This window comes from Marivirga sp., assembly GCF_035704835.1.
Taxonomy (GTDB): Bacteria; Bacteroidota; Bacteroidia; order Cytophagales; family Cyclobacteriaceae; genus Marivirga.
Window position 1 is genome coordinate 1 of record NZ_DASSWQ010000066.1, and the last position, 57277, is coordinate 57277.

Below are 57277 nucleotides of genomic sequence, written 5' to 3' on the forward strand. Positions count from 1 at the left end.
CTTTTTTAATGGGTTTCATGCATCAATATTTGCAAGGTTTCTGTCAGGAAAATACGAAAACTTGCAAAAAAATCAAAGCTTTTTATTAATTAAATAATTGATAATCAATGTATTAATTAGTTTTTAAGGGTCGACTAAATAGTTTTTAAGGGTCGACTACTTAAAAAAATGAATAATAATTCAATATTAAGCTTTACTCTTCTCTTTTTTGGGATCGTATTTCTTTGGGGCATATAAAAATCCAAAAGCCTCTGCACCTTCTTTGGTGTGTACTTCGTGGTGGACGTAATGTGCTCTCATCATTCTTTTCAGGTATGAATTTTCAGCTTTGAATTTTAACTTTACTCTTCTATGCACTAAAATATCGTGGAAAAGCACGTAGAATACGCCATAGCATGCCACTCCTATTCCAACAAACAATAACCATCTTACTTCCGGAAATTCAATTCCTGCCATAATTAGTCCAGCAGACGGCACACTAAAAACCACTGCGAACAAATCATTTCTTTCCAATTTATGATTATGCACTTTATGATGGGATTTATGCCATGTCCATAGAAATCCGTGCATGATGTATTTGTGCGTAAACCAAGCCACTCCTTCCATGAAAAAGAAGGTTCCTACAACTAAAAAAGCATAAAATAATATAGTCAATACTTCTGACATCTTTAAAACTTCATTAAACTAAAATTAATATTTCATTAACTCATCTCGAACTTGTTCCATCAACCACATAGGTGTGGAAGTAGCACCGCAAATCCCAACTGAATCGTTTGCCTTAAACCAGCTCTTCTCTAATTCAGTAGTGTTTGAGATGAAATATGTATTTGGATTTTTATCCTTGCATACATTATATAGAACCTTACCGTTAGATGATTTTGTTCCCGAAACGAAAATAACTTTGTCAAATTCTCCTGCGAATGACCTTAATTCTTTATCTCTATTGGAAACTTGTCTACAAATAGTATCATTGGCATTTACGCTTATACCTGCTTCAGTCAAGGTTTCTTTTATTTTATAGAAATTGTCAGTGCTTTTGGTGGTCTGACTGTATAAGGTCATTTCTCTTGGCAAACTGTCAATATCCAATTCACTAATATCCTGAAAAACCACTGCTTCCTGATTGGTCTGTCCTAATAAACCTTCTACTTCTGCGTGGCCATGCTTACCGTATATATAGATTAGCTCTTTTTTGTCAAAAGAATTCTTAATTCTATTCTGCAATTTCAACACCACTGGACAAGAAGCATCCACTAAAGTAAGATTGTTTTCAATGGCTAATTTGTAAGTTGAAGGGGGTTCTCCGTGGGCACGGATTAAAACTTTTTCCTCTTTCAATTCTTTTAAAGCTTCTCGGTCGATAATTCTCAATCCTTTAGCTTCAAGCCTTTTTACTTCCTCATCATTATGCACTATATCTCCCAAGCAATATAGATATCCTTGTTCATCAAGCATATCCTCTGCCATTTCGATGGCATAAACCACACCAAAACAGAATCCGGAACTATTGTCGATTTTAACGTTGAGGTTCATCATGGGTGTCTTTTATAGGGTATTAAACTGGTGTTTCACATAACTACCCAACAATAGAAATAGTTTTTTTGAATCAGGAACTCTTACTCTCTCTTCTAAAATTTTATTAGGAGGAAATCGCTTTATCTTATCAAATAATTTTAAATAATAAGTATAGGCTAAATAAACTCCCCACCTTGCGCCTCTCGGCAACTGTACTATTCCTTGGTATGCATGGTCAAAATCTTTTTGAATATCAGCTTCAATCTTTTCTTTATGAGATACTGAAAAATCATTAAAATCTACTCCTGGGAAATAAACTCTTCCTCTTTCGTGATAATCAGATTTAATGTCACGCAAAAAATTTACTTTTTGAAATGCTGACCCTAAGCTTTTTCCCGAAGGCAACAACCTCTGATATTCATTTTCATCACCTTCACAAAAAATCTTTAAACACATTAAACCAACTACTTCAGCAGAGCCATAAATGTATTCTTCATAAGAAGATTGTTCGTAGTCAATATCCAATAAATCCATCTCCATGCTGTGTAGAAATGCCTCTATTAATGAATGATCTATCTGAAATTCATTGACTACCATTTGGAAGCAATGCAAAACAGGGTTTAAGCTGATTTGATTTTCGATTGCCTCGTAAGTTTGTGCTTTAAAATCTTTTAAAAGCGCAGCTTTGTCCTTTTCATGAAACGTATCGACAATCTCATCCGCATAGCGAACAAAACCATAAACAGCATAAATAGGATAATGAAATTTCTTATCAAGACTTTTGATGCCCAAACTGAAGGAAGTGCTGTACCTATTGGTTATCAGCTTACTGCATTCAAATGTGGTTTGATTAAATAACTCTTTAGCATCCATGCTTTTAATTCTTATTCAAATCTTTCATTACTTCTTTACCCACTACCTGACCTGAAATCAAGGAAGGAGGAACGCCTGGTCCGGGCACAGTTAACTGTCCTGCATAATAAAAGTTTTTCAGTTTTTTGTTTTTCAAAGCAGGCTTTAAAATAGCTGTTTGCTTTAAAGTATTTGCCAAGCCGTAAGCATTCCCTTTAAAAGAATGATAATCTTTAATGAAATCATTATGCGCATAGCTTCGCTTATAAATTACATATTTCTTGATATCTTCTCCTAGTATCTTCTCCATTCTGTCCATAATCAAGTTATAATATTTCTCTCTTATTTCCTCATTATCTTCCAAACCTGGAGCAACTGGCATTAGGATAAAAATATTTTCCTTTCCTGATGGAGCTACGGTATCATCTGTTTTGGAGGGTGCACTGACATAAAATAATGGCTCGTTTGGCCATTTCGGATTTTCATAAATTTCTTGTGCGTGAGGTCCAAAATCATGATCGAAAAATAAATTATGATGCACCAATCCTTCAATCCTTTTATCTATTCCTAAATAGAAAATTAGAGAAGATGGTGCCATCGTTCGACTTTCCCAATATTCGGTATCATAATTTCTTAAATTCTCAGGAAGAATATTTTGGTCTGTATGTTCATAGTCAGCAGAAGAAACCACTACATCAGCTTCGTAAGCATTATTTTTGGTTATAACTCTTTTGGCTAGATTTCCCTTACAATCGACTGAAAGAACCTCTTGATCAGTCATAAATCTCACACCTTTCTCTTCTGCCAATTTCACCATGCCTTCTACAATTTTATGCATCCCGCCTTTAGGATACCATGTTCCTAAGCTGATATCTGCATAATTCATCAAACTGTAAAGTGCAGGTGTATTTTCTGGAAGAGCCCCAAGGAATAAAATGGGAAATTCCATTAAACGAATGATACGTTCATGCTTGAAAAACTTTCTCACATGAGTGTAAATGGATGAGAAAATATCCATTCTCACCATATCGAAAAGCAATTTTATGCTCATAAATTCGGTAAGAGATCGACCAGGTTTATAAACTAAATCGTTTATGCCCTTTTCATATTTGTAAGCTGCTTGTTCTAAGAATTTATCAAGCTGAGCTCCACTTCCAGCCTCTAGTTCCTCTAGCATATTTTTAAACTCCTGCATACTGGCAGGCACTTTCAAAATATCATCTTTACCGAAAACTACATGGTAAGAAGGGTCCAACCTTTGGAGCTGATAATAATCTGATACTTTCTTACCGAAAGTCTCAAAATATTTTTCAAAAACATCTGGCATCCAGTACCAGCTTGGACCCATATCAAAAGTAAAGCCCTCAGCTTTGAACTGACGGGCTCTTCCTCCTAAATCTTTATTTTTTTCTAAAACTGTAACATCACAGCCTTCATTGGCGAGGTAGGTTGCAGTAGATAAACCTGCAAAACCAGAACCAATTACTACTACTTTCTTATTTGCCATTAATGAATTTAATTAGACCAAATTCAACACTAATTTAAACAAAAATCGCCACTTAATTTAGATGATTACATAATTACTATCATTCTAATTTAAATGAAAAAGCAAATTAGTATTAAGCGTATATTTTAAGAGCATCTTTCAACTCTTTTCTGGCAATGTGTATTCTATTTTTTACAGTTCCAATTGGAATTTCTAATTTCTCAGCGATTTCATGGTATTTGAAACCTCTGAAATGCATCATAAATGGTTCTTTATAAACATCATCTAACTTAGAAATCTGACCTACAATATCCGCCATCGCAAAAGAACCATATGCTGAATTCTGAGCAATATTTTCAGTTGAATTAATGAAATGTAAATTTTCAGTGGTATCAATGAAAGTCTTTCTTCTAACCATTCTTTGATAATTAGTAATGAAAGTGTTTTTCATTATGGTAAACAACCATGCTTTCAAGTTAGTACCCTCAGAAAATTTTTCACGGTTTGAAAATGCTTTTAACACAGTTTCCTGAATTAAATCATTTGCCTGCTCCATGTCCTTTGTCAGCCTTAGCGCAAAGGGCTTCATAGATTTCGTCATGTTATTAATCGCGTAACCAAATTCTAATGCTGTCATGATTGTCAGTTTTTAATGTTGTTTAACAAAACTACACTTTAATTAAACAATAACCAAATATTTTGTTTAATTATTTTTATTATTTAGTTAAACATAATCAACTAACCTACCACAAGAAAAGCACCCAAAACACTATAAAACCTCATTAAAGTGATTTAAACACACATTTTTACATGTATATACATCTAATAAAAAAGTTTAAGAAATGTTGAACAAAATCAAACTTTACTTCACTGTAATTATTTCTTTTATATAACCCTAATCAAAACTGTGGTTTGGAAAGAAATCGTAAAGGCTAAAACTTACATTTGAGCGCATAAAAAAAGCCATCCATTTGGATAGCTTTCTAATTCATCACTTCAATATTATTTATTCGTACTTCATATTTTTATGACCTTCTGGCCTTTTTGGAGAAAGTTCCATATCTTTTTCATTGATGAAATCAAGTAAATCTTCCATCTTCATAATGAATTCCACGTTTTTCTTCCTTTTAATATCTTGTCCGATTACTTGAAAGCCCCCTACAAACATTGTTGCACTGCTAAATAATTCAGCAACTTCATCTATATATTCTTGAACTTCAGATTTTTTCGGTGCAGCAGTACAAATGGTTAAAACGTAATCAGGTTCATGTATTCCTTTAACAGCGTATAAATCTGATATAGGTAAATTTTGCCCCAAATAAATCACTTTAAACTTTCTAGCTCTCAATAAGAATGAAGCAAACATCAAAGAAAGTTCATGTAATTCACCTTCTGGTAAATATAATAACCATTTGCCTTTTGATTCTCTCTCAGTAACGTATTGTCCGTCAATGGCTACAGTCATTTTCTGACGAATCAAATTGGAAATGAAATGCTCTTGGGCGGGTAGTATACTTCCCGTCTGCCATAACATTCCAATTTTAGCTAAGAATGGATAAATAATATTCAACATGGTTTTTTCAAATCCATACTTAAGAATATTATTATTGAGTATACTTTCGAACCTATCTTCATCCATATCAATCATACTCAAGGTTAATGAATTGATCTGGTCTGGAAATCTAAGATTAGTTTCTGCAATTTTTAAAACTTCCTTACCCAACTCATCTTCGCTCATCTTGGCGATTTTGGAAATTTTATATCCATTTTCCTTAAGAGTAGAAATGTTTAATACCAATTTCAAATCTTCATCACTATAATAGCGAATATTGGTATCGGTCCTCTTAGGTTCGATAAAATTATAACGTTGCTCCCAAATCCTTAGTGTATGTGCTTTAATACCAGATAGGTGCTCTAAATCTTTAATTGAATAACTGCTCACAATGCTTCTCTCCTTTCTACTTACCTGTTTAAATTAAAGTTTAATAATTTGCGTTAAATATTTATTGATTGATAAGTAAAAAAAATAACAACAAGACGACAAAAATGTTTTTTAGAAACGAAACAAAGTGTCAAATTTGTAAAAAAAAAATTGAAAAACACCATGATTATTTATAATGTTACTGTGAATGTTGAAAAAGAGGTAGAAGAATCCTGGGTGAACTGGATGAAAGAAATCCATATTCCAGAAATTTTGGCTACTGGTTTTTTCCACGATCATAAAATGTTGCGATTACTTAATGAAACTGAGGGGGAAGGAGAAACATATGCTGTTCAGTATTTTACTGATGAATTGGACAAGCTGGAAAAATATATGTCAGAAGAAGCCCCTAGATTAAGAGATGAACACTACCAAAAGTTTCAAGACAAATGTGTCTCCTTTCGGACTTTCCTGGAGACTGTTTAAAAATAAAAGGAAATGCTCACCATAAATAAAGTGAGCATTTCCTTTATATTTTTTGTTTTCTCAAACGCTTAATCAACAGCCCCACCAATCGATAGCATAGAAAGACCCATGGTGCACCATGCATCAGTAAGTCAAAGTAATCTCCAGCCTGCATACCTTCTGCCCCACCTAAAATCCAACGGACTTTACCGAAAAAATGAGGCTCAGGAAAATAAGGAGCTAAACCTAAAGTAAAGACTGCTAAAACTGGAAGCAATAATTTATTTTGCTTCATCTCAAGTATTAAGATTATTGATATGAGAAATTATGGTATTAGGGTCCACTACTCCTGCTTGCCTCCACTTGATTTGCCCATTTTGAAATAAAATTAAAGTGGGAATACTTTGTACCTGATATTTTGCAGATGCTTGCTGATTTTTATCAACATCCACTTTAATCACCTTCACTTTGCCCTTCATTTTTTGTGCTACCTCTTCTAAATAAGGAGCCATCATTTTGCAAGGCCCGCACCAATCGGCATAGAAATCAACCAAAACAGGTGTATCACTTTTAATTAAATCTCCAAAACTTGCCATTACTCTTATTTTACAGGATAACCCAAGCTATCCAATTTTTTCTTTATTGTGGATAATGGAGTTAGTCCTTTACTTTCAAATTCTAACCTACCTGTTGGTATATCAATATTTTTAACATCAACACCTTCAAGTTCAGAAAGTCCATTTTTTATAGCGTCTGCACAACCTCCACACTTTACATTTTTTACTTCTAAAGCTTCCATTGTTAAAAATTATAATTTTTTGTACTGATTCCAAGCTTGGATACCACCATCCAAATTATATAGTTTATCGAAACCATTGCTAGCCATAAACCCACAAGCTGTGCTACTTCTATTTCCGCTTCTGCAATACACTAAATAGGTTTTATCTGTATCCAATTCTTTGATATCATCTGCAAAAGTAGGCCCCATGATATTGATTACTTTGGCACCTTCAATAAAACCCTCTACCTTTTCTTCCGGTGAGCGAACATCTATAATTTCAGTATTAGGCTCTTTTGAAAGTCTATCAAATTCCTGTGCGCTAATGTTTTTATGATTCATAACATTTATTTACTAGTTAAACAATAATTTTTTCAAAGATACGATTTTTGCAGAGGCTTTGTTTGTAACAGGAGTTACATTTACGGTCATCGATGTGATGCTTACAACCTATTAAATTATTTTAGGGTCTTTTAAAAAAATAAAAGCTATGAAAATTTATCTATTAAGTGCGTTATTTAGCTTATGTTTCATAAGCTGTAACGATAATATGGAAAGTGAATTGGAAACAGACACTATCAAAATAACACTTCAGGGAACAGAGTTATATAAGTATAAGTTAGCAGATGCTATTCCAACAGAAGGAGGATATGAAATTCGAAAGCAAGCTGAAAATTATCAGATTAGTAAAATGAATTGGGGAGAATATCAATTTCAAGCTAAAGAAGGTTTTCGTGGTTTGGAAACTGTTGAAATTGTTTTATCGACTAGTATAGGAGTTGATAATTTCACTGAACAGAAAAAATGGATCTTTGAAATTGAAGTAGAATAGCTTCCTGAATTTTTATTTCAGGAAGCTATTGCAATTATTTTTTATCATAAAGCGTTATACCCGCTTCATAATATTTATCACCTTCCGTCCAGAAAGGAGTTTCCTCATCATTGGCAATTAAACGAGCAGATAGAACAAAAGCTCTAAAGAACTGCTCTAAATAATCATAATCAATACTTTCAGGATTATCAGACTGCTGATGATAGTATTTCCCAATTTCAGCATCAAAAGCCGTGAAGCCTAAACTAAAAGTTGGCGCAGGAATTCCTTTTTTAGCAAAATTCACATTGTCGCTTCTATCAAAAAGGCCTTGCTCACCCGCAGGATCATCAATGGCTTTTAGTCCAAAGGTTTCAGCTGCTTCTTTGATATGCTTTCCAGCCGTTGTTCTTTCCAAGCCAATAATAGTAGCTATGCTAGTGTCATTATACCCACCATTATCACTATTAAAACAATAAACCATTTGGTCTAATGGCAAAAGTGGATTTTCAACATAATATTTACTGCCTAACAAACCCTTTTCCTCGGCAGTAAACAAAATAAATAAAGCAGAACGCTTGGTCGGATTTTTTGCAATGCTTTCAGCAGCACTCATTACTGTTACAACTCCTACAGCATTATCGCGAGCACCATTGTAAATTGAATCTCCCTCAGCATTTGGCTTTCCAATTCCTAAATGGTCATAATGAGCGGAATAAATTACAAATTCATTTTTTAATTCAGGATCAGTGCCTTCCACCATACCCACCACATTTTTGGAAGGAATTGGCAATTGCATGGCTTCACCAATAATTATATTCAACTCCGGCTGCTTTCTTGTATCAATTTTATCCAACCACTGTTTGTCTGAATCATTTACCCAAAGTTTGAAAAAGCTAGATTTGCCATTATTTTCAGATTTAAAACCTATGGAAGAACCTCTCCCCATAAAACTTTTAAATGTCTTCCAATTATCTAGATTATCAGTATGTAATTCAACTATCCCTACAGCACCAGCTTCTTTCGCCAAGCTTGATTTCTTAGCACTTGCCTGATAAACAAATCTGTAATCTTGATTATCTTTCTGACCAGCCAATACAACAGCAATCTTACCTTCAATTTTCTTATTGTCGAAATCTTCCTCTGTTCCATAATTAAGGAACACATATTCTGATTCTAAATCAACTCCCGAGCCTTCCACTCTCAATAAGTTCTCCGGATTAACTGCATCATCACCCACTTGAAGTGCATAAGCATTAGGAGAAACATTTTTAACTAATGGAACTTCTTGAAAATAACCTTCCGTAGCTCCTTCAACAGGAGAAACTCCATATCTTATAAAAGTGGTGGCTAAATACTTAGCAGCAACATCAATTCCTGGGGTTCCTGTTTCTCTTCCAGCTAGTTCATCAGAAGCTAAAAAGTAAATATGTCCTTTAATGGTACTTTTTTGAATAGTGTTTTTTACTAATTCGGCTTGATCTTGCGCAATAACCCACAGGGATGTCAGCATTAAAGCTCCAATAATCCATAATTTTTTAGTCATGTTTGATAATTTTAGATTTATGATAAAGATAGTTCTTTTAAAGCCTCTTGCGAATTTTGTTTTTTAGAAATCAGAATAACTACAGCAGCGGTCACAAACATCAATAAGCTGTAGATTGCTGCGGGTACCGCCATTTGTGTGTTATTCAATATGGCAGGACTCAGCGCCAGAGCAATAGCTAAGGTTCCATTTTGAATACCCGTCTCAATAGCAATGGAGCTTCTTTGCCTTTTATTTAAGCCAAATAATTTTCCTAAAATAAAGCCTATCAATAATGCTGATATATTCAAAATAATAGCCGCCACTCCTGCTTGCTCAAAATAAGGGATAATATTCTCTCTTTCTTTCAATATTGCAGCTAACAAAATCAAGATGAAAAAAACAGTAGAAATTATATTCATTGCTTTTTCAGATTTCAATGCAAATTGAGGACTTTTTTTCTTGATAATCATTCCTATTACCACAGGAAAAATAGTGACTAAAAAGATTTGAATAAAGGTTTTAAAGAAAGGAAGTGTAATTGCTTTTTCACCTGTCATATAATGCGCTAATGCAATATTCAATAAAATCGGAATGCTGAAATTGGTTATGATGCTGCTTATAGCTGTTAAACTTATAGATAAAGCTAAATCAGCTTTCGCTAAATGAGATATTAAATTGGAAGTTGCTCCACCTGGACAAAGCGCTATTAAAATCAAACCCACTGCCAGTTCTGGAATCGTAAAAAGCAAAGCGGCTAAACCAAAACCAATCAAAGGCAATAGAATGAGTTGACTTACCAATCCAACTAAAGCTGCTTTTGGATAGAGGGCTACTTTCTTAAAATCATTGAGAGTGAGAGTCATTCCCATACCCAGCATGATTATTCCTAAAGCTAAAGGAAGTAATATGGCAGTTACAGCACTTTGTTCCATGATAAACAGTTTTTTACCCGAAAAATGCTGATTTTATTTCTATTCTGCAATTAGCAGATAGTAATTTTAAGCCATTGATTTTTCAAGAATAGCCTTATTGATTTTTTTAATCAAGCCTGGCCCTTCGTAAATAAAACCAGTGTAGAGTTGCACCAAACTTGCGCCTGCTTCTAGTTTTTCTAGCGCATCTTCGGCTGTCATGATTCCTCCAACTCCAATGATTGGAAAAGCTTGATTAGATTTTTCACTTAAATATCGGATTACTTCCGTAGCTCTTTTCCCTAAAGGTTTTCCACTCAATCCGCCATTTCCTATTTTCTCAATAGTTGATTGTGAGGTTTTTAACCCATCACGGCTGATGGTGGTATTAGTAGCTATTACACCATTAATTTTAGTTTCTCTAACAATCTCAATGATATCATCCAGTTGCTGATTGGTTAAATCAGGAGCAATTTTTAGTAATATTGGTTTCGTTTTTTCTTGCTGCTGATTGAGCTGCATTAAATGATTAAGCAACTGCATAAGCGGCTCTTTTTCTTGCAATTCGCGCAATCCAGGTGTATTAGGAGAACTTACATTCACTACAAAATAATCCACATAAGGATAAAGTTGAAGGAAGCATTTTTCATAATCATTAAAAGCTTCATCATTAGGAGTCACTTTGTTCTTACCAATATTTCCACCAATGATTACTTTGCTTTTTCTCTTTTTCAGATTCTTGATAGCTGATTCAATTCCTTGATTATTAAAGCCCATTCGATTGATGATACCACCATCTTCTTGAAGTCGGAACAATCTTGGTTTCGGGTTGCCTGGCTGTGCTTTTGGTGTGATGGTTCCGATTTCGATAAAGCCGAAACCCAAGGATGCCAATTCATCAATTAACTTTGCATCCTTATCAAAACCTGCAGCTAAGCCAACTGGATTAGGGAATTTTAAACCGAAAAGCTCTTTTTCTAGATTTGGGGATTTTAATTGAAATAAATTTCGATTGAAAGATTTTATTCCAGGTATATTGAAGAAAAATTTAGCTAAAGAAAAGGTAGAGTGGTGGGCTTTTTCAGCAGATAGCTGAAATAATAAAGGTCTAATTATGGATTTATACATCAAATCAAAGTTCAGAAATTGAAATTCTACAAAGAGTTTCAAAGTTCTGACATAGAATTTATAAATCAATGCAATTGATTGAAAATTAAAATTCAATCAACGAAAATAAGAAATAAAGCTCCTATAAGTAGATAGAAGCTTTATTGATTTTATAATATTTTAAATGAAATTAATCCCAGCTTGAATCATCATCTTCTTCTCTGTCGAATTGAGTGAAGTCAAATTCTGGCATTAAATCAGTTTTGATATGGTCAACACTTTCGTTTAAAGCATTTACAAATTTGTTAAAATCTTCCTTGTACAAGAATATTTTGTGCTTTTCAAAAGTAAACCCATCATCTTTAGGTTTTCTTTTGCTTTCAGTGATGGTTAAGTAATAATCGTTAGCCTTCGTTGTTCTTACATCAAAAAAATAAGTTCTCTTTCCTGCCCTTACTCTCTTTGAAAATAATTCTTCCTGTTCTCTTTCCATAAACTCTTTCACTACTCTTTCTTAAATGTTGTTTTTTTATTATTTGGCTTAAATATAGTATAAACCCTTACACTTTTGCAAATTGACCTTATTAAATTGCCAAAACATAACTTTAAATAAATAAGTATATAATATCTATGAATATATCCTTAGAAAATCTGCCTGAAATACCTTCATTAGATTTATTGGCTAAACAGCTTGTAGAAGGATTTATTACGGGTATGCATAAATCCCCTTTCCATGGATTCTCGGTAGAATTTGCAGAGCATAGATTGTACAATACTGGAGAAAGCACCCGACATATTGATTGGAAAGTATATGCTAAAACGGACAGACTTTACACTAAAAGATACGATGAGGAGACTAATTTAAGAGCCTATATCTTGTTGGACAATAGCTCTTCTATGTATTATCCTACTCAAAATAATGGGAAAATTAGGTTTAGTATTTTGGCGGCTTCTACCCTTGCCTATTTACTACAAAGACAAAGAGATGCAGTCGGTTTAATTTCTTTTTCAGATAAAATCGATGTCTTCACTGAAGCCAAGTCAACCAGAGCACATCTACAAAACATTTTTGTACATCTCCAAAATATCCTGCACCAAAACCAACAACACAAAAGCACTGAAATAAGTCAAAGTCTTCATATTGTAGCAGAAAAAATCCATAAACGTTCTCTTGTTATCATTTTTAGTGATTTGATGACGAAACCAGAGCAATTAGAAGAATTTTTTAAATCCATTCAACACATTAAGCACCGTAAACATGAAGTATTATTTTTCCAGGTAAATGAGCCTGCAACAGAATTAGATTTTGATTTGGAAGACCGCCCTTACATTATTGAAGACTTAGAAAGTGGGCAAAAAATGAAATTAAACCCCTCTCAAATAAAAGAAACTTATCACGAGAAAGTAGGCGAATACTATAAACAAATCGCATTGAAATGTCATCAGTACAAAGTGGATTTAACAAGAGTCAATATAAATGATGATATTCAAAAGGTATTGGCAGAATTTCTTATTAAAAGAAATAAAATGCGATAATCTAATTTGAAATTGTAAACCATTTAGAGAAAAAGCTGTTTTCCAATCCATTTACTTTTATTAATATTACATAATGTTTACAGGAATAATAGAATCATTGGGAGAAATTAAATCAGCTGGAAAAGAGGGAAGCAATTTAAAGCTTACCATACAGAGCGATATCTCAAATGAATTAAAAATAGACCAAAGTATTTCTCATAATGGTGTTTGCTTAACCGTAGTAGAATTGCATCCTAATGCCCATACAGTTATAGCTGTAAATGAAACACTACAAAAATCTTCCATAGGAGCTTTAAAAGAAGGCGATTTCATTAACCTGGAAAGATGCATGATTATGAATGGTAGATTAGACGGACATATAGTTCAAGGTCATGTAGATGGGAAAGGAAAATGCCTAAATATCAAAGATGAAGATGGAAGCTGGCTTTTTGACTTTTCTTATGATTCCACTGAGAATGTTTTGGTTGAAAAAGGCTCCATTTGCATCAATGGCGTGAGTCTCACTTGTTTCAACGTTACGGAAGAAAAGTTTAGTGTCGCAATCATCCCTTACACATTTGAGCATACAAGCTTTAAAAAAATGAAAAAAAACGATGAAGTGAACTTAGAATTCGATATAATTGGGAAATATGTACACAAACTGATCAATAAAACTAACTAACCAACTACACTATGGCTTCAGAATTGAATTGTATGATTGTGGATGATGATCCCATTTTCAGACAATATATTTCTAAACAAATCAAAGAAACTAATGGACTTAAATTAGTAACGGAGGCAGAAAGCGCTGCGAAGGCTCTTGAATTACTAGAAGAACACGAAGTTGATATTATTTTCCTGGATGTACAGATGCCAGAAATGACCGGTATTGAATTAACCCAGCGATTAAATAATGGCTATGAAGTCATCCTTGTAACTGCAAATGATAGCTATGCGGTTGATGCATTTGAACAAAAAGTAACTGATTATCTAGTAAAACCTTTTGAATACGACAGATTTGCTCAAGCCATCACCAAAGCACAAAAAAATATTGAAGCCTTTAGAAAGAAAAAAGATGTAATAGAACATATTTTCATCAAGAGTGATGGCAAAATCGTTCATTTAAAATTACAAGATGTTCTGTTTGTGGAAGCTTTAGCTGATTATGTAGTAATTAATACAGAAGCAAAAAAATATATAGTACATCACACCATGAAAGGTGTTGAAAAGAAATTACCTCTCCATAGATTTGTTAGAGTGCACCGATCATTTATTGTAAACATTGAAAAAATAGATTTCATTGAAGATTTGACTGTGCATATAAAAGCAAAATCTATCCCTATCGGAGCTTCCTACAAGGAGACACTATACAATACCATGAATTTTCTCTAAGTGATTAGGGAAAATTCTTTTGTATAATTGATAGGTAATCCAAGCAGCTAACACCCCTAAGATAGCTCCCATTATTATATCTCCAGGATAGTGAACTCCCACATAAATTCTTGAATAGGAAACCACTATAGCCCAACCGATCATTATTTTAGCATAAATATTTCTATAAATAAACCATAGAAAGAATGCTAAAGCAAAAGTATTAGATGCATGACTTGAGGCAAAACCATATTGGCCGCCACAACCTTTTACCATGTGAACTAAATCCTGAATTCCTGGCTCATGGCAAGGTCTTAATCTTTCAAAAAATGGTTTAAAAAAACCAGAGGATGCTTGATCAGCCAAGGTAATTAATAAGGCAAATGCAAGCATCATTGACCAGCTTTGCCACCTCAATCTTCTAATTACAAAAAACAAAATCAATGCATAAAGTGGAATCCACGGATTACGCTCTGTGATAAAAAGCATGATGGGATCTAACCAATCAGCATGTAAACCATTCAGAAATAAGAAAAGCTCTTTATCTAATTCAATTAAAGTTTCTAGCATTCTTTAAAAATTTGGGGAAATTAAGAGTTTACTCACAAATGACCTAAAAAGAACTCACAGAATATTCACCCAGTCTATTTCTTTATTTAATAAAGAAGATGTATCCATTTCAAAATCCAATTTCGGCTCATAATCATATGCCCAATTAGCTTGAGGCGGCATACTCATTAAAATGGATTCTGTTCTACCATTTGTTTGCAAGCCGAATTTTGTTCCTCTGTCCCACACCAAATTGAATTCCACATATCTTCCTCTTCTCAAATACTGCCACTTTTTATGTTCCTCAGAAAAGCTTTTGTCTTTATTGATTTCCATAAGTTGACTGTAGACAGGTGCAAATAGATTACCTATGTCTTGCACAAAAGCAAAAATATCTTCTTTGCTGTGCTTTTCATCATCAGAAAGCCGATCAAAGAAAATACCTCCCACCCCGCGTGTTTCCTGTCGATGGGGTAAATAGAAATAATCATCCGCCCATTTTTTGAATTTGGGATAGTAGTCAGCATCATGTTTATCACAGACTTTTTTAATTTCTTGATGGAAATACTGTGCTTGTGATTTATCAATAATATGTGGAGTTAAATCTATACCGCCTCCAAACCAATACGTTCCATTGCTTAATTCGAAGTAGCGCACATTCATGTGAATGATAGGTACCAACGGGCTGAATGGGTGCATCACTATGGAAACACCAGTTGCGAAAAAACTTAAGTCATCCGTCTGACTATCGTTAATTTCTAAGGTTTTCAACAATCCTTTTGGTGCTGGACCTTCAACAGCAGAATAATTTACGCCCGCCTTTTCAAGAATATTTCCATTTTGCAATAATCGAGATTTTCCCCCGCCACCTTTTGCATGCCTCCAATCATCAATTTGAAATTTACCTTTCCCATCAGTTGCGGTGATTTTATCACAAATGTCAGACTGTAATTCCTGAAAAAAGTGACCTATGGATGCTTTATCAGTATTCATTAAATAATTCTTAAATGGATTCTAAAATTAAATTGCAAAAAACGTGTGTCATTAGCTTCTTGATTTCAACTCACTACAAGTGACCCTCTTGTAATTGCCTCAATGGTATTAAGTTAAGCTTTGATGTCAAGTGTTTCCCTAGAATTCGAAAAAAAATAACCAAGGTTATTTTTTTTCGCTTTAGCGAAAATGGCGTTAAAGAAATTTCCTTAACTTAATTGCATTGATAATTGCCTAATAGGCTCTATTTATAAAAATTTAGAAACTGTTTTCATCAATTCTTCCAGATATTGCTGGTCAGTTTTATCAAATGTATTGAGCTCATCGCTATCAATATCCAAAACCAATGCCACTTCATTATTTTTAAAACCTGGCACTACTATTTCAGATTTAGAAGCAGAACTACACGCAATATGTCCTGGAAAAGCTTCAACATCAGGCACTATGATAGTTTCAGCATTTGCCCAAACAGAACCACAAACACCTTTTCCTTTTTGAATACGTGTACAAGCAATCGGTCCCTGGAATGGCCCTAACACCAGTTCACCATTTTTCACCATGTAAAAACCTATCCATAAAAAGCCAAAAGCTTCTTTTAAAGCAGCTGAAATATTGGCCAGATTTGCCACCACATCCTCTTCTCCATCTACTAAAGCATTTATTTGTGGAATTAACGCTTTGTATTTTTCTTCTTTCGATGCGTTTACATCTATTAATAATGATTCTGACATTTTTTGAGATATTTAGATACTAGATTTAAGATTTTATATTATTCGATGAATTATAATAAATTGATAAAACATCAGTTTGGTTTTTATCTTGAATATTTTCTTGGGAAACGAGTTGATGATTTTTTAGTTCCGCAACTTTTATTCCTTTTTCAAATATGATGGGCGCTGTGAAAATTCTAGCTTCGTCCCATAATCCTGCATTAATAAAAGATTGAATAGTTTGCGCTCCCCCTTCCACCAAAACAGACTGAATTTTTTTTTGATGCAGATATTTTATCATATCTGTTAAAAAATCTTCCTCCTCCAACTCAATCATTTCCAATCCCTGCCTTTTGATTTGTTCCGCTTTAGAATGAAACACAATAGTTTTTTGCTGACCATCAAAAACGTTTAAATCTTTATCTAAAGCTAATTGATGATCAATTACGAACCGAATAGGATTTTTACCCGGCCAATCACGAGCTGTAAGAGTTGGATTATCATATTTAGCAGTATTTTTACCTATTAAAATAGCATCAATTTCTGTCCGCCATTTATGTACTAATTGCCTAGATAAAGTATTGCTTATCCATTTGGAGTTAAAATTATCTCTTGCAATAAAACCATCAGCCGTTTGCGCCCATTTTAAAATAATATACGGACGATTTTTTTGCATAAAAGTAAAGAATGGTTTATTCTGAGCTAAACATTCTTGCTCCAATACTCCAGATTCCACTTTTATTCCAGCATTTTTCAAAATTTCAATCCCCTTTCCTGCCACCAAAGGATTAGAGTCGACTGCTCCAATTACCACCTTTTTTATCTCTTTTTGAACTAGTAATTCCGCACAGGGAGGTGTTTTACCATAATGTGCACAAGGTTCTAAGGTGACATAAGCAATTGAAGATTTCAGCAAACCTTGATTTTTCACGGAGCGAATCGCCAAAACTTCAGCGTGTGGTTCCCCAGCTTTCTGATGCCAACCTTCGCCAATTATTTTTCCCTCATGAACAATTACACAACCCACCATAGGGTTAGGAGTAACAGAAGGTTTACCGTAACCAGCCAATTGCAGGGCACGTTGCATAAATAATTGGTCAACTTTGCGCATCACTGACAAAACTAAATAAAAAATCATGAACTTTAAGGAAAGCATTCTCAAATGAACACTAAACTACTCTTAGAAAATACTAAAAAAACTATCCAAGAATTTGAAGCTGAAGGTGAAGCAGAAGCTATTTCCTTCTTGATTATAGAATACCTATTTAAGCTTTCGAGAATGGATGTATTGATGGAAAAAGAAATTGAAGTTTCTTCAACGGATCATGAAAAAATAGAATCTATTTTATCTCAACTGAAGACTGGTAAACCTATTCAACATATTTTAGGAAAAGTAGAGTTTTATGGAAGACAGTTTTTAGTAAATCCAAACGTTTTGATCCCCAGAAGAGAAACAGAGGAATTAGTCCACTTAGTATTGGAAAACCATCCGGATTTAAGCGAACAGTTAATTATAGATATTGGAACAGGTAGTGGAATAATTCCTATAACCATTGCAAAGGAAAGAAAACATTGTGAGGTATATGCTGTGGATATTAGCACTTCAGCATTGGCAACAGCCAAAAGAAATGCGATGCTTAATCATGCTAATGTTAGTTTTATTCAAGCAAATATTTTGGAAGACGATTTGGACCTGCCTAAGTCCAATATCTGGATTAGCAACCCGCCCTACATCATGAACAAAGAGAAAATAGAGATGGAAGCAAAAGTATATGAGCATGAGCCCTATACAGCTTTATTTGTACCCGACCATGATGCTTTAAAATTTTATGAAAGAATCACACAACTTGCTTTTAAGCATTTAGTACAAGGTGGAGCATTATACTTTGAAATTAATGAGCAATTCGGGAAAGAAGTTAAAAAGCTAATGCAAGATAACGGTTTCAAAGATGTGAAAGTTATGGGGGACATGCAGGGAAAAGATCGGTTTGTCTTTGGGAAAAGGTAACGCTCACAGAAGACACGGAAGACCACAGAAAAGTAATTATATCTATTTACTAATTAATGGCTTTGTCTACCTTTTGTTGCTTCAAATACCTTCCTTGTAAAAAATAAGAATTAAACCTCAATTTCTGTGTTTTTCTGAGTATTCTGTGAGCACTCACATTCAGCAAAAGCATAATATTTTCAGGATTAAAGATATTTTTTTAGTTTAGAAATTCTATTGAATTTTCAACCATTAAATCAAGCCCATGAGTTTAAACGACTTAACCTACCAAATTAGAGGAGCAATATTCACTGTCTTTAAAGAATTAGGAACAGGATTATTAGAAAGTGTATATGAGGCTGCACTGATGTATGAACTACATAAAATAGGGCATACTGCAAGAAGCCAAGTTGGTTTACCAGTGGTTTACAAAGGGATTAAATTAGAATTAGGCTACAAAATAGATGTTTTAGTAGAGAATCACATCATCGTAGAAATCAAATCAGTAGAATTTCTTCATAATGTTCATAAAAAACAGCTGCTCTCCTACCTAAAACTGTCCAATAAAAAATTAGGCTTATTGGTTAACTTCAATGTTTCAAAATTAGTTGATAATGAAAGCTTAGTACGGATCATTAATTAAATCAATTCTGATTATAGCAATCAATATCTATTTACTATTTTTAATCAATGAAATTTCTTTCTGTGACCTTCTGTGTCTTCTATGAGAGAATTTTGGTATGAAAATAAGAAATATGAAAAAAACAGCATTTATAACAGGCGCAACATCAGGAATCGGACGAGCTACTGCTTTACTTTTAGGTCAGAATGGCTTTAGAATTATTGCTACTGGCAGGAGACAAGAACGATTGGATGAATTAAAAAGTGAATTAAGCAAACATACAGAAATTCAAACCCTCAATTTTGATGTTCGTGACCAAAAAGCAGTTTTAAATGCAATTGAAAGCTTGCCTAAAGAATGGGCAACTATTGATGTATTGATTAATAATGCCGGAAATGCTCATGGTTTGGCTTCCATAGAAAATGGTAATATGGAAGACTGGGAAGCCATGATTGACATTAATGTAAAAGGGTTATTGTACGTTTCTCAACCTATTATACAAAAAATGATCGCGCAAAAATCCGGACATATCATTAATATCGGTTCAGTAGCTGGAAAAGAAGCTTATCCGAATGGAAATGTTTATTGTGCTTCCAAACATGCTGTAGATGCTTTGAACAGCTCTATGCGAATGGATTTGAATAAACACGGTATTAAAGTTTCACAAGTGGCGCCAGGCTTGGTGGAAACTGAATTTTCTTTAGTGAGATTTAAGGGAGATGAAAATCGTTCAAAATCCGTTTATGAAGGATACGATGCTTTAAAACCAGAAGATATAGCTGATTTAATTTTATTTATGGCAACGAGACCTGCACACGTAAACTTAGCAGATGTGTTGATTTTCCCAACTGCACAGGCGGCTTCTACTATGGTAAACAAATCTTAATAACCTGATTTCGATTAATAGAGCTACGTCATGCCGGAAAATTAAGACTCAATTTTCCTTCATTAAATCCTGAATTAACCGCTTTGCCTCCTCCAAATCCGAGGCTTTAACGTACAAATCAACAGAATGGGGAGAGGCGCCAAAACCTGCCATTACAGCTGAATGAAATTCATTTTTCACTATAGACGGTATTCCAAATTTAGCTAATTCAGCACTTAGCCTGTTTATAATAAGTTCTGTATCGCTATATACTCTTGTCATATCATTTTGGCCATTCTTCATAAGATTAAAGATAACGAATTTGAAGAAATATCTATCAATCTACTTTTTCTTTACTGGATTTCTTAATAGCCGTGTAAATCAAATCCGGAAATATCTTGCAATTCTATTTTTTGCTTTATTTTCTTTTGAATGACCTCAAAATGATGATGCTCTTCTGAAGAAATCAAGGATATGGCCTCTCCTGAATGTTCTGCTCTGCCTGTTCTTCCTACTCTGTGAACAAAATCTTTAGGCGACCGAGGTAATTCATAATTAATCACAAAAGGCAAATATGCAATATCAATACCTCTCGAAAGTAAATCGGTGGTAACCAATACATTAATTTTTCCTTCTTTAAAATCCTGCAATGATTCTTTACGGGCTTGCTGACTTTTCTTACTGTGGACCGCTAAAGCATCTACCCCATTCTTTCTTAATTTATCTGCTACTTTATCAGCAGTAGTTATGGATGAAGTAAAAACCATCACTTGCTTTAAGTCCTTTGACTTAATTAGATAGCGAAGAAAAGGGCCTTTTTGACTGGCTTCCACCGCAAAAGCTGATTGCTTAATTAATTCAGTTTTTTCTTCCTCTTGGGCTATTTGAATGATAGCAGGTTTATTAAGGTATAATTGATTTAATTTTTGTACTTCAAGACTTAAAGTTGCTGAAAATAATAATTTCTGGACAGTACCGGAAATGAGTTTTAAAATATCATCCAGCTCTTTTTTGAAATTAGAATTTAATAATTTATCTGCCTCATCAATCACTAGAAGCTGTAAACCACCTAATTTTAAAGCATTGGAAGAAACCAGGTCCAATAATCTTCCTGGTGTGGAAATTAAGATTTTCACTTCTCCCATCCCCTGCATCTGAGGGTTAATAGAGGTGCCGCCAAAGGCAGCTAATACTTTGCTTTGATTTCTATTGGGATCTACAAAAAGCTTAAATACTTCCAATATCTGTTGTGCTAATTCACGCGTAGGCACTAATATTAAAACTTGCGGATGCCGATTTTTACTGTCAGGAAAAAAGTTTAATTTGGTAAGAATAGGCAAAATATAAGCTAATGTTTTACCGGAACCTGTTTTGGCAATTCCTAAAACATCTTTCCCATTTAGTGCCAATGGTATTACTTCCTTCTGAATAGGAAATGGGGTTTTAATATTTTGTTTTTCTAATGCAGTGTGAAGAGCAAGTGGTAAATTAAATCCTGAAAAAGACATAAAGAAGAGCAATTATAATTATAATGGAGCATCAAAGGTATTCAATTTTGCTCTACTTATGCTTTAGCCAAGGAATATAATAGTGAGATTTCTTCAAATTGATAAATAAAAGCATTTCAGCTTATTTTCCGTAGCTTTGCTAAATGGTTCAAAAAATCAAATCTCAGGCTGAAATTTTAGCTAAATTGGGTATTAATGGCTTAAATCCCATGCAAAAAGAAGCACTTCAAGTGCTGAAAACTTCAGAAGATACCATTCTACTTTCACCAACCGGCAGTGGGAAAACATTAGCTTTTTTACTGCCGATCATTGAATCGCTCGATCCAGAATCTAAAGAAATTCAAGTATTGATTATCGTTCCTTCGCGCGAATTAGCCTTGCAAATTGAGCAAGTGGTGAGAGAAATGGGAAGTGGTTATAAGGCAAACGCAATATACGGAGGAAGAGCAGGATCGAAAGATAAAATTGATTTACAACATCCACCTGCCATTTTAATTGGAACACCCGGCCGAATTGCAGACCATATTGAACGAGAAAGTTTTGCGGTAAAAAGTATTAAGACGCTGGTTTTAGATGAATTTGATAAATCCTTAGAAATAGGGTTTGAAGCTGAAATGAAAGCCATTATCTGGGAACTTCCTCAAATCCGAAGAAAAATTTTAACCTCAGCAACCGAACCTAAGAAAATTCCTGCATTTGTTGGGTTGAGAGATCCGTTTTTTATCAACTATCTTCATGAAGGCAACAAAAAGCTTTCCATCAAAGTGGTGAAAAGTGCCAAAAAGGATAAGCTGGAAACGCTAGTTGAATTGATAAATCAAATCGGAAACCAACCAAGTATCGTATTCTGTAATTTTAAAGACAGCATCGATAGAGTAAGTGAATTTTTAAATTCAATGAATATTCCGCATGGAAGTTTTTATGGAGGACTGGAGCAGAATGACAGAGAACGAGCTTTAATCAAATTCCGAAATGGAACTTATCATTTACTTTTAGCCACAGATTTGGCTGCAAGAGGAATAGATGTGCCAGAAATCAAATTTATCATCCATTATCACCTTCCCATAAAAGCAGAAGAATTCACGCACAGAAATGGCCGAACAGCAAGAATGCATCAAAGCGGGACGGCCTATGTCCTGCAATCGCCCGATGAGCAATTGCCTGATTTTATTCCATCAGATTATATCTCCCTTCAAGAAATTGAAAAAGGCGAAGATGGAAGTCAAAAATTTGAAACACTCTTCATTTCAGGCGGAAGGAAAGATAAAATTTCAAAAGGCGATATAGCTGGGCTTTTTATGAAAGAAGGAAAATTAACGAAAGAAGAATTGGGTATAATTGAACTCAAGCAAGATTGTGCTTTTGTGGCTGTGAAGTCTGATAAAGCTAATAATCTGGTCAGCAAATTAAATAATACCCATTTAAAGAAAAGGAAAATTAGAATAAAAGTGCTTTGAGTTAAAAGTAACAAAGCACAAGTCAACCAGTATCTTCATTCCCGAAATTTATAACTCGTGATGAAGGAAACGAGAAATAAATTTCAGGAATCTCCTAAGTAGATTATGAGAAAAAGTTTGACTTACCTAGGAATAGCATAGATAGCTTCCTGCCTTCCATCAATATAGTAAATATTCTCTCCATCAAAAAAGGCTTCTTCTTCCAGCATGATGCGGATTTCTTTATTCCATTCTTTAATGAAAACCGATGCATTTAACTCTATAGAATAGGCTGTATTAGGATATAAAGGATAGTCGCCACTTCCCGGAACTCCACCCTGTGAATCCCACATTCCGATAGTTGGACCTGCAGCGTGACCATGATAGCCAATCGGGTGCGTGTAAATTGAAGGCTTCAATCCTTCTGCTTTAGCTTCTTCCAATGCTGCTAACAACATTTCATTCCCTGTTCTGCCAATTTTAAATTGATTGGTCAAATGGTCTTGCACTTTCTTCCCTTCTTCAAATGCTTTTACCAGATAATTAGGGATTCGAGTTTCTCCTGGCTTCAATACATAAGCGTGCTGTTGTGTATCCGTATTCAATCTTAAATAAGTAATACCAAAATCTACATGCAATAAATCACCGGGCTGAATAATTTGCAAATCAGGCCTTTTGCTGAAGCTTCGTAAATGATCAAAACTTTCAGGATCTGCTCTTTGTACATCCACTGTTGGATGAAACCAGGTTTTTAATCCAAGTTTATTGATTTCCTGACGATACCACCAAACCAAATCATCAGTAGTACTCACTCCAGGGGTAATGGCTTCTAATGAAAATCCTTTGGCTATAATTTTATGCGCAATATTGCATAGCTGCTCGTATAGTATTCTTTCTCTTTCTGTGCGTGTTTCTAGCCAACCTACTGCTAATTTTTCAGCAGAAACCACTTTTTTCTGTTGTGATTTTGAAAGTGCATTCATCAATAAATCATGCTCTGATTTTACCAACCCATCGGCATGAGAAAAATCATTGGACATATTAACCCCGATTTTTTCTGGGTTTTTCTCTTCTATAATTTCTGCCAATCTTTTCCATTGGTCAGATTGCATTTCAGGATTCCAGGCTCTTTTGAAAATCTCCCCTACATCGTATCTGGCTACAGCCTGCGTTTGGAGTTCAGCACCTTTTTCTGGCTGATAAATGACTAACATGGTTGTTCTTCGTGCAGCCATCCAGGTAGAAGGCAACATGGTTTTAATCACAGGATCTTCATTATATTCGCTTGAAATGATGAGCCACATATCTATGCCAGTACGTTCCATTATTTCAGGCAGGACCGTTTCAAAACGTTCCTTCAAAATTTCATCTTCAACTTTAGCTTGTTCCTCCAGACTTAGAATTTCTGGATATTGAGCTAAAGTGTTTTGAATGATAAAAAAAGATATTATTATAGTGTAAATTAATTTGCTTTTCATTTTGTAATCGAGTTAGTCAGTAGATTTGGTAAGAAGTTTATTACAATATAAAATAAATAGACCTGTCAGGTTTACAGTTACCAATATAGTAGAAAATATATTAGGCCTTATTTACGAATAAAATATTATCTGACAGGTCATAATGTATGTTATATTAATTAATTTCAGTTAAAAGAGTATAGTTAATCAGTTTACCTTTTTTATCGTATTGTTCACTTCTAACAAGACCAACGTTTTTGGCAATCCACTCTACATTTTTAGTTTCTCTTGTAACCATTGCATCAAATCTCACAACTGAATTAATTCTCCAAGCTTCGAAGTTTCCGGCTGGTACTTCAATATTCTCCTTAGCCATAACTTTTCTATCCTGAATTTTAACTCCCATATTCATTTGCATAGGTCCTTTCATGGTCATTTTCACACCTCCATCTTCTAAATATTGACCTGCTTCCAGATTTTCGGGTATTGTAATAGCATCAAATTCCATTTCTATATCCATGCTTTCAAAGCTCTCCATCATTTCCTCGGGAATATATTTAGACATATCCATTTCAACCACGCCATCTTTACAAGAGAACTCTACTTCTTTTTCCATTTCCACTTTATCTTTCTTATCATAAGAAATCAGCATCACGTTAGCAGTAATGCCACCATTCTCTTCTTTGAGCGATAAAACCTCATAGCTTTGCTTTCCTTGGTATTTATCTTTGGCATTGTAGTTTGCCATCGTCCATTTCCTTCCTTCTTCTAATAAGAAATAAGGATTGCAATCTGATTGAGCCAACGACTCAAACGAAATTGATAAAATAAAAATTAGTGCCAGTCCTTTGAATAAATTTTTCATGATTTGATAGTTTATTTTTTACTAAATTACAATTTTATCTTGATAGTGGCAATAAAGAATTAGTAATGGAAGACCTTAATTTATAAGGGTTTAGGACCGACAACATTCCTACATCTGATAGAAACTAAGTTTTTGACTAATTTTAAAGAAACATCATTATTAATCTTTTATCCTCAAAATTTCTGATGATAATGGTCAGCCCATCATCCTAACAACTCAGCCTGCATCTTCTCCACCACTTCTGCTTTAAGTTGAGGTAATTGTTTTTGAGTTAAGCCTACTGTGGAGATGGGCGCTAGTAATTTTACATGGATTTTTCCGGGTTTCATTAAGAAACTGTTTGGATTCATCAATTTGCCTGCACCTTTAATCACTACAGGCAATATTGGGGCTTGTGCATCTATGGCTATTCGGAAAGCACCATCATAAAAGCCTTGAAGCGGTTTGTCGGTTCTGTTCATTGTTCCTTCAGGAAATACCAAAATCGAATTTTCATTTTTCAACACTTCGTTCAGTCGGTCTTTACTCGCTTGTCTACTTTTTGGATTTGACCTATCCACCACCTCAGTTATCGTTTTAATAATTATTCCGAAGATTGGAATTTTCGTAAGTTCCTTTTTAGCCAAAGCTTTAAAAGGAGCGTCTATTGCCTGGGGAATGGCAGGTGTATCCAGAAATGAAGTATGATTTGAGATAATCACATAATTCTGACCTTTTGTGAAATTCTGTTTTCCCTCTACTTTATAAATGATTCGATTAAAAAAGCTGAAAAGGAATGACCACAAGCGAATAGCTTTAAAGCTTAATGGGGCTCCTTTTTTAGAAATAAGTGACGGAATAATAAAAACAGGAAAAAGGATAATCATGAAAACATGAAAAACCAACAAAGCCCAAACGGTATAGATAAATTGGAAAAATTTCAGCATTTATTCTGATATAGTGTTTTAATTTGTAAAGACAAAGATGCTGAAATTTCCTGTTTTAGGTTTAATTTAATTTAGAATTATAAAGTGAAAGATTTGATTTCTTTAAGACATTCACATTTCATCTAGAGCGGTAAAACCCCATTAATCCCCTAAATACAATTCAATTATGCATATTCAATTAATAAGATTATCGCTAAAGCGAAAATTCTATTGTTTTCTTCAGTATCTATTGTGGTTAAAAATCAGTATTTACTTGTTCTGTTATCGGTAGCACATTCTCACCACAAAAGTGGAAAGAGAACACAAAAGAAAATAACCAAAGTTATTTTTAAGAATTATGGTAAAAGTTGAGGCTCAAAAGCTTAACTTAATCCTATTGATAATACCCTGCAGTGGACAGGTCTCACAAATTTAATCTTGTAGAAATGAATAAGATTGTAACTCTTTTCTAAACACTAAAGTAAAAAAATAGATAAAGTGCTATTATCAAATCTTTAACCATCTTGATCCAGAAGATTCCTGATAATTTCTTCCGCTACGCTTCAGAAATTTCAGGAATGACGGACTAATCGAACAATTCTAGTTCTTAAAATCATCTACTAAACATTATGAAAGCACCCCAATAATAAGGATGTTGATATTCGTTAAGCATTGCCAATTGAGCCGAACGGAAAGCATCTGGAATAGCTTTTCCTTGAACATTGTCTTTATAAAATCCTGACATTAATTTTTGGGTGGCCATATCATCTACTTTCCACAAACTCATCACCAATGATTCTGCACCTGCTACTATAAATGCTCTTTGCAGTCCATAAACACCCTCTCCTGCTTTTACATCTCCTTTTCCTGTTTCACAGGCAGAAAGCACTACCATTTCTGTATTATTCAAATTGAGGTTTATGGCTTCATAAGCAGAGAAAAAACCATTATTACTTTGATTAAATGACTGTGAGGTACTTGAACTTTCTTCAGCTCCAGCACCCTTTAGCAAAAGACCTGAGCGTAATAACGGGTTTTGATTAATATACTGCAGTTGCACACCGAACAGATTATTATTCGTCTGTTTATCTTCCAAGAAGTAACCATGGCTTGCCAAATGTAAATATTTAGGAGATTTCACTTGTTTTAAATTCGATTCAGTTGCTTCATTATCCAAGTATTTTTTAATATTCATGCTAGGAGATAGATATTTTGAAATATTCTCTATTTCCTTTCGTGTACCGGGCAATTGTGCAATACTATTATTGTTGAAATTAGGATCTCCCATCAAAAATGCAGTTTGCTGGCCATCAGATTTAGCAGATTTCTCCAATAAAATATCATTTGGATGACCAACATATCGAATATCATAATCTTGAATCAAATATTTTCCATTTGGTTGCTGAAGAGTATTCATATTCACTTGGTTATAAATACCATCTGGAGAAATATAAATTCTAGTCGCACTACCCAATTCTTCATCTACAATTCCCCAATATTGAGCGTAGGAATAATCATCTTTCATTTTTTGATTGATGACGTTATTATAGTAAGCGTAATATCTGTTTTCCAGCAGTTTACCTTCTTTGTTGATAACAATTTTAGGTTTATCAGCTCCTTTTTTCAAAATCACATAAGCATATGCATTTTCAGTGGTCAATTGCTTATCAAAAATTGGATATTGCACAATTTCCATCATCACTTGACCTGTTTTTAATTTGTTCAAAATGGTTTTGTAATCCGTATTTCGTCCTTCATAAGCAGTTGAAAATGCTTCTGATTTTACAGATAGTTGCTTTTCTGTTTGATTTGTGGCACTCTCTAAAGAATCTACATTTAGTGATTGCTCCTTAATTTCTTCATCGCTGAGTGCATAAGCATTAGCTAGTTGTTGTTTTTGATCAAGCCATTGTTCGTAAAGGGCAGTCAATTCCGCATCGTTTTGACTGAAGATTGTATTTCTTAATGCAGTGGAAGCACTTAGTAAAATACCTTTGGTGGCTAATCTATAGCGCATAAAGTCTTCTAGCAATTCAGGATTCTCTTCATGATTTTCTAAAGCAAAATTGTAGAAGCGGAAAAAACGAGGTTTAAGTTGCTCCCAATATTTAGTTTTTTCTGCTTCGCTTAAAGCAGGAAAATAGTCTTTTATAAATTCTTGACTGGTTTCCATCACTCGGCTAAAATAGCTTATGGCTGATGCTGTCTGACCATTTGCCCAAAACCATAAAGCCAAATCTTCCTGACTTTTAACCACTTTAGGATGCGTATTAGATAATTTTCTTTCTCGCGTATAAAGTGCCGATTGAAGCAAAGGCTCTGCTTCTTCATGTTTTCCCAAGAAGCGATAAAGATTTCCTAAGTCTGATTGTGTTCCAGCCGTAGTCAGATGCTCAGCTCCAAATTCATTTTCATATATTTCCAACGCTAATTTTAAAGCCTCCTCTGCCTTTTGATATTCTCCTTTTGTTACGTATAAAGCAGCGATATTCGATTTCATATGTGCGTAGTCAGGATCATTTTTTGCATTAAGCTTTAATCGGCTTTCCTGTAAATCTAGCACTTCCTGAAAGGTATTTTCTGCAGTTTCTAAGTCGCCATTCTCTTGTTCTAATATGGCTTTATTAGTCAAAAATTGAAGATAAGTCGCGTTTTTTTCGGTTAAACTCTCTTTAGCAATTATGGAACATTCCTGCATCAAGCCTAAAGCTTCGTCTGCCCTGCCCATATATTGATTTAAAATCGCGTCATTATTTAAATAAATGGCATAAGGAAGTTTTTCATTATCCTTTTCTGAGTTCAAATTTTCACCTAATTCTCGCATCAATTTTTCTGCCTTTAGAAAATTACCTAAGTTCAACTGCAACACAGCATAATTATTCAATTCCGCAAGATAACCAATGCTAGTTTTTCCTTGAAGATTCTCCCATCCCTCCAATGCTTTTTGAGTGTATTCCTCCGCTTTATTGAACCTCCCCATGTCGCTGTAAAGCAATCCTAATAAACCAATTGTTTTAAGATAATTGGGTTCACTGCTTGCTGATATTTGTTCATATTCGTATTTTGCCAATTTCAAATTCGTCTCAGCCAAAAACTGATTTCCTATTTTATAATTGAAGCGACCAAAATTATAAATATCCCGTACCTCCTCTAGCGCAGTTTGTGGCTCGTCTTCACTTAAAAGAAAATCAGCAGCTTTAATAAGCCCTTCTCCTTTTTGTTGATTTTCAAAAGACTCTGTTTTATCTAAAAATGCTATCGCGTAATTAAAGGAAAGTGTATCATAGCTATCTCGCTTTTCTTCTGTTTTTTCTTGTAATTTTTCCTTTACTAACTTTTCAGCTTTCTTTTTCAAAACGTCTCCAATTCCAAATTGCGCAAAAGATTTATGTGAAAAACATAATAAAAAGAGAAACAGAATGGTTTTAAACGATATTCTAAGCAAAAAAGTCATAACTAAAAATTGATTAATGTTTTATAATTCTAATAAAATTGAACAATTTTCATAAAAATAAGTAAAATAATTAGTGATAAATCATTAATTCACTTCAAGATTTTTTACAAATGAAGGACTTTTTACTATGATGAAAAAAATAAGGATGCCTAAAATAGTGCCCGATTACCAAAACAGGGAGAAAATAATCTTAAGAGACTTCTTAGCTTTAGAGAGAACTACCTTAGCCAATGAAAGAACACTTTTTGCATACATTCGCACAAGCTTATATTTAATTTTAGGCGGAATTGCATTTTTAAAAATGCAAAGCTTAGAAACTATTGAATGGCTAGCCTATTTATCCTTCGCAATAAGTTTTCTGATGATCGTTTATGGATTGGTTCGCTATTTTAAGCTCAAACGAAAACTACAAAAATTATATAATGAGGACGAAATGCGAGCTTTTGAAGAAAAGGAAAAGCAAGAAATAGAGTGATTTTTATTACATTTTTAATTAGTTTGGAAATTAGTGTTTGTACCTTTGTAACCGAATTCAGATTTTACCCTTATGTACCCAATCAAAAAAGTAATAATAGGATTAGATTTAAGTGACCTCGATAAAACTATGGTGGAGTTTGCGGATTTTTTAGCAAATGCCTCGGCTGTTGAGGAGGTTTATTTTGTAAATGTGATAAAAAACCTTTACGTACCTAAAGAGGTGCTCAAAGAATTTCCTGATATGGTAGACAATGTCATCAAAGAAAGGAAAAAAGAGATGGAAAAAAAGGCGGCAGAATTTTCAAAAGGGGAGCAAAACGAAAAATTTACTTTCAATATACTTACTGGAAAAATTGCGGACAGTATATTAAAATTCACAAAAGAAAAAGACATTGATCTGATAGTGATGGGGAGAAGGGAAAAGGCTGCGCAGAGTGGCGCTCTTTCTCAAAGATTGGCAAGAAGAGCAGCATGTAGCCTTTTGATTATCCCAGAAGGAACTACCCCAAAAATGGACAAGATTTTAGTACCAAGTGATTTCTCTGACTATTCCAAGCTGGCTTTGGAAGAAGCTATCAATGTTGCTCGTCTAAATCAGAATGTTACAGAAATCACAATTCAAAACGTATTCACCGTTCCAACAGGTTATCATTACACTGGAAAATCTTTTGAAGAATTTACTGAGGTAATGAGAAAAAATGCTGTTAAAAGCTATAAAAATTTTATTAGTAAAATTGATACAAAAGATATCAAAATCAAGTCTGTATATTCTCAAGACACAAATGAGGATGTAACCACCGACATGATTGATAAAGCGCATGAAATAAAGGCCAATGCAATTATTATTGGTGCAAAAGGCAGAACCTCTACCACAGCCTTTTTCTTGGGAAGCATAGCGGAAAGATTAATTCAGTTGGACAATGATATTCCATTAATGATTGTAAGGCCCAAAGGAAAAAATGCAGGATTTATAGAGTTTCTAAAAGAATTGTAATGCGTAAAACCATAGAAAAATTCTACGGCTGGCTTTTTGCAGATAAAGAAAGTGAGGAGGAAGTGCCATATGCCAACAAACGATTTATGTTTTGGTTTTCCATCATCAGTTTTGCAATAGTACTCTTTTTCATCATTAAAGATGTAGTTAAAAACATCCAAAACGTGCAACCATAATGCAGCACATTTCTCTTACAGACCTTAACCTGTTAATTAAAGATACACTAAACACTCAATTGGAGCCTTCCTATTGGGTAGTGGCAGAAATTGGTGAACTAAGAGAAGCAAGAAACGGGCATTGCTACATTGAATTTGTAGAAAAATATGAAGAAAGTAATCAATTACTGTCAAAGAGCAGAGCTACGATTTGGTCATACAGTTACAGAAGCATTAGCGCTTGGTTTCAGTCTATTACAGGGGAAAGCCTGAAAGCAGGCATGACTGTTTTGGCTAATGTGCAGATACAATTCCATGAAGTTTATGGTTTAAGCCTTAATGTGAAGGATATTGATCCTAACTTCACTTTAGGGGAAAGAGCCAGGAAAAAACAAGAGATTATCGCTCAGTTGAAGGAAGACGGTGTTTTTGAGATGAATAAAAGCCATGTTTTGCCTTTGGTTCCACAGCGAATAGCCGTTATCAGCGCTGAATCAGCAGCAGGTTACGGTGATTTCATGAATCAAATCTTAGATAACGATTTTAACTTCAAATTGCACAGCAAGCTTTTTATCGCCACTATGCAAGGTGATAAAGCAGCTAAAACAATAATTGAGGCTCTGCATCAAATCAATGAGCAAGTAGATAATTTTGATGCGGTAGTATTAATTCGAGGTGGTGGCGCTCAGGTAGATTTGGACTGTTTTGATGATTACGAATTAGCTTCGCACATTGCGCAATTCCCAATACCTATTTTTACAGGAATTGGGCATGAACGAGATGAAACCATTTGTGATTTGGTGGCGCATACAAAACTAAAAACGCCTACTGCAGTGGCAGAATTTCTAATTAGAGGAATGAGGATTTATGATGAAAAAATTAATTTAGCAACTCAAAATATATTGGCTCATCTCAATCAAAAAGTTGAAAGAGAGCAACATAAATTGAATGATCGCAAACATTCTATAAGGTATTCATTAAATAAGCATTTCAATAAAGCTGAAAATCAGCTGGCTCGCTATGAGCAAAAGTTACAATATAACGTTCGTAAAAACCTCCAAAATACTCATCAGAAGCTAGAAATCTACCAAAAGACATTAGAATTAATCAATCCTGAAACGGTTTTCAAAAAAGGCTATTCTTATACTAGCCTGAATGGCAAAAGCATTATGGGTCAGAAGCTTAAAAAAGGTGATGAATTGAAGACCATCACTGCTAAGCAGGAAATTAGAAGTACTGTGGAATCTGCTGAAAATAGGGATTAGAGTATGTTTTTAAAAACTATCACTTAAAAAAATTGTAGTGATTGTTTCGCAGAAAAAAGTAATTACCACTTGCTAAATGCAATCGGCAGGTATATATTTAAGTTCATGCGCAAATAATAATAGCAATATGAATCTATTAGATTGAGATTTCCTTACGACTTAGTACCTAGTGCTTAAAACTAATCCCAATGCACAATACGCACTGCCGACTACTACCAATTCGTAATTACTTCCCGTATCCTTCCATTATTCCCAGCCCGAAAAGCGCAAAATCATATTTCACTGGGTCATTAGCATCCATTTTTCTTAAGGCTTGTGTCAACTCTTCAGCTGTTTGCCAATCGGTTTGTTTTCTTTGGATTAAACCTAATTTTCGGGCTACTCGATCCACATGCAAATCGCAAGGACAAATTAAATCAGCTGGTTTGATATTATGCCAGATTCCAAAATCAACACCTCTATCATCTTGCCTTACCATCCACCTCAAGAACATGTTAATTCTTTTGCAAGCAGACTTTCTTTCAGGAGTTGCTATGTGTTTGCGGGTTCTTTGAGGAGCCAATTCGGAAGCAAAAAAGAAATGGTGGAAAGCTATCAGGCTCTGCTTCATAAAATCCGTTTCCGAAGATTTACCGAGCAAAAAAGCATCTTCAAGACTTTCATGTTTTTGATAAAATTCTTTAAAGAAATGGATAAAATAAAGGGTATCAATATCATTGAAAGTTCGATGCTTGAACTGCATTAACACCTTCAAATCTTGATCAGAATGATTTAATATAAATTCATGTGGACTATTGCCCATCATGGCCATCAACTCTTCGCACTTATTAATAATAGTTTTTCGTTGACCCCACGCTAAAATAGAAGCAAAAAAAGCAGAAACTTCTATATCCTGCTTTTTGGAGAAAAAATGAGGGATGCAAATTGGATCGTTTTCAATGAAATCAGGACGATTATATAAATCGTACTTTTCATCTAATAATGATTTTACTTGATCGAAATCAATCATTTTCAATCTTTCAACGGCAGGTAGCTGATTTCCACAGGGAATTTGTAATCAACCCCACCTAGTTTTTCAAATGCACTTTTAGAGATTCTAATAATTACCCTTTCATCGACCCCTGTATTAGGCAACTTTCCTAATACTCTCACGAATACAAATTGGTCGTTTAAATCATTTCGAACTTGCATGATGGTTCCAATTTTTGCAGTTCTATGTAACGCCAGATATTTTTCCGTTCCTTCCGAACCCTCTATAACTTCTGCTATTCCTGTCTCTTCAATCTTATTTATTTTGGGCATATCATCCTCCTCTACCGTGAAATAAGCTTTTGTATCCTGTTTTTGTGGATTTTCAGTCAGTTTAGACTTTTCTTTGCTCAACTCAACATCTTCTTCTTTATCTACTTTTTCACCCATTACAATATCTACGGTTAGGGCATCCGGATTTTTTATATATAACCTTTGACCTAAGCTTAACTTATAATTATCTAAACTATTCCATTTCCTTAGATCTTCTACCTCAACATTATATTTTTCAGCCAAACTAAATAATGTTTCTCCTGATTGAACCGTATGAGTTTTTGAATCGAGTTTTACTTTTTCAACTACTTCCTCCTTTTCAATTTCTTCTGCTGTCTCCTCCTCAACTTTTGGTGCTACAATTTTGATAACTTCTCCACCTATAAAAGGCTCTTTAAACTTATTCCATTTCTTAAGGTCTGATTCTTCCAAGTTATACAGATTTGCTACTTTCTCATAAGTTTCTCCTCTCTTAGCATTATGAAAGGTCTGGACACTTGAAGAATAGCGTTCCGTCACTTCAGGTTTAACCTCTTCTTTTTTATCTGATTGAGCGGATTTGATTATTAATTTCTGCCCAACTGCAATATTATTATCTTTCAAGCCATTGAGTTCGATAATATCACTTTGTGTAACTTCATATTGTTTTGAAATACTATAAATTGTTTCTCCTAAATCTACAACATGGACGATTTGCTCATTATTGTCTGCTTTTGCTAATTCGCGATTTTGCTTTTTATTCGTAGGGAATTTTGATGGATCACTAACCCATAAAATTTGTCCAATATTAAGATTGGATGATTGCAAATCATTCCATTTCATAATATCATCTTGACTGACATTATATAGTTTTGAGATAGAATAAATGGTTTCTCCAGCTTTAACAGTATGCTTTTTTAAATTTGAATCTGCTGAATTAACAACTGCAGATGATGCAAATTCTTCTTCTTTATATGGAATTAAAAGTTCACGACCAATTTGATCAATATTATATCCATCCTTTTCTTTTGGATTAACTTCTTCAATTTCAGCAACAGATACATGATATCGCTTACCTAAGGAATAAAGAGTTTCTCTCGGCTCTAGTTTGTGGATAATATATTTCCTTCCATCAATAACTTTGATCCCTACAGAATCTACAGCGGATGCATTTAAATTAAGAGAGGCAATAAATATGAAAAATAAACTGGCTAATAAAATTTTTATCTTCATGTTTTTTAGGGTATCGAATTCCTTTACAAAAATGGTTATTATGTAATGATAAGTAAAACAAAACTCGGTTTTAATTCTCGAATCAATGAAGAAAACGTGATTTTGCTTTGTGGATTATAGAAAACTGAATTTAAAATTATATTAAGTAATAGCTTCTTCTCAAAATTTTTAAAAATGTCACAATATATTATTGTTGCTTAACTACTATTCTCTTAAATTGAATGCATAATTTTTATACATGAAAAAAACAGCCTTTATTTTATTTATTCTGGGAATAATTCAAATCCAAGTTTTTGCCGACACTTTATCCACAAAAAAAGAGGTATTTATCATGGAAATAAAAGACCAGATAGATGCTAGAACCACTCGTTATGTAGAATTAGCACTTCAAGAGGCCAAAGATCGGAATTCTACACATATTCTTATTGTAATTAATACCTATGGTGGAGCGCTCTATGATGCGGATGATATTCGCTCTGCACTTTTAAATTTAGATATTCCAGTTTATGTTTTTATTGATAATAATGCAGCTTCTGCTGGGGCGCTTATTTCTATTGCTTGTGATAGTATATACATGGCACCTGGTGGAAGCATTGGAGCGGCTACAGTTGTTAATCAGACTGGTGAAGCAGCTCCGGATAAGTACCAATCTTATATGCGCTCCATGATGCGGGCAACAGCAGAAGCATCGGGAAGGAATCCTCAGATAGCGGAAGCTATGGTAGACGAGAAAATTGAAATTGAAGGAATTACTAAAGCCGGTGAAGTCATTACTTTTTCCACCTCAGAAGCTATTAAATACGATTTTTGCGAAGGTCAGTTCACCAGCACTAATGAATTGTTAACCTATTTAAATTTAAACGAGAATGTTTATCGATATGAAGTCAGCACAACAGAAGCAATAATTTCATTTTTCATTAATCCATTTATAAGCGGAATATTAATATTAATTATCATAGGAGGAATATATTTTGAATTACAAACACCAGGAGTTGGCTTTCCAATTATGGCTTCTATAATTGCTTTAGTGCTTTATTTAGTACCATATTATTTAAATGGTCTGGCTGAAAACTGGGAGATATTAGCTTTTATAATAGGATTAATCTTAATAGCTGTTGAGGTGTTTGTCATTCCAGGTTTTGGAATTTTCGGAATTTTAGGACTGATTTTATCGCTCGGCTCTTTGGTATTCATCATGTTAAATAATGAAGCTTTTGATTTTGATTTTGTACCGAGCGAAAATATTACTAGTGCGCTACTTACCACATTAACTGGATTATTCGGAAGTATAGTTCTGATGTTTATTGGAGGAGTACGACTTACAAATAGTAAATTCTTTAAAAGAGTTGCTTTGCAAGGAGTTCAAGCAAAAACGGAAGGTTACTCATCAAGATTTATAGTTGAAAAAATGGCAGGAAAAACAGGGACGGTTTTTTCAGTACTTCGACCAAGTGGAAAAGTAGAAATAGAGGGTGAATTATATGATGCCAATACCAGAGGTGAATATCTGGAACAAGGAGAAAAAATAGTAGTGGTCGATGAAAGTGGAACAAGCCTTAAAGTAAAAAAAGCTGAAAACTAAGAAAATATGGACATAATTGGAATAATACCAGCACGATTTGCATCAACCAGATTTCCTGGTAAGCCATTAGTAGATATTGCTGGAAAGACCATGATTCAGAGAGTTATCGAACAATGCAAAAAGTCGAGCGCTTTAAAAAAGGTGATTGTAGCTACCGATGACGATAGAATTTTGGATCATGTTAAAAGCTTGGGACATGAGGTGTATATGACAAGTTCTACCCATAAAAATGGAACTGAAAGATGTCATGAAGCCTTAAAATTAATAACAGAAAGCTTTGATTATGTCATTAATATTCAAGGAGATGAGCCCTTTATTGATCCTGAACAAATAAATCTTTTGGCTAGCGTTCTGGATAGAAAAACTGAAATTGCTACTTTAATTAAAAATATAGATGAATTAGAAGATCTCCAAAATCCTAATGTCATAAAGGCTCTAAAAGCTGATAGTGGATTAGCATTATATTTCTCTAGATCACCTATACCTCATATGAGAAATATCCCTACGGAGGACTGGATGAAAAGCCATCAGCATTACAAGCACATAGGGATTTATGCCTATCGAGTAGATATTCTTGCCAAATTAGTAACACTTTCTCCTACTCCATTAGAACTAGCTGAATCACTTGAGCAATTACGCTGGATTGAAAATGGATACAGAATAAAGACTGCAATCACACCTATTGAAACTGTAGGAATTGATAGTCCTGCTGACCTTGAAAAAGCCTTGAAAGAAATGAAATTATGAAGGAAAAGTTAATAAATGGTCATCCTCACATTCAATTAAAATTTGATAATCCCGATATCAGAACCATAATTACTAGAAGTGAAGATTTCTATTTATCAATGAATAAAAGAAGATCAGTTCGCGATTTTTCGGACCAAGATATTCCAAAAGAAGTAATTGAAAATATTATTAAAACAGCTTCAACGGCACCATCAGGAGCTCACAAACAACCTTGGACATTTTGTATCATATCTAATCCTGGATTGAAAAAGAAAATTCGAGAAGCAGCAGAAAAAGAAGAACAAAAAAGCTATCAAAACCGAATGACTGAACAGTGGTTGAAAGACTTAGAACCTATTGGTACGGATTGGGAAAAACCATTTCTGGAAACTGCGCCCTACCTTATCATTGTCTTTAAAAAGATTTTTGATGAAGACAATGGCGAAAAGAAAACCAATTATTATGTAAATGAATCAGTTGGAATCGCTTGTGGGTTTTTGATAGCTGCAATTCACCAGGTTGGTTTGGTAACCTTAACGCATACACCAAGTCCCATGAATTTTTTATCAAAAATTTTAAAAATACCCAAAAATGAAAGGCCTTATTTGTTATTACCTGTCGGTTATCCAGCCGAAGAGACTTATGTCCCTAAGCTTGAGAGAAAGAGCTTAAATGAGATAGCTGATTTTTATAGTTAAGGTGAAATTATGAGTTTCTGGTCTCCTTCTACAAGTTGAATATGACAGCAATCTTTTCCAATAATCATTTTATGTTCAACGACATTTGCACCATTGATTGCACCAAAGAAAACAACTTCATTTCCATCAAAAGATAAGATTTCCATTTGTCCATCTGTGGCAACTGGATAAAAGCCATCTTTTGTTTCGTATACATCGTCTGGAATGTCTATTTTTTCTCCTTCAATTTCGATATAAAATTCATCTAGCAAAACAGCCTTTCCTTCAGAATCTACTATTTCCAAATCAATAATTTTGAATTCCATAGTGCACATTATATCCGGATCGCAAGGCTCTTCATTTTTATCCTGCACCTTAGAATTTGTATCCTGGCATGTGGCTGCCATAGAAATAAAGCAAAAAAGTATGAATAAATTTTTCATCATTCTGATATTACGATGTTGGCTTCCCCTTCAATTAATTGAATATGACAGCAATCATGGCCGATAACCATTTGGTGTTCTACCAAATTATCACCATTCTTAACTCCGACAAAAATCAAGGTAGTTCCTTCTCTTTCTAATTCGTCTATTTCTGCATCAGTGATCACAGGATATATTCCTTCTATTGCCTGAGCCTCATTGTATTCATATTCAAACTTCTTTCTTGAATCGTAAAAGGTATAAAAATCATCTAGTACCACAGGATTTCCTTCAGAATCTACTATTTCCAAAAGAATTGTCTTGAATTCTTCTGTGCAAAGTAATAGTTCCCGTTGACAATCATCTGCATCTACTTTTTCTTCCTCACAAGAGATGAATGAAAAGGCAAAAAGCACTACAAAAAAATGTAACCTTTGGAATTTCATGATATTTTATTCTACTAACGATGTCTTTCTTCTAATATTTTCACCACATCTTGTAATTTATATCCTTTTGCTTGCAGTAAAATCAGGTAATGAAATAGTAAATCTGCTGATTCATTGAGAAATAGTTCTTCATTATCATCTTTAGCTTCTATAACCACTTCCACAGCCTCTTCACCTACTTTTTGAGCAATTTTATTGATTCCTTTATCAAACAAACTTTTCACATAAGATTTCTCGCTATCTCCATTCTTCCGAGCCTCAATTACAGATTCTAAATGATCAATGAATCCAATTCCTTCATTTTTTTCATCCCAACAGGTATCAGCACCAGTATGACAGGTAGGTCCATCTGGATTTACTTTAATAAGAAAAGTATCCTGATCGCAGTCTAATGAAATATCTACCAGGTTTAGAAAATTTGAAGAGGATTCACCTTTCATCCAAAGTCTATTTTTTGACCTGCTGTAGAACGTTACTTTTCCGGAAGACTGGGTTTTCCCTAATGCTTCCTCATTCATATAGCCAAGCATCAAGACTTTTCCAGTTACAGCATCTTGAATAACTGCGGGTAGTAAACCATTTTCACCTTTTGAAAAATCGGGTTTTTGCATAATTTAACTATTATTAAATCTATAGATTAGATTCTTGTTGGTATATTTTTATTCTTTAAATATGTTTTCAAGTCGGGTATACCAATTTCTTTGAAATGAAATATACTTGCTGCTAAAGCGGCATCAGATTTCCCAGTAGTAAAGGTATCATAAAAATGTTGCATATTCCCTGCGCCACCAGAGGCAATCACAGGAACATTCACTAAGCTTGAAATTTTGCTCAGCAATTCATCTGCAAAGCCTGATTTTGTACCGTCATGGTCCATAGAAGTCAGTAAAATCTCTCCTGCTCCTAATTCTACTGCTTTTTGAATCCAGACTTCAGTTTCCCACTCTGTAGGCTTTGAACCACCGTGGGTATGTACGATATTTTTATCGCCAACTCTTCTGGAATCTACGGCCACCACTATGCACTGAGAACCGAATTCATCAGACATCTCTTTGATAATTTGTGGATTTCGAACAGCAGCAGAATTTACAGATACTTTATCTGCTCCAGCTGCTAAAAGAATAGAAACATCTTCCACCGTGCTGATTCCTCCACCTACTGTAAAAGGAATATTGATCGCTTCAGCTACTTTTTCAACCAACTCGACCAATGTTTTTCTCTTCTCATTAGTGGCTGTGATATCTAAAAAAACCAGCTCATCTGCTCCTTCTTTTGCGTAAATTTTGGCCAATTCAACAGGATCACCCGCGTCTCTTAACTCTAAAAAATTTACGCCTTTTACAGTACGACCATTTTTGATATCCAAGCAAGGAATTATTCTTTTTGTCAACATATTATTGAAATTGCTTTAATTCTGATAGGTCAATTCTTTTTTCGTAAATAGCCTTTCCTACTATCGCACCATAAACATTCATTTCCTGCAAAATTTGCAAGTCATTTACGTTACTTACACCTCCACTCGCAATTAATTTCACCTCAGGGAATCTATCTAGAATATTTTGATATAATTGATTGGAAGTACCCTGGAGAGCTCCATCTTTTGAAACATCAGTGCAAATCACATATCTCAAACCCTTTGCTAAATAATGCTCTAAAAAATCAAAAATATGCTTTTCTGAACTTTCCTGCCAACCATGGATGGCGATATGTTCACCTTTGACATCAGCACCTAAAATGATTTTTTCACCTCCAAATTCATCAATCCATTCCGTAAACAGACTTTCATTTTTTACGGCTATGCTCCCGCCTGTTATTTGATTTGCTCCTGCCTCAAATACCGATTTTAAATCTTCTGTACTTTGTACACCTCCTCCAAAATCAATTGTTAAATTGGTATTACTGGCTATTGTTTTAAGTACCTCCAAATTCACTACTTTCTTTGCCTTTGCCCCGTCTAGATCGACCAAATGTAATCTTTTAATTCCAGCTGCTTCAAACTCTTTGGCTACTTCCAATGGATTATCATTGTATTCTGTTTTTTGATTGTAATCTCCTTTCGTGAGGCGAACACATTTTCCCCCTATAATATCAATGGCTGGTATAATATGCATAATCTTATAATTCGAATAAAAAATTCTTTAAAAACTGTTCCCCAGCTTCTGCACTTTTTTCAGGATGTGGCTGGATAGCGTAGAAATTATCCTTTTTTAATACATTACTGAAAGGCAACATATAATCTGTTTGCGAAATAGTTTGATTACATAATTCCGCATAAAACGAGTGTACAAAATAAAAATAAGCAGGTGACTCAATACCTCTAAAAATAATATCTTCTGATAAACTACCTGTATTCCATCCCATGTGTGGAACTTTCAATTCATTAGGAAACTTCTTTACTTTGGCATTGAATACCCCCAAACATTCAGTATCCTTTTCCTCTGAATGTGTACAAAGTAATTGTAAACCTAGGCAGATACCTAAAAAAGGTTTTTCAATAGATTGAATTACTTTATCTAACTCTCTTTCTTTTAAATATTTCATGGCAGATTTTGCCTCCCCTTGGCCAGGAAAAATAACTCGATCTGCTGCTAAAATCTTTTCAGGATTATCGGTCAATTCTCCTTCAATTCCTAACCGCTTCAAAGCCAACATCACTGACTTAATATTACCAGCATTATACTTTATTACTACTACTTTCATCTGTCTTTACTACTATAGATTTGCACATTTTAAACATATAGAACTAGAAGGCATCAATAATAATTTATTGTTATTAATTTCATTTCCACACCTAGAACACTTGCCAAATTTAGGTGAATCATAAATTGAAAGCCAACGGTTTAAACCATTCAATTCGCTCTCTGCTTTTTGGATCTGTGATTCACTTATTGCTTTATTATTGATATAATCCATCCGACTAAGTCTACCAACTGAGTTATCAAAACCTTGTGGTTTAATTGCTTCTTTCAATTCCTTAAGGATGTCTTCAAATGTAGTTTTTCTTCCTCAGTCATAGCAATGATTTTATCACTAAAAACTGCAAGTTACTAATTGTATTCTTAACCTATGACAATATTATGATGAAGGTGATAATTAATTTATAATAGGTACAAACTTTATTAATGTATCTACGTTAATTGTTGATACATACAATAACAAAACGTTAATTAAAATTATTATGGCTACTAAATGGAATATCGATCCAACCCACAGTGAAGTACAATTTAAGGTAAAACACTTGGTAATCTCAACCGTAACTGGTCAATTTAACAAGTTTGAAGGCAGCTTAGAATCAGACAAGGAAGACTTTGATGGTGCAAAAGCAGCATTCAAATTAGAATCAGCAAGTATTGACACTAATGTTGCAGATAGAGATAATCATTTGAAATCTGCAGAATTTTTTGATGCTGAAAAATTTCCACACATTAAATTTGAAAATGGTAAACTAACTAAAACTGGTTCAGAATATAAATTGACTGGAGATTTAACCATCAAAGAAAATACAAAAAGCATCACATTAGATGTAGAATATGGTGGCTCAATGGTTGATGGATACGGACAAAACAAAGCTGGTTTTGAAATAACCGGAAAAATCAATAGGAAAGAATTTGGATTAACATGGAATGCAGTAACCGAAGCAGGTGGAGTTGTAGTGGGTGATGAGGTAAGATTAATATTGAATGTACAAGTGGTAAAATCTTAAAACAAAAAAGGGCTGATAAAAATTAGCCCTTTTTTGTTTTAAAATCTTCTCCGATTGAATATTCCTCCACCTCTTCTTCCTCTCTTAGGTTTAATATTATATCTTTTACCTCCTTTACCAAAAATTTTGTTAAGAAATGCGCCTTGGATATAAAATTCTGCTCTTACATTTACAATAAAATAATGATCATTATTTTCTGGATTTCCTCTAATCTCGCCAAGACCAGTTGGGTCAGATAAAGCAGCTGCAGTTATATCTTCAGGATTATTTAAATCAAATAGTGCTCTTTCTGGATATCCTCTACCACTTACATCATCCATGTAATCGGTAAAAGTAATACGGTTACTTACCTGTGCGGTCACATCTATAAACTCCGTTACTTTCACTCTTAACCCAACGCCTACAGGTACTACTAATGCAAAACGACCATAATCATTTGGTCTTTCTGTTTGGTATTGTCTTAAAGATACCATTTCGCCAGCCCTTGGAGCGGGGATACTATCTCCGCCAATTATTGCATATTGTGGAACCTCTGCTCTTGGATCAAAAAGAACAACTCCAATTCCAGCTACCACATAAGGATTAAATAATCTTCTTTGGGTAAAACGAGTTTCGGTAGGAAAAAGAGATAAAGAAGTAATAGCACTTAACTCCAGATTATTGGATATAAAAGATAACCCTCTAGAACGAGTGTTTAATTCTGGGTCAATGTCCTGGTCATCTCCTGATAATTGAAAGGCCATTAAATTTAAACCAACATTAACTCGGTTATTAACACGATATTGGATACCACCAACTATATTCAGTTTAGTATCAAAATAAGAACCTGGATTAGTCAAATCACCTAAACTTCTTGCATAACCAAGACCGCCAGTAGCCATCCAACGTCTATTAATTCTATTGGAATAGAAACTTTGAGCAAACATTTCTGTCCCAAGTATTAATAATATCGATATTAGAAGTATTCTTTTCATAATATTTTGCCAATAACAAATATAATTATTTTTTTAGAATAATAGCTTTCTTAAAATTATTATCTTAAGAAAAGACAAAACTACAAAATATTCGAAGCTTTTATCCTGGATAATAGATACAAATCAAGCAATTTTTTGTTTTTTTGGGAATGTTAAAATTAGCTGCTATTGACATAGGCTCCAACGCTATTAGAATACAATTAACGAGAGTTACATTATACGAAGGAAATATTACGTTCAAGAGACTTGAATATGTTCGTTTTCCTCTTCGTTTGGGTCAAGATGTTTTTACTACCGGTAGAATAAGTGACCCATCAAAAGCTAAATTTATTAAACTAATGCAAGCCTTTAAAATATTAATTGACTTGTATGAAGTAGACGATTACATGGGCTGCGCTACTTCAGCTATGAGAGAAGCTGAAAATGGAAAGGAAATAATTGATCAAGTAAAGGATGAATTCAATTTAGATATTGAAATTATAGATGGGGATAAAGAGGCTGATATGATTAATAAGGCTATTTTTCCATATATGGATGATAAGGCATACCTACATATTGATGTTGGTGGTGGAAGCACAGAATTTAATTTTTACCAAAATAATGAAAAACTCCTTTCTAAGTCTTTCAGGATTGGTTCGGTGAGGCATTTGGAAACAGATAGCAGTCATCACATGTGGGATGACATGAAAAATTGGATTATGCAGAAAGTAATAAAAAAATCATTGAAAATCCATGCCATAGGAACCGGAGGAAATATTAATAAAGTTCAGGATTTGGCAAGAAAAAAAGCTGGTAAGCCTATTAGTTTAAATAAAGTAAAAGAGATTCAAGCTTATATAAAAAGCTTCACTATGAGCGAAAGAATCAATAAGTTACAATTGAATCCTGACAGAGCGGATGTTATAATACCTGCCTTAGACATTTATATTAATGCAATGGCTTGGTCAAAATCACCAAGCATAATTGTACCTGATAGTGGACTAAAAGATGGTATTATGCAAGTTTTGTACGAGAGGAATAAAGATAAATTAGAATCATAATGAAAATATATCCCAGCTTATAACAATCATTTCTTATCTACCCACTATTTCAAACATCATGATGAATAAAAGAAGTCTGGATTATATTCCAAACTTCTTTTATTGAATTCAAGCAACCTCCAAAAAATCACAACTTATTTTTTAACAAATCTCATATGATGATGCTTATTTTTTCCTTTAATGGTTAAAATATAGACTCCGTGATGTAAAGACTTTGTATTTATGAGCAACTTACCATTATCAATTTCAAATGATGAATGAATTAATTTTCCCTGTAAATCGATTATAAATGCATCCTGAAAATCAGTAGGAATATTTTCAACTGTTACTTTTTCAATTACTGGATTCGGATAGCTAATTAATTTTTCAAGCTCTTTAGAACTATTTGAAGTTACCTTATCCAAAATCGTGAATCTAAAAGATGTACTGTCGCTTGCACCATAGGAATCTACAACGGATAAATAAATAAGAGAAGAACCGACTGACTCCTGTTCTTGTATGGTTAAAATTTGTTGATTTGAAATAGAAGCAGAAATCAGATTTGAATTCTCTACAGTAATATCAAAATCAAGAGTACTATTTTCAGGATCTGAAAAAACTGTTTTCAAATCTAACTCATAAAAAACAAACCCTTTTTTCACTTCAACGTCTTCAATCTGTCTATTCTGAATTGGTATTCCATTTACAATGACTTCAACTTCGAGTTCTGTTTTTTGACCATATGGATCTTGAGCTATAATTTTAAAGTTATGCGAACCCAAATAACCTAATTCAGTAATAATTAGATTTTGCCCGGACATTGAAATATTTATAAAATCAAGTCCTTCATCTAAAATTAAGTATTGATAAGAAAGCTCGTTATCGTCAGTGAAAAATGGTTTTACATCTATTTCTTCTTGTTCAAATCCCTCATTAAATACTAATTTAAAAGGTTGTTGGGCTATAACTTCAGGTATTTTATTTACCACAACATGAAAATTGATAGTTGCATTTGCATGATGTATATCGGTAGCCTTTATTTTGAAATTACTCTTACCACATCCATTTTCCGTTAGATTCAGCATATCATCAATTAGATTGTATGTAATAATCTCATCACTTTCTCCAATTAATTCATATGATAAAGTATCTTCTACATCTTGAGTGCTATGCGAAAATAAGTTATTCAAATTTAGCTGAGATGTTTTAAAACCTTCCGTAAAATACAGAGTATCATAACTATTTTCTACTTTTGGGATTCCATTAATTAAAACATTAAAAGACATATTATTTATTGCCCCGAATTCATCTCTCGCCTCAAACCTCACTGTAAGACTGCCCAATTCCATAGGCGCAAGTAAAACACCAGTAGCTGATTTTTCTGTTTGCAGGTAGTTATTGTATGTAATTACTTCATATGTTAAAGAATCGTCTTCAGGGTCTTCGAAAATTTCGGAAAAAGTAAAGTATATACCATCAGAATCCTCGTTGATTACAACATCTTCAATGGAATTTAAAATAATTGGCTTACCATTTACAACGACAGGAAATTCGGTTTCAACAAGCAATCCTCTTTCATCCGTAGCTACAATATTTATAATGCTTTCACCTTTTGAATATGCATTAAGATTAAGAATTGAATTTGTAGAATAATTAACTCCCACAACTTCAGGATTGGAAGAACTAACGTTATACGTTAAGTTTCCATTATCTTGAAAATACTCATAAAAATAAATCGAGCTGAAGATTGAGTCGCTTTCATTTAATTTTAAAGAATCAAAATTAGTAACCAACTCTGGTCTATCATTTACAAATAGTTGGAAATTAAAACTATTGGATTGAGATAAAGAATCATATGCACGTAAGTAAAAATTGGATGAGCCCGTTAAATCAGTTTCAGTGATAGTTAAAATATTTTCAGATAATTCCGAAACTACTAAACTATATCCTTGGATTAATTCATACTTCAGTTGATCGTTTTCAAAATCTGAGAAAACCGAATCAAGATCTATTTGATAAGTTCCAAAACCCTCATTTAAATACAACTCTGTCCAATTGACCGCAATCTCCGGTCCGGCATTGGCTTCAAATTCAAAACGCTGGGTAAAACTTAAACCATTTTCATCAGTAGCAATTACTTCTATTGAAGTTTGTCCACTTTTCTTTGGATCAAGACTAAGTCGATAAGCTGAATATATATTAATATCGGTTATCGTACTGTCTTCTGCTACAGCACTAAAACTTAGACGTCTGTAGGAATCAACATCATCAAAATAGTCGTACAAATCGAAGCTAGCCGTATTATCCAGTGGAATCATAGTATCAGGAATGGTATCTATTGCAAATGGAGCTCCATTAATTTTTACAGAAAAGAATGCTCTCGCATAAAATCCGTAAGTATCGGATGCTTTTAAGATGTAGAAATCTCGACCAATCACTGAATCTTCTGATATAATCATCAAAGAATCATTCAGAAAACTCAAATTACTAACACTATCAGAAACTGAATTTGGATTATATTCAATGCTGTAACGCAATTTTTCATCTTCCAAATCACTGAAATACGCAGCCAATTGGATAGTATCCGCAACAGCACCTTGATTCACAACCAGATTAGGAAAGTCATTAATAAGCTCAGGACTTTTATTAATAATTACCACAAAATTTGCACTATCTTTCCCGCCTTCACCATCATCTACTTTCAGTTTAAAGGATACTTGTCCATAATTTTCTGCTGAGTATATTTCAAGTGAAGAAAATTTATAATCCTCTGTTGCAGAAGAATTAGGAGTAAATGTCAGTAAACTATTTTCCTCAACTTCGATAGAAAAAGTAACTCTATTGCCATCAACATCTTCAAATAACTGATCTCCAGTGAAATTTAAGGTGCTATAGTTACCCAGAACGAACATCGATGAATCTGCTATAATTCGTGGCTTTGCATTATTCTTGAGTTCAAAATCTAAAAGAACGGATTGTCCCACTGCATCCGTGGCCTTTATTTTAACTACACTTAAACCTGTAGCAACTTCTTCTATGTTTAATAAATTGTTATTGAGCGTTAAATTGACAACACTATCAGCAAATTCAGTGATTTCATAAGTAAGGTTCTCTTGATAATAATCACCGAATATAGAATCTAAATCAATTTCATGTTGAGCAAAATTTTCAGTGAGAATCAGCTTATCAATGTCCTGCTTTATATAAGGAGGGTTGTTTTCTTGTTTGATTATAAAAAGATCATTCGTAAGAGTTTCAGAATTGTAACGGGTTCCTACAAAATCCATATGCCCATCGCCTTCATAGTCAAAAGCCATCAAGACTTGAGCTTCTTTAACTTCTGATTTAATTACAACAGGGCTAAAAGTTAAATCTTGCTGGTTTTTATACCATTTTAAAGAATCCTGAGAAAAGCTACCGACTACTATATCTTTATAATTATCACCGTCAACATCAACGATTTGAAGATGCTGAGGATTACTTGTATAAATGTCTAGCCTTGATTGTGTAAAGGTAAAATTTCCTTGATTTTCAAATAGGGTCACAGCGCTGTCACCTTCTGCTATTGAAAGTATATCTAAATCATAATCATTATCTAAATCAGCCAACTCCAAAGTACCACTATTAAAAGTTGTGGAAATTACATGCTCCGCAAATCGATCATTATTCCTTTCTAAAACAGATAATTTATCATAATAATCATAATCAACTAAAATATCTAGTTGAGCATCATTGTTAATGTCTCCCTTCCTAAATTGTTTAGCCTGGATATTTAGACTTGGTAGCAACAAACTAATTCTTTTTAGATTCTCATTGGAGAAATTATCATACACAGAGGTGGGAATCATATAATTATCGGGGGTTAATATAGGCGCTTCATAACCATCAAAATTTATATCATATCCAATGGTTGAAGTTGTCTTTCCGACAAATGATGTAGCTGTAGTAAAAGTATTATCTCCTTGATTTATTTTGATGTAGGATTTATATCCATCATGAGTTACCATATCTAAGAAACCATCATTATTGAAGTCGCTAGGTTTGGATGGATTCACCGCAGTTGCAATACGGGTTATACTTGTAGAATCTTGCCCATGAAAATTCAATAGATTTATTTCACTTAGACCACTAGCTACTGAAACAAAAGCGACCTCCTCTTTTGAATCGCCATTAAAATCAAGCATATAGGCTTTTTTAGGCATAAGATAAGTGCCATTACCAATGGTTTCTATTATGTTTTCCTTAAACGCTAACTCACCAAGAGTATCTGAAGCAACTGAAAAGGATAAATTACGAGCAATAGAGTGTTTTTGTAAGGAAAGATCTTTTAAATATCCCTCTAGATAAACAGTAACTTCATCAGCCGCACTAAATGGAAAAGCCGGAGTGAAGCTGACTATATTATCAGTCAATACAACCTGTCCACCTTTTATTTGACCATTACTACTTCGAACTGTGAGCATGTCAGGACTAAAAGAGTTTGGATCAATGGAATTTTCAAACTCAAAACTAATAGCCCCTGAGGGGTCTTGCAATTGTCCATTGTTTACGGGAGAAGTAGATACCAACTGAAGTGTATCAAGTTGCAATGAATAGCCGATTGCATAGCCATCCGAGGTATAAACAACATCAGTAGATCCATTATTATCCAAATCACCAAATGCAGTTGAATTCTCTCTATTCGCTTCACCAGGTAGGGTAACCAATTCAAAGGTTTCGTCTCCATTATTAAGGTAAATTTTATTTTGATAGCTTTCAGAATATCCATTTACATATACATCAAAATCTCCATCACCATCAACATCTAATACTTCAAAACTGTAAATTGCAATCGTAGCATGTTTGTGAACCAAATGCTTGGTAAAGTTTTGATTACCATCATTTTTAAACCAAATTATGCTTAAGGCAGTGCCAGTACCATCATCATAAAATTGCTCCGTAATTAAATCAAAATCACCATCATTATCATAATCATCTACGAACACGGTACCAGCCGGCACAACTGTTCGTGAATAAATAGGATCAATCAATGTCGATAGATCATAAGTACCTGTAGATTTATTAAATAAAAATAAAAAAGTAGCTCTGTCATTCGATTCATAAACAATAAAATCTAACCATCCATCCTTATTGAAATCTCTCAAAATTATATCCGTAGGGGTAGAAAGAATATTTGTGATTAAAGATTGAGTGAGGTTTAGATTTCCATCATTTAAGAAACTATAAATAGAACCTGTTCCCTGGTCTGAAACATTTATATCAAAATCACCATCATTGTCTATATCATCAACTGATATATCGGTAACATTAGTCAGACTAGCGGTAACATCAATCTTTGTAGGAAATCCACCACTGCCATCATTTAATAATATGTACAGTATATTGGCCCCTTCATTAAATCCAATCAAATCTAAGTCACCATCAGCATCAATATCTTTAATCTTTAATATTTTAGGTGAGCCGAGCGTGTAAAATGAATGAAGCTGCCTCTCCTCAAATATATTATTCCCTAAATTTTCAAACCATGTTTGCCTAGTCCCTTGACCGGTAAGACTACTCCCTATAATATCGTTATCGCCATCATTGTCTAGGTCAGCAATTTTGTGGTAATCATTAATATTTATATTAGGGTGAACTTCAATATTTTCTGAAAATGTCCCTGATCCTTTTGGACTTTCTATAGAAAATTGAAAGGTGTAGGGGACGCAATTTTCAGCAGTTTCCGACTTTACTTTATCAGTAACTATAACAGTAATTCTATCTCCTTTTTTGTATTTTCCATTTGGCCTAAAAGCAATATTTGTCGAAGAAGTTGTTTCAAAGTTTCCTTCAATTGTCTCTCCTTGACTTCCCAATATCTTTATGTTTGAGGAATTTACGGTAGAAAAATCTACATCTTGGCTAAAAGCAAGCTGAATAGGCTCAGTTTCTGGTTTATTTACGGTGCCATTATTAGGTAAGGTATTACCCACATAAAATGACTGACTAAATAAATGACTCGTAAAAAGGACAACTATAAGGAGTTGGCTGAAAATAATTTTCATGGACTATAATTTTTTAAAGTCCTAAAGATAGTATGTCAGATTTATTAAGTAAGTAAAAAACTTATATTATAATTAAAAAACTTAATGAGCAGCAACAGCCTCCACCTCAACCAACAATTCTGGTCGTGCTAATTTATAAACCCCTATAGTGGACCGGGCTACTTTATTAGGGTTATCCTCATTATTGAAATATTCCCCATAAGCTTTAAACCAAGCATCCCAGTCAATTTCTCCTGTTTCATCAGGTGCTAAATATACTCTTAAAAAGAATACGTCTTCCATTGTATATCCTTCTGCTTCAATGGTTTCTTTTATTCTTTTTAAAGTGCCAATGCTTTGTTGATAAGTATTCCCATATTTTGACATATCACCCGCAGGAGCATCTGGATTCAAAACTTCACTTACTAAACCTGATGTATAGAATAAATCTTTCCCTTCTGGCACAAATACTCCCTTCAAAATACTGGATTCCGGTCGGTCAATTCTTTTGATTTCTTTAGCTTCCTTAACTTTTTGACAAGAAAATGTTATCAAAGCAACAATTATTAATAATAGACTACTTTTCATCATCTGGATCTTTAATTGAGAAACGTTTTAAAATGGACAATTGAAGAATAAACAAATTATCATTATTCTCGGGATTTCCGAAATTGGAAATATTATCTAAATAATCAGTTTGAGGATTTAGAAAGCCAGTTCTGAGGTGCAAACCGAAATCATTAGGTAAAAAATAATAAGCATTCAAGGTTGTGGGCAACAAAACAGCGAAATTTGAATACTCTTCTCCTTGTGATCGACTATCAAGTTGACTGGCTAAATTACTATTATCTCTATCATAAACTGCGTATCTCATGAATCCAAAGCCTTGAGCCATGTAAATAGAATAATTAGATTTCTTGAGAAGGTGAAAACTAGGCTCTACATGTAGTGACTGGTAATTTGCCCTAGCAAAATCATTGATTTGAAACTCACTTTGGTCAAAAAAACGGACTTCTCTATTTTCAGACTGTGCTTCTCCTGCACTAAACCAAAGCCCCACATTTAGCCAACGATTAGGAGTAAACTGTAAAAAAGCAGAAAGCTGAACTCCTGGTTTTTTATAAGTAGGCTCTAAATCCGTTTTAGGAATACTTGATCCAAAACTTATCCCTGCAAACTTAGTGAAAGTAGAATCTTGCCCAGAAACAGAAAAAGCAAGCGAGAAAATTAAAAAAGTTAAAATTCCTGCTTGCTTTCTCATATGTATGAATTTAGGTCTATTTATTTTCCACTCTTCAATTTAGTGAAATCATAATCATCCAAAAACTTAGTAGTGAAATTACCCGATTTGAAAATCTCATTATCCATCATTTCAATGTGAAAAGGAATAGTAGTTTTCACTCCTTCTATCACAAATTCTTCTAATGCTCTTTTCATTCTTACCATCACTTCTTCTCTTGTTTGCCCTGAAACAATCAGCTTGGCAATCATGGAATCATAGAATGGAGGAATCGTATAACCTGCGTAAACATGGCTGTCAACCCTTACACCATGACCACCTGGCAAGTGTAAATTGGTTATTTTCCCCGGGCTTGGTCTGAAACCATTTGCAGGATCTTCCGCATTAATTCTACATTCCATTGCACATAGGTGAGGGAAATAATTTTCACCAGAAATTGTAATTCCAGCAGCCACTTTGATTTGTTCTTTAATCAAATCAAAATCAGTAACTTCTTCTGTAATTGGATGCTCTACTTGGATCCGTGTATTCATTTCCATAAAATAGAAATTATTATGCTTATCCAACAAGAATTCTATGGTTCCAGCACCTTCATAACCTACAGCTTCTGCACCTTTAATAGCCGCTTTTCCCATTGCATCACGCAATTCATCAGTCATTACCGGGCAAGGCGTTTCTTCTATTAATTTTTGATGTCTTCTCTGGATTGAACAATCTCTCTCTGATAAGTGGCAAGCTTTACCATTTTTATCTCCTACTATTTGAATTTCCACGTGACGAGGCTCTTCAACAAATTTCTCCAGATAAAGACCTTCATTTCCAAAAGATGCACCTGCCTCCTGACGAGCTGAGTCCCAAGCTTTTTTGAAAGCCTCTTCATCATTTACAATACGCATCCCTTTACCACCACCACCAGCTGTAGCTTTCAGAATTACAGGATAACCCATATCCTTTGCTATTTTTTGTCCTTCTTCAATAGATTCTAATAATCCTTCTGAACCAGGAATGGTAGGAACTCCTGCTGCTTTCATGGTTGCTTTTGCAGTAGCTTTATCACCCATTTTACTAATCATCACCGGGTCTGCTCCAATAAACTTTATACCATATTCACCACAAATTTTAGAAAATTCAGCATTTTCGGATAAAAATCCATATCCTGGATGAATTGCGTCTGCATTCGTGATTTCTGCAGCAGAAATAATATTTGGAATATTTAAGTATGAATCTTTACTGGCGGCTGGTCCTATACAAACAGCTTCATCGGCAAAACGCACATGCAAACTGTCTTTATCAGCGGTGGAATATACTGCCACAGTACTGATTCCCATTTCTTTGCAAGTTCTTATAATTCGCAAAGCTATTTCACCTCTATTGGCAATTAATATCTTTTTAAACACGATTTCTTTATTTTAATGAAACATTTGTAACAATTCTTGAATAAAAGCTTATCAAGAAGGATCCACTAAAAATAATGGTTGGTCGTATTCTACTGGTGTTGCATTATCCACCAATATTTTAACGATTTTACCAGAAATATCCGATTCAATTTCATTGAATAATTTCATTGCTTCCACGATACAAACTGTATCACCAGCTTTTACAGAATCACCAACATTTACGAATGCAGGGTTATCAGGATTTGGTGTTCTGTAGAAAGTTCCAATCATTGGTGATTTGATTGCAACATATTTATCATCATCAGAAGCTGCTGGCTTCTCTTCACCACCAGCATTCGGTGCTGGAGCTGGGGCTGAAGGTGCAGGAGCAGGTGCGGCTGCAGGTTGAGGTGCTGGTGCTGCAGCTTGAATAACTTTAGCCTCAGAATTCTTTTTTACTTTAATTTTAAATTCTTCGGTTTCTATATTTACTTCATCCAATCCGGATTTAGAAATAAAATCAATTAGGTCTTGAATCTCTTTCGCTTTCATAGCTGTTGGTTTAGTTAAAAGTCAAAATTTTAAATTACAATTTATTTTTTTACTCTTTCCGCATAAGAACGAGTTCTGGTATCTACTTTTATCAACTCATCTTGGTCGATAAATAGAGGCACTTTTATTTCTGCTCCTGTTTCTACGGTTGCAGGTTTTGTAGCATTAGTAGCCGTATCGCCTTTAATCCCGGGCTCAGTATAAGTCACTTTCATTTCAACAAATGGAGGCAATTCACAACTTAGAGGTTTCTCTGTTTCAGCATGGATTAGAATATCCACTTCCTGTCCTTCTTTATACAAATCTACATTATCAATGGATTCATCTGGAATCGAGATTTGCTCAAAAGTTTCAGCATCCATAAAATGCATGCCTATGTCATCTTTATATAAAAACTGATGCGGTCTTCTTTCAATTCTTGCTGTTGTCACTTTATGACCTGATGTGAAGGTATTATCTAAAACTTTCCCCGTTGTAAGACTTTTTAATTTAGTTCTTACAAATGCAGGACCTTTACCAGGCTTCACATGTTGAAATTCAACAATAGTGAACAAATCGTGATTAAACTCGATGCAAAGACCATTTTTAAAATCAGAAGTATCTGCCATATATTGTAAACATTAATTTAATAAAATTATTTAGAATCGTATGCCCATTTTATATAAATGGAACCCCAGGTAAAACCTCCTCCAAAAGCAGCTAATATAATATTATCGCCTTTTTTCATTTGATTTTCGTACTCCCATAAACATAACGGAATTGTGCCACTGGTTGTATTACCAAATTTATGAATATTGAGCATTACTTTATCTGAGCTTACTCCCATTCGATTGGCAGTGGCATCTATAATTCTCTTATTTGCTTGATGAGGAACTAACCAAGAGACATCATCAGAAGTCAAATTATTTTTTGCCATAATATCTGCAGCAACATCTGCCATGTTGGTTACAGCAAATTTAAATACCTGACTTCCTTCCTGAAAAACATAATGTTCGCGATTATCCAAGGTTTCATGAGTAGCAGGTTTCCTACTTCCACCAGCTTTCATGTGCAAAAATTGTTCCCCAGAGCCATCAGTATGAAGAATAGAATCTTTTATTCCGAAGCCTTCCGTATTTGGCTCTAGTAAAACTGCTCCACCTCCATCACCAAAAATGATACAGGTTTGTCGGTCTTGGTAATCGATGATAGAAGACATTTTATCGGCTCCAACCACGACAACTTTTTTGTACTTACCTGTTTCAATAAATTGAGATGCTGTTGCTAGGGCAAAAATAAAACCTGAACATGCGGCTTGTAAGTCATAGCTGAAAGCATTTTTTGCACCTAAATTATTACTGATAACATTTGCAGTGGCAGGGAAAAGCATATCAGGAGTGGTAGTTGCACAAATCAAAAGATCAATATCTTCGGCTTCATTACCTGTTTTTTCAAGTAATCCTTTAACGGCTTGAGTTCCAATTACTGAAGTCCCTTGATTTTCACCTTTTAGAATCCTTCTTTCTTTTATTCCAGTGCGAGAGGTAATCCACTCATCATTGGTTTCCACCATGGTTTCCAACTCTTTGTTGGTCAACACATAATCAGGCACCCACCCATGAACTCCGGTAATAGCTGCAGTTATTTTTGTCATGATTTAATCGTAGTTTCTTTGGCTATCCAGTCGCTAATATATATAATAATGCCTTCAAGCCCGACAAAAATGTAAGAAATGCAAGGCTTAGCGAAAGATTGATAATTATTTTTTAAAGAATAATTAAAGTTAAACATGGTAGAATACCATAATTAATTTATTCCCAAATAATAAAGTCAATAAAAAAAGCTTTGCTGCCAAGCAAAGCTTTAAGATTTTAAATTGACTAAATTAAGCCAATACTTCTTTTTCCATTACTACATTTCCTTTATAGTAAAGTTTACCTTCATGCCAGAAAGCTCTGTGTGGCAAATGCGCCTCGCCTGTAGTAGGACAAATCGCCAATAATTTTGCCGTTCCTTTTTTATGAGTCCTTCTTTTATCTCTTCTGGTTCTGGATATTTTTCTCTTAGGATGCGCCATTTTATTCTAAATTTTAATTCTTATTTCCTTTTTTCAAATTTTTTAATGCTGCCCATCGTGGGTCTATATTTTCTTCCTCTTCTTCAATTTCCTCTTCAGCATCGTCTATATAAATATAATCATTATGCTCTTCGTCTTCCTCAATTTCATCTGGGTGCAACTTTTTTAAAGGTATTTGCAAAGCGATGGTTTCGTAAATGAAATGTCCCACATTAATCACTTGCGTGTTTTTTGTGATAACCATAACATCTTCTTCCAGCTCTTGCTCTTCTTCCCCATATTTATACAACAGCTTTTTGTTGATATCTATAGGATATTGAAAAGGCTCTAAGCTTCTGTCACTAATTAAGTCAACATAACCTGAGAAATTCAATTCCAATTCCATTAGATTTTCTCTCTTATCTAATAGAGCTTGAACTTTAATCTCCCCACTTTCAACCAATTCACCTTCATACTCACTGAAAAAGTCTGAATTTACTGTAAATTCATATTCATGCTGCTTGATACCAAGCTTATAAACCTGAATGTCGAAATCCTTCAACTTTTCCATCCCATCTTAAATTAAGAGCGCAAAGATAAAAATATTATTTGATATTACTAAACAGCTTTAAGAATATTCTTTTCTATTCTTAATGATATCGATTGCCAAAAACAAGGCTTGCCGCATAGAAGTTTCATCTGCTAGGCCTTTTCCTGTTAAATCATAAGCAGTTCCGTGGTCAGGTGAAGTCCTCACAAAAGGGAGTCCTGCTGTAAAATTAACACCATTTGAAAAAGCCAACGTTTTAAATGGAATCAAGCCTTGATCGTGATACATTGCCAAAACGGCATCAAAATTCTTATATTGTTGATTCCCAAAGAAACCATCAGCAGAAAAAGGACCAAAAACCAATTTTCCTTTTTCTTTTCTTTTTTCAATCAATGGCTTAATCATTTCTTCCTCCTCCTTCCCTATCACTCCCCCATCTCCAGCATGCGGATTTAAACCTAAAACAGCAATTTTAGGCTTCTTTATGCCAAAATCTTGCTTTAGAGATTTTTCTAAAACATCCAGTTTGCTGTCTATCTTTTCAGCAGTCACCTTTTCACTTACTTCACTTATTGGAATATGGCCTGTCACAACGCCTACCCTCAAATCACCATCTACCAACAGCATTAAACTATCTTTTACTCCTGCCTCTTGGGCAAGATATTCTGTATGGCCTGCGAATTTAAATTCTTCCGACTGAATATTATGTTTATTGATGGGAGCCGTAACGATTGCATCAACTTTTCCTTCCATTGCATCCTCCACCGCTTTTTTGATGCTAATAAAAGCATATTTCCCAGCTTCTTCTGAAGATTGCCCCATGGTAATATTCACCGTTTCCTCCCATAAATTCAAAACATTCAATTTTTTATCGCTCAATTCTTCTAATTTCTTCAACTGAAAATAATTGAAATCCCGAATGTTTAGAGCTTTTCT

62 protein-coding genes (1 of these 62 cut by a window edge) are annotated in these 57277 nt (G+C 34.1%); 18 read left to right on the forward strand and 44 right to left on the reverse strand.

Features of this window, described 5'->3' with window-relative positions:
- Positions 1-186 precede the first annotated feature (186 nt).
- From VFM92_RS10370 to VFM92_RS10395, 6 genes are all read right to left on the reverse strand, one after another.
- Positions 187-666 carry a beta-carotene hydroxylase gene (locus VFM92_RS10370; protein ID WP_325122149.1) on the reverse strand — a complete coding sequence of 160 codons (480 nt, stop codon included), beginning with the start codon at positions 664-666 and terminating at the stop codon, positions 187-189.
- A 24-nt stretch (positions 667-690) separates the two neighbouring features.
- Positions 691-1536, reverse strand: a complete 846-nt coding sequence (locus VFM92_RS10375; protein ID WP_325122150.1) for a 4-hydroxy-3-methylbut-2-enyl diphosphate reductase — start codon at positions 1534-1536, stop codon at positions 691-693.
- Between the two features lie 9 nt (positions 1537-1545).
- Positions 1546-2388, reverse strand: a complete 843-nt coding sequence (locus VFM92_RS10380; protein ID WP_325122151.1) for a phytoene/squalene synthase family protein — start codon at positions 2386-2388, stop codon at positions 1546-1548.
- 4 nt (positions 2389-2392) lie between these two features.
- A complete protein-coding gene (locus tag VFM92_RS10385) occupies positions 2393-3874 on the reverse strand; it encodes a phytoene desaturase family protein (RefSeq protein WP_325122152.1) in 1482 nt (493 codons plus the stop codon).
- A 112-nt stretch (positions 3875-3986) separates the two neighbouring features.
- The gene (locus VFM92_RS10390; RefSeq protein WP_325122153.1) at positions 3987-4490 is read right to left on the reverse strand and encodes an RNA polymerase sigma factor; all 504 of its coding nucleotides are present in this window, start codon (positions 4488-4490) and stop codon (positions 3987-3989) included.
- A 369-nt stretch (positions 4491-4859) separates the two neighbouring features.
- A complete protein-coding gene (locus VFM92_RS10395) occupies positions 4860-5795 on the reverse strand; it encodes a MerR family transcriptional regulator (RefSeq protein ID WP_325122154.1) in 936 nt (311 codons plus the stop codon).
- Positions 5796-5957: 162 nt separating this feature from the next.
- Here VFM92_RS10395 and VFM92_RS10400 point away from each other — a divergent pair, with 162 nt between their 5' ends.
- Positions 5958-6260 (forward strand): DUF4286 family protein, encoded by a 303-nt coding sequence (locus VFM92_RS10400; protein WP_325122155.1) that lies wholly within the window; start codon positions 5958-5960, stop codon positions 6258-6260.
- Between the two features lie 43 nt (positions 6261-6303).
- On the opposite strand, the gene VFM92_RS10405 is transcribed toward VFM92_RS10400, so the two are convergent.
- From VFM92_RS10405 to VFM92_RS10420, 4 genes are read right to left on the reverse strand one after another with little or no spacing between them, the layout of a single operon-like run.
- A complete protein-coding gene (locus tag VFM92_RS10405) occupies positions 6304-6534 on the reverse strand; it encodes a hypothetical protein (RefSeq protein WP_325122156.1) in 231 nt (76 codons plus the stop codon).
- 1 nt (position 6535) lies between these two features.
- Positions 6536-6835 carry a thioredoxin gene (gene trxA, locus VFM92_RS10410; protein WP_325122157.1) on the reverse strand — a complete coding sequence of 100 codons (300 nt, stop codon included), beginning with the start codon at positions 6833-6835 and terminating at the stop codon, positions 6536-6538.
- 5 nt (positions 6836-6840) lie between these two features.
- Positions 6841-7038, reverse strand: a complete 198-nt coding sequence (locus VFM92_RS10415) for a heavy metal-associated domain-containing protein (protein ID WP_325122158.1) — start codon at positions 7036-7038, stop codon at positions 6841-6843.
- A gap of 9 nt (positions 7039-7047) precedes the next feature.
- Entirely contained in the window at positions 7048-7359 is a 312-nt protein-coding gene (locus VFM92_RS10420) for a rhodanese-like domain-containing protein (protein ID WP_325122159.1), read from the reverse strand.
- Positions 7360-7507: 148 nt separating this feature from the next.
- Here VFM92_RS10420 and VFM92_RS10425 point away from each other — a divergent pair, with 148 nt between their 5' ends.
- Positions 7508-7849: a hypothetical protein gene (locus tag VFM92_RS10425; RefSeq protein WP_325122160.1), complete on the forward strand. Its 342-nt coding sequence runs from the start codon at positions 7508-7510 to the stop codon at positions 7847-7849.
- 34 nt (positions 7850-7883) lie between these two features.
- Here VFM92_RS10425 and VFM92_RS10430 read toward each other — a convergent pair whose 3' ends face one another.
- The 4 genes from VFM92_RS10430 to VFM92_RS10445 form a co-directional block, all read right to left on the reverse strand.
- Positions 7884-9374 carry a M28 family peptidase gene (locus tag VFM92_RS10430; RefSeq protein ID WP_325122161.1) on the reverse strand — a complete coding sequence of 497 codons (1491 nt, stop codon included), beginning with the start codon at positions 9372-9374 and terminating at the stop codon, positions 7884-7886.
- Between the two features lie 17 nt (positions 9375-9391).
- Positions 9392-10288: a bile acid:sodium symporter family protein gene (locus VFM92_RS10435; RefSeq protein ID WP_325122162.1), complete on the reverse strand. Its 897-nt coding sequence runs from the start codon at positions 10286-10288 to the stop codon at positions 9392-9394.
- Between the two features lie 66 nt (positions 10289-10354).
- The gene (locus VFM92_RS10440; RefSeq protein ID WP_325122163.1) at positions 10355-11395 is read right to left on the reverse strand and encodes a quinone-dependent dihydroorotate dehydrogenase; all 1041 of its coding nucleotides are present in this window, start codon (positions 11393-11395) and stop codon (positions 10355-10357) included.
- A 169-nt stretch (positions 11396-11564) separates the two neighbouring features.
- Positions 11565-11867 (reverse strand): DUF3276 family protein, encoded by a 303-nt coding sequence (locus VFM92_RS10445; protein ID WP_325122164.1) that lies wholly within the window; start codon positions 11865-11867, stop codon positions 11565-11567.
- A 137-nt stretch (positions 11868-12004) separates the two neighbouring features.
- Here VFM92_RS10445 and VFM92_RS10450 point away from each other — a divergent pair, with 137 nt between their 5' ends.
- The 3 genes from VFM92_RS10450 (at position 12005) to VFM92_RS10460 (ending at position 14281) form a co-directional block, all read left to right on the forward strand.
- Entirely contained in the window at positions 12005-12910 is a 906-nt protein-coding gene (locus VFM92_RS10450) for a DUF58 domain-containing protein (RefSeq protein WP_325122165.1), read from the forward strand.
- Between the two features lie 73 nt (positions 12911-12983).
- Positions 12984-13571 (forward strand): riboflavin synthase, encoded by a 588-nt coding sequence (locus tag VFM92_RS10455; RefSeq protein WP_325122166.1) that lies wholly within the window; start codon positions 12984-12986, stop codon positions 13569-13571.
- Between the two features lie 11 nt (positions 13572-13582).
- On the forward strand, positions 13583-14281 hold the full coding sequence (locus tag VFM92_RS10460; RefSeq protein ID WP_325122167.1) for a LytTR family DNA-binding domain-containing protein: 699 nt from the start codon (positions 13583-13585) through the stop codon (positions 14279-14281).
- Here the strand turns inward: VFM92_RS10460 and VFM92_RS10465 are convergent.
- The 4 genes from VFM92_RS10465 to ribD all read right to left on the reverse strand — a co-directional run bounded on the left by VFM92_RS10465 (position 14255) and on the right by ribD (position 17650).
- Positions 14255-14830 carry a phosphatase PAP2 family protein gene (locus VFM92_RS10465; RefSeq protein ID WP_325122168.1) on the reverse strand — a complete coding sequence of 192 codons (576 nt, stop codon included), beginning with the start codon at positions 14828-14830 and terminating at the stop codon, positions 14255-14257. The genes VFM92_RS10460 and VFM92_RS10465 overlap by 27 nt on opposite strands.
- 54 nt (positions 14831-14884) lie before the next feature.
- Entirely contained in the window at positions 14885-15802 is a 918-nt protein-coding gene (hemF, locus tag VFM92_RS10470; protein WP_325122169.1) for an oxygen-dependent coproporphyrinogen oxidase, read from the reverse strand.
- Between the two features lie 248 nt (positions 15803-16050).
- Positions 16051-16533 (reverse strand): GAF domain-containing protein, encoded by a 483-nt coding sequence (locus VFM92_RS10475; RefSeq protein ID WP_325122170.1) that lies wholly within the window; start codon positions 16531-16533, stop codon positions 16051-16053.
- Positions 16534-16558: 25 nt separating this feature from the next.
- A complete protein-coding gene (ribD, locus tag VFM92_RS10480; RefSeq protein WP_325122171.1) occupies positions 16559-17650 on the reverse strand; it encodes a bifunctional diaminohydroxyphosphoribosylaminopyrimidine deaminase/5-amino-6-(5-phosphoribosylamino)uracil reductase RibD in 1092 nt (363 codons plus the stop codon).
- 24 nt (positions 17651-17674) lie between these two features.
- Between ribD and prmC the strand changes: the two genes are divergently transcribed.
- From prmC to VFM92_RS10495, 3 genes are all read left to right on the forward strand, one after another.
- A complete protein-coding gene (gene prmC, locus VFM92_RS10485; protein ID WP_325122172.1) occupies positions 17675-18520 on the forward strand; it encodes a peptide chain release factor N(5)-glutamine methyltransferase in 846 nt (281 codons plus the stop codon).
- Between the two features lie 244 nt (positions 18521-18764).
- Complete coding sequence (locus tag VFM92_RS10490) at positions 18765-19142, forward strand: GxxExxY protein (protein ID WP_325122173.1); 378 nt, start codon at positions 18765-18767, stop codon at positions 19140-19142.
- Between the two features lie 112 nt (positions 19143-19254).
- A complete protein-coding gene (locus VFM92_RS10495) occupies positions 19255-20007 on the forward strand; it encodes an SDR family NAD(P)-dependent oxidoreductase (protein ID WP_325122174.1) in 753 nt (250 codons plus the stop codon).
- A gap of 48 nt (positions 20008-20055) precedes the next feature.
- On the opposite strand, the gene VFM92_RS10500 is transcribed toward VFM92_RS10495, so the two are convergent.
- Together VFM92_RS10500 and VFM92_RS10505 are read right to left on the reverse strand one after the other, a co-directional pair.
- Positions 20056-20268 (reverse strand): putative signal transducing protein, encoded by a 213-nt coding sequence (locus VFM92_RS10500; protein ID WP_325122175.1) that lies wholly within the window; start codon positions 20266-20268, stop codon positions 20056-20058.
- Between the two features lie 83 nt (positions 20269-20351).
- Positions 20352-21494, reverse strand: coding sequence for a DEAD/DEAH box helicase (locus tag VFM92_RS10505; protein WP_325122176.1), 1143 nt, complete (start codon positions 21492-21494; stop codon positions 20352-20354).
- 209 nt (positions 21495-21703) lie between these two features.
- Here VFM92_RS10505 and VFM92_RS10510 point away from each other — a divergent pair, with 209 nt between their 5' ends.
- Positions 21704-22951 (forward strand): DEAD/DEAH box helicase, encoded by a 1248-nt coding sequence (locus VFM92_RS10510; RefSeq protein ID WP_325122177.1) that lies wholly within the window; start codon positions 21704-21706, stop codon positions 22949-22951.
- Between the two features lie 122 nt (positions 22952-23073).
- Here the strand turns inward: VFM92_RS10510 and VFM92_RS10515 are convergent, their stop codons facing one another.
- The 4 genes from VFM92_RS10515 to VFM92_RS10530 form a co-directional block, all read right to left on the reverse strand.
- Complete coding sequence (locus VFM92_RS10515; protein ID WP_325122178.1) at positions 23074-24408, reverse strand: M24 family metallopeptidase; 1335 nt, start codon at positions 24406-24408, stop codon at positions 23074-23076.
- Between the two features lie 154 nt (positions 24409-24562).
- Complete coding sequence (locus VFM92_RS10520) at positions 24563-25252, reverse strand: hypothetical protein (RefSeq protein ID WP_325122179.1); 690 nt, start codon at positions 25250-25252, stop codon at positions 24563-24565.
- 203 nt (positions 25253-25455) lie between these two features.
- Positions 25456-26178 carry a lysophospholipid acyltransferase family protein gene (locus VFM92_RS10525; protein ID WP_325122180.1) on the reverse strand — a complete coding sequence of 241 codons (723 nt, stop codon included), beginning with the start codon at positions 26176-26178 and terminating at the stop codon, positions 25456-25458.
- Positions 26179-26770: 592 nt separating this feature from the next.
- Positions 26771-29611, reverse strand: a complete 2841-nt coding sequence (locus VFM92_RS10530; RefSeq protein WP_325122181.1) for a CHAT domain-containing tetratricopeptide repeat protein — start codon at positions 29609-29611, stop codon at positions 26771-26773.
- A 127-nt stretch (positions 29612-29738) separates the two neighbouring features.
- Between VFM92_RS10530 and VFM92_RS10535 the strand changes: the two genes are divergently transcribed.
- The 4 genes from VFM92_RS10535 (at position 29739) to xseA (ending at position 32502) form a co-directional block, all read left to right on the forward strand.
- Positions 29739-30086 carry a DUF202 domain-containing protein gene (locus VFM92_RS10535; RefSeq protein WP_325122182.1) on the forward strand — a complete coding sequence of 116 codons (348 nt, stop codon included), beginning with the start codon at positions 29739-29741 and terminating at the stop codon, positions 30084-30086.
- 72 nt (positions 30087-30158) lie between these two features.
- Complete coding sequence (locus VFM92_RS10540) at positions 30159-31082, forward strand: universal stress protein (RefSeq protein WP_325122183.1); 924 nt, start codon at positions 30159-30161, stop codon at positions 31080-31082.
- Positions 31082-31258: a hypothetical protein gene (locus tag VFM92_RS10545; RefSeq protein ID WP_325122184.1), complete on the forward strand. Its 177-nt coding sequence runs from the start codon at positions 31082-31084 to the stop codon at positions 31256-31258. The genes VFM92_RS10540 and VFM92_RS10545 overlap by 1 nt, the downstream gene beginning before the upstream one ends.
- Positions 31258-32502, forward strand: coding sequence for an exodeoxyribonuclease VII large subunit (gene xseA / locus VFM92_RS10550; RefSeq protein WP_325122185.1), 1245 nt, complete (start codon positions 31258-31260; stop codon positions 32500-32502). The genes VFM92_RS10545 and xseA overlap by 1 nt, the downstream gene beginning before the upstream one ends.
- Positions 32503-32728: 226 nt before the next feature.
- Here the strand turns inward: xseA and VFM92_RS10555 are convergent, their stop codons facing one another.
- Together VFM92_RS10555 and VFM92_RS10560 are read right to left on the reverse strand one after the other, a co-directional pair.
- Positions 32729-33511, reverse strand: coding sequence for a TIGR02757 family protein (locus VFM92_RS10555; protein ID WP_325122186.1), 783 nt, complete (start codon positions 33509-33511; stop codon positions 32729-32731).
- Positions 33512-33513: 2 nt separating this feature from the next.
- Complete coding sequence (locus VFM92_RS10560; RefSeq protein ID WP_325122187.1) at positions 33514-35016, reverse strand: LysM peptidoglycan-binding domain-containing protein; 1503 nt, start codon at positions 35014-35016, stop codon at positions 33514-33516.
- A gap of 238 nt (positions 35017-35254) precedes the next feature.
- Between VFM92_RS10560 and VFM92_RS10565 the strand changes: the two genes are divergently transcribed.
- Genes VFM92_RS10565 through VFM92_RS10575 form a run of 3 tightly spaced genes read left to right on the forward strand, consistent with a single transcriptional unit; the run spans position 35255 to position 38022 of the window.
- Complete coding sequence (locus VFM92_RS10565; RefSeq protein ID WP_325122188.1) at positions 35255-36598, forward strand: NfeD family protein; 1344 nt, start codon at positions 35255-35257, stop codon at positions 36596-36598.
- Between the two features lie 6 nt (positions 36599-36604).
- Positions 36605-37345 carry a 3-deoxy-manno-octulosonate cytidylyltransferase gene (gene kdsB, locus VFM92_RS10570; protein ID WP_325122189.1) on the forward strand — a complete coding sequence of 247 codons (741 nt, stop codon included), beginning with the start codon at positions 36605-36607 and terminating at the stop codon, positions 37343-37345.
- Positions 37342-38022 (forward strand): nitroreductase family protein, encoded by a 681-nt coding sequence (locus VFM92_RS10575; protein WP_325122190.1) that lies wholly within the window; start codon positions 37342-37344, stop codon positions 38020-38022. Before kdsB ends, VFM92_RS10575 begins: the two co-directional genes overlap by 4 nt.
- Here VFM92_RS10575 and VFM92_RS10580 read toward each other — a convergent pair.
- From VFM92_RS10580 to VFM92_RS16925, 7 genes are read right to left on the reverse strand one after another with little or no spacing between them, the layout of a single operon-like run.
- A complete protein-coding gene (locus VFM92_RS10580) occupies positions 38019-38408 on the reverse strand; it encodes a hypothetical protein (RefSeq protein WP_325122191.1) in 390 nt (129 codons plus the stop codon). The genes VFM92_RS10575 and VFM92_RS10580 overlap by 4 nt on opposite strands.
- Before the next feature lie 35 nt (positions 38409-38443).
- Positions 38444-38869, reverse strand: coding sequence for a hypothetical protein (locus VFM92_RS10585; RefSeq protein ID WP_325122192.1), 426 nt, complete (start codon positions 38867-38869; stop codon positions 38444-38446).
- 14 nt (positions 38870-38883) lie between these two features.
- On the reverse strand, positions 38884-39480 hold the full coding sequence (gene hisIE / locus VFM92_RS10590; protein ID WP_325122193.1) for a bifunctional phosphoribosyl-AMP cyclohydrolase/phosphoribosyl-ATP diphosphatase HisIE: 597 nt from the start codon (positions 39478-39480) through the stop codon (positions 38884-38886).
- A 26-nt stretch (positions 39481-39506) separates the two neighbouring features.
- Positions 39507-40262, reverse strand: coding sequence for an imidazole glycerol phosphate synthase subunit HisF (gene hisF / locus VFM92_RS10595; protein WP_325122194.1), 756 nt, complete (start codon positions 40260-40262; stop codon positions 39507-39509).
- Position 40263: 1 nt separating this feature from the next.
- Positions 40264-40980 (reverse strand): 1-(5-phosphoribosyl)-5-[(5-phosphoribosylamino)methylideneamino]imidazole-4-carboxamide isomerase, encoded by a 717-nt coding sequence (gene hisA, locus VFM92_RS10600; protein WP_325122195.1) that lies wholly within the window; start codon positions 40978-40980, stop codon positions 40264-40266.
- Positions 40981-40984: 4 nt separating this feature from the next.
- The gene (hisH, locus tag VFM92_RS10605) at positions 40985-41569 is read right to left on the reverse strand and encodes an imidazole glycerol phosphate synthase subunit HisH (protein WP_325122196.1); all 585 of its coding nucleotides are present in this window, start codon (positions 41567-41569) and stop codon (positions 40985-40987) included.
- Between the two features lie 12 nt (positions 41570-41581).
- Entirely contained in the window at positions 41582-41782 is a 201-nt protein-coding gene (locus tag VFM92_RS16925) for a TraR/DksA C4-type zinc finger protein (protein WP_414675572.1), read from the reverse strand.
- A 262-nt stretch (positions 41783-42044) separates the two neighbouring features.
- Here VFM92_RS16925 and VFM92_RS10610 point away from each other — a divergent pair, with 262 nt between their 5' ends.
- The gene (locus VFM92_RS10610) at positions 42045-42572 is read left to right on the forward strand and encodes a YceI family protein (RefSeq protein WP_325122214.1); all 528 of its coding nucleotides are present in this window, start codon (positions 42045-42047) and stop codon (positions 42570-42572) included.
- A gap of 38 nt (positions 42573-42610) precedes the next feature.
- On the opposite strand, the gene VFM92_RS10615 is transcribed toward VFM92_RS10610, so the two are convergent.
- Complete coding sequence (locus tag VFM92_RS10615; protein WP_325122197.1) at positions 42611-43546, reverse strand: hypothetical protein; 936 nt, start codon at positions 43544-43546, stop codon at positions 42611-42613.
- Positions 43547-43695: 149 nt separating this feature from the next.
- Between VFM92_RS10615 and VFM92_RS10620 the strand changes: the two genes are divergently transcribed.
- Positions 43696-44586 (forward strand): phosphatase, encoded by an 891-nt coding sequence (locus VFM92_RS10620; RefSeq protein ID WP_325122198.1) that lies wholly within the window; start codon positions 43696-43698, stop codon positions 44584-44586.
- A 134-nt stretch (positions 44587-44720) separates the two neighbouring features.
- Here the strand turns inward: VFM92_RS10620 and VFM92_RS10625 are convergent, their stop codons facing one another.
- From VFM92_RS10625 to pdxA, 10 genes are all read right to left on the reverse strand, one after another.
- On the reverse strand, positions 44721-50609 hold the full coding sequence (locus VFM92_RS10625) for an FG-GAP-like repeat-containing protein (RefSeq protein ID WP_325122199.1): 5889 nt from the start codon (positions 50607-50609) through the stop codon (positions 44721-44723).
- 81 nt (positions 50610-50690) lie between these two features.
- The gene (locus VFM92_RS10630; RefSeq protein ID WP_325122200.1) at positions 50691-51176 is read right to left on the reverse strand and encodes a RidA family protein; all 486 of its coding nucleotides are present in this window, start codon (positions 51174-51176) and stop codon (positions 50691-50693) included.
- Complete coding sequence (locus tag VFM92_RS10635) at positions 51166-51849, reverse strand: hypothetical protein (RefSeq protein WP_325122201.1); 684 nt, start codon at positions 51847-51849, stop codon at positions 51166-51168. Before VFM92_RS10635 ends, VFM92_RS10630 begins: the two co-directional genes overlap by 11 nt.
- Positions 51850-51869: 20 nt before the next feature.
- On the reverse strand, positions 51870-53225 hold the full coding sequence (accC, locus tag VFM92_RS10640) for an acetyl-CoA carboxylase biotin carboxylase subunit (RefSeq protein ID WP_325122202.1): 1356 nt from the start codon (positions 53223-53225) through the stop codon (positions 51870-51872).
- Positions 53226-53276: 51 nt separating this feature from the next.
- Complete coding sequence (gene accB, locus VFM92_RS10645) at positions 53277-53756, reverse strand: acetyl-CoA carboxylase biotin carboxyl carrier protein (RefSeq protein ID WP_325122203.1); 480 nt, start codon at positions 53754-53756, stop codon at positions 53277-53279.
- A 41-nt stretch (positions 53757-53797) separates the two neighbouring features.
- The gene (efp, locus tag VFM92_RS10650; protein WP_325122204.1) at positions 53798-54364 is read right to left on the reverse strand and encodes an elongation factor P; all 567 of its coding nucleotides are present in this window, start codon (positions 54362-54364) and stop codon (positions 53798-53800) included.
- A gap of 26 nt (positions 54365-54390) precedes the next feature.
- Complete coding sequence (locus VFM92_RS10655; protein ID WP_325122205.1) at positions 54391-55389, reverse strand: beta-ketoacyl-ACP synthase III; 999 nt, start codon at positions 55387-55389, stop codon at positions 54391-54393.
- Positions 55390-55620: 231 nt separating this feature from the next.
- A complete protein-coding gene (gene rpmF, locus VFM92_RS10660; RefSeq protein ID WP_013455314.1) occupies positions 55621-55812 on the reverse strand; it encodes a 50S ribosomal protein L32 in 192 nt (63 codons plus the stop codon).
- A 13-nt stretch (positions 55813-55825) separates the two neighbouring features.
- Positions 55826-56362 (reverse strand): DUF177 domain-containing protein, encoded by a 537-nt coding sequence (locus VFM92_RS10665; RefSeq protein ID WP_325122206.1) that lies wholly within the window; start codon positions 56360-56362, stop codon positions 55826-55828.
- A gap of 57 nt (positions 56363-56419) precedes the next feature.
- Positions 56420-57277, reverse strand: partial view of a 4-hydroxythreonine-4-phosphate dehydrogenase PdxA gene (pdxA, locus tag VFM92_RS10670; protein ID WP_325122207.1) — the 3' portion only. Its footprint extends 153 nt past the window's final position; the window shows 858 of its 1011 coding nt (coding positions 154-1011); the start codon falls outside the window, past its right edge — the gene reads right to left on this strand; its stop codon occupies positions 56420-56422.

What these genes read in the sequence shown, in the direction of transcription:
- hemF (WP_325122169.1), bottom strand. Translation starts at nt 15,802, where the DNA reads ATGAATACTGATAAAGCATCCATAGGTCACTTTTTTCAGGAATTACAG.
- VFM92_RS10385 (WP_325122152.1), bottom strand. Translation starts at nt 3,874, where the DNA reads ATGGCAAATAAGAAAGTAGTAGTAATTGGTTCTGGTTTTGCAGGTTTA.
- hisH (WP_325122196.1), bottom strand. Translation starts at nt 41,569, where the DNA reads ATGAAAGTAGTAGTAATAAAGTATAATGCTGGTAATATTAAGTCAGTG.
- VFM92_RS10400 (WP_325122155.1), top strand. Translation starts at nt 5,958, where the DNA reads ATGATTATTTATAATGTTACTGTGAATGTTGAAAAAGAGGTAGAAGAA.
- VFM92_RS10430 (WP_325122161.1), bottom strand. Translation starts at nt 9,374, where the DNA reads ATGACTAAAAAATTATGGATTATTGGAGCTTTAATGCTGACATCCCTG.
- VFM92_RS10560 (WP_325122187.1), bottom strand. Translation starts at nt 35,016, where the DNA reads ATGAAGATAAAAATTTTATTAGCCAGTTTATTTTTCATATTTATTGCC.
- VFM92_RS10425 (WP_325122160.1), top strand. Translation starts at nt 7,508, where the DNA reads ATGAAAATTTATCTATTAAGTGCGTTATTTAGCTTATGTTTCATAAGC.
- VFM92_RS10620 (WP_325122198.1), top strand. Translation starts at nt 43,696, where the DNA reads ATGTTAAAATTAGCTGCTATTGACATAGGCTCCAACGCTATTAGAATA.
- VFM92_RS10435 (WP_325122162.1), bottom strand. Translation starts at nt 10,288, where the DNA reads ATGGAACAAAGTGCTGTAACTGCCATATTACTTCCTTTAGCTTTAGGA.
- VFM92_RS10585 (WP_325122192.1), bottom strand. Translation starts at nt 38,869, where the DNA reads ATGAAATTCCAAAGGTTACATTTTTTTGTAGTGCTTTTTGCCTTTTCA.
- VFM92_RS10555 (WP_325122186.1), bottom strand. Translation starts at nt 33,511, where the DNA reads ATGATTGATTTCGATCAAGTAAAATCATTATTAGATGAAAAGTACGAT.
- VFM92_RS10460 (WP_325122167.1), top strand. Translation starts at nt 13,583, where the DNA reads ATGGCTTCAGAATTGAATTGTATGATTGTGGATGATGATCCCATTTTC.
- VFM92_RS10515 (WP_325122178.1), bottom strand. Translation starts at nt 24,408, where the DNA reads ATGAAAAGCAAATTAATTTACACTATAATAATATCTTTTTTTATCATT.
- VFM92_RS10635 (WP_325122201.1), bottom strand. Translation starts at nt 51,849, where the DNA reads ATGAGAAAGCAAGCAGGAATTTTAACTTTTTTAATTTTCTCGCTTGCT.
- VFM92_RS10575 (WP_325122190.1), top strand. Translation starts at nt 37,342, where the DNA reads ATGAAGGAAAAGTTAATAAATGGTCATCCTCACATTCAATTAAAATTT.
- VFM92_RS10455 (WP_325122166.1), top strand. Translation starts at nt 12,984, where the DNA reads ATGTTTACAGGAATAATAGAATCATTGGGAGAAATTAAATCAGCTGGA.
- VFM92_RS10465 (WP_325122168.1), bottom strand. Translation starts at nt 14,830, where the DNA reads ATGCTAGAAACTTTAATTGAATTAGATAAAGAGCTTTTCTTATTTCTG.
- VFM92_RS10625 (WP_325122199.1), bottom strand. Translation starts at nt 50,609, where the DNA reads ATGAAAATTATTTTCAGCCAACTCCTTATAGTTGTCCTTTTTACGAGT.
- VFM92_RS10420 (WP_325122159.1), bottom strand. Translation starts at nt 7,359, where the DNA reads ATGAATCATAAAAACATTAGCGCACAGGAATTTGATAGACTTTCAAAA.
- VFM92_RS10505 (WP_325122176.1), bottom strand. Translation starts at nt 21,494, where the DNA reads ATGTCTTTTTCAGGATTTAATTTACCACTTGCTCTTCACACTGCATTA.
- VFM92_RS10535 (WP_325122182.1), top strand. Translation starts at nt 29,739, where the DNA reads ATGATGAAAAAAATAAGGATGCCTAAAATAGTGCCCGATTACCAAAAC.
- VFM92_RS10370 (WP_325122149.1), bottom strand. Translation starts at nt 666, where the DNA reads ATGTCAGAAGTATTGACTATATTATTTTATGCTTTTTTAGTTGTAGGA.
- VFM92_RS10580 (WP_325122191.1), bottom strand. Translation starts at nt 38,408, where the DNA reads ATGGCAGCCACATGCCAGGATACAAATTCTAAGGTGCAGGATAAAAAT.
- VFM92_RS10450 (WP_325122165.1), top strand. Translation starts at nt 12,005, where the DNA reads ATGAATATATCCTTAGAAAATCTGCCTGAAATACCTTCATTAGATTTA.
- hisA (WP_325122195.1), bottom strand. Translation starts at nt 40,980, where the DNA reads ATGCATATTATACCAGCCATTGATATTATAGGGGGAAAATGTGTTCGC.
- ribD (WP_325122171.1), bottom strand. Translation starts at nt 17,650, where the DNA reads ATGATTTTTTATTTAGTTTTGTCAGTGATGCGCAAAGTTGACCAATTA.
- hisIE (WP_325122193.1), bottom strand. Translation starts at nt 39,480, where the DNA reads ATGCAAAAACCCGATTTTTCAAAAGGTGAAAATGGTTTACTACCCGCA.
- VFM92_RS10415 (WP_325122158.1), bottom strand. Translation starts at nt 7,038, where the DNA reads ATGGAAGCTTTAGAAGTAAAAAATGTAAAGTGTGGAGGTTGTGCAGAC.
- hisF (WP_325122194.1), bottom strand. Translation starts at nt 40,262, where the DNA reads ATGTTGACAAAAAGAATAATTCCTTGCTTGGATATCAAAAATGGTCGT.
- VFM92_RS10375 (WP_325122150.1), bottom strand. Translation starts at nt 1,536, where the DNA reads ATGATGAACCTCAACGTTAAAATCGACAATAGTTCCGGATTCTGTTTT.
- VFM92_RS10565 (WP_325122188.1), top strand. Translation starts at nt 35,255, where the DNA reads ATGAAAAAAACAGCCTTTATTTTATTTATTCTGGGAATAATTCAAATC.
- VFM92_RS10490 (WP_325122173.1), top strand. Translation starts at nt 18,765, where the DNA reads ATGAGTTTAAACGACTTAACCTACCAAATTAGAGGAGCAATATTCACT.
- efp (WP_325122204.1), bottom strand. Translation starts at nt 54,364, where the DNA reads ATGGCAGATACTTCTGATTTTAAAAATGGTCTTTGCATCGAGTTTAAT.
- VFM92_RS10500 (WP_325122175.1), bottom strand. Translation starts at nt 20,268, where the DNA reads ATGACAAGAGTATATAGCGATACAGAACTTATTATAAACAGGCTAAGT.
- VFM92_RS10655 (WP_325122205.1), bottom strand. Translation starts at nt 55,389, where the DNA reads ATGACAAAAATAACTGCAGCTATTACCGGAGTTCATGGGTGGGTGCCT.
- VFM92_RS10445 (WP_325122164.1), bottom strand. Translation starts at nt 11,867, where the DNA reads ATGGAAAGAGAACAGGAAGAATTATTTTCAAAGAGAGTAAGGGCAGGA.
- VFM92_RS10405 (WP_325122156.1), bottom strand. Translation starts at nt 6,534, where the DNA reads ATGAAGCAAAATAAATTATTGCTTCCAGTTTTAGCAGTCTTTACTTTA.
- accB (WP_325122203.1), bottom strand. Translation starts at nt 53,756, where the DNA reads ATGAAAGCGAAAGAGATTCAAGACCTAATTGATTTTATTTCTAAATCC.
- prmC (WP_325122172.1), top strand. Translation starts at nt 17,675, where the DNA reads ATGAACACTAAACTACTCTTAGAAAATACTAAAAAAACTATCCAAGAA.
- VFM92_RS10665 (WP_325122206.1), bottom strand. Translation starts at nt 56,362, where the DNA reads ATGGAAAAGTTGAAGGATTTCGACATTCAGGTTTATAAGCTTGGTATC.
- VFM92_RS10525 (WP_325122180.1), bottom strand. Translation starts at nt 26,178, where the DNA reads ATGCTGAAATTTTTCCAATTTATCTATACCGTTTGGGCTTTGTTGGTT.
- trxA (WP_325122157.1), bottom strand. Translation starts at nt 6,835, where the DNA reads ATGGCAAGTTTTGGAGATTTAATTAAAAGTGATACACCTGTTTTGGTT.
- VFM92_RS10530 (WP_325122181.1), bottom strand. Translation starts at nt 29,611, where the DNA reads ATGACTTTTTTGCTTAGAATATCGTTTAAAACCATTCTGTTTCTCTTT.
- VFM92_RS10475 (WP_325122170.1), bottom strand. Translation starts at nt 16,533, where the DNA reads ATGTCAGAATCATTATTAATAGATGTAAACGCATCGAAAGAAGAAAAA.
- VFM92_RS10390 (WP_325122153.1), bottom strand. Translation starts at nt 4,490, where the DNA reads ATGACAGCATTAGAATTTGGTTACGCGATTAATAACATGACGAAATCT.
- rpmF (WP_013455314.1), bottom strand. Translation starts at nt 55,812, where the DNA reads ATGGCGCATCCTAAGAGAAAAATATCCAGAACCAGAAGAGATAAAAGA.
- VFM92_RS10510 (WP_325122177.1), top strand. Translation starts at nt 21,704, where the DNA reads ATGCAAAAAGAAGCACTTCAAGTGCTGAAAACTTCAGAAGATACCATT.
- VFM92_RS10495 (WP_325122174.1), top strand. Translation starts at nt 19,255, where the DNA reads ATGAAAAAAACAGCATTTATAACAGGCGCAACATCAGGAATCGGACGA.
- VFM92_RS10630 (WP_325122200.1), bottom strand. Translation starts at nt 51,176, where the DNA reads ATGAAAAGTAGTCTATTATTAATAATTGTTGCTTTGATAACATTTTCT.
- VFM92_RS16925 (WP_414675572.1), bottom strand. Translation starts at nt 41,782, where the DNA reads ATGGATTATATCAATAATAAAGCAATAAGTGAATCACAGATCCAAAAA.
- VFM92_RS10540 (WP_325122183.1), top strand. Translation starts at nt 30,159, where the DNA reads ATGTACCCAATCAAAAAAGTAATAATAGGATTAGATTTAAGTGACCTC.
- xseA (WP_325122185.1), top strand. Translation starts at nt 31,258, where the DNA reads ATGCAGCACATTTCTCTTACAGACCTTAACCTGTTAATTAAAGATACA.
- VFM92_RS10615 (WP_325122197.1), bottom strand. Translation starts at nt 43,546, where the DNA reads ATGAAAAGAATACTTCTAATATCGATATTATTAATACTTGGGACAGAA.
- VFM92_RS10440 (WP_325122163.1), bottom strand. Translation starts at nt 11,395, where the DNA reads ATGTATAAATCCATAATTAGACCTTTATTATTTCAGCTATCTGCTGAA.
- VFM92_RS10520 (WP_325122179.1), bottom strand. Translation starts at nt 25,252, where the DNA reads ATGAAAAATTTATTCAAAGGACTGGCACTAATTTTTATTTTATCAATT.
- VFM92_RS10545 (WP_325122184.1), top strand. Translation starts at nt 31,082, where the DNA reads ATGCGTAAAACCATAGAAAAATTCTACGGCTGGCTTTTTGCAGATAAA.
- VFM92_RS10380 (WP_325122151.1), bottom strand. Translation starts at nt 2,388, where the DNA reads ATGGATGCTAAAGAGTTATTTAATCAAACCACATTTGAATGCAGTAAG.
- kdsB (WP_325122189.1), top strand. Translation starts at nt 36,605, where the DNA reads ATGGACATAATTGGAATAATACCAGCACGATTTGCATCAACCAGATTT.